The sequence below is a fragment of the Kangiella sp. TOML190 genome, from assembly GCF_023706045.1.
Lineage (GTDB): Bacteria > Pseudomonadota > Gammaproteobacteria > Enterobacterales > Kangiellaceae > Kangiella.
On the sequence record NZ_BQYL01000001.1, the window covers coordinates 1,264,317 to 1,321,987 of the forward strand.

General features: G+C 41.3%; 56 protein-coding genes and 1 pseudogene (1 of these 57 only partly in view). 13 read left to right on the forward strand and 44 right to left on the reverse strand.

Going from position 1 to position 57,671, the window contains the following annotated elements:
* Window positions 1-428, forward strand: partial view of a general secretion pathway protein GspB gene (locus NFS34_RS06205; RefSeq protein WP_251359071.1) — the 3' portion only. It extends 298 nt beyond the left edge of the window; the window shows 428 of its 726 coding nt (coding positions 299-726); the start codon falls outside the window, past its left edge; its stop codon occupies window positions 426-428.
* A gap of 22 nt (window positions 429-450) precedes the next feature.
* On the opposite strand, the gene NFS34_RS06210 is transcribed toward NFS34_RS06205, so the two are convergent.
* The 9 genes from NFS34_RS06210 to NFS34_RS06250 form a co-directional block, all read right to left on the reverse strand.
* Complete coding sequence (locus NFS34_RS06210) at window positions 451-1,818, reverse strand: hypothetical protein (RefSeq protein ID WP_251359072.1); 1,368 nt, start codon at window positions 1,816-1,818, stop codon at window positions 451-453.
* Between the two features lie 33 nt (window positions 1,819-1,851).
* A complete protein-coding gene (locus NFS34_RS06215; protein WP_251359073.1) occupies window positions 1,852-2,247 on the reverse strand; it encodes a hypothetical protein in 396 nt (131 codons plus the stop codon).
* A gap of 81 nt (window positions 2,248-2,328) precedes the next feature.
* Entirely contained in the window at window positions 2,329-2,670 is a 342-nt protein-coding gene (locus NFS34_RS06220; RefSeq protein WP_251359074.1) for a hypothetical protein, read from the reverse strand.
* A gap of 34 nt (window positions 2,671-2,704) precedes the next feature.
* Window positions 2,705-3,043, reverse strand: coding sequence for a hypothetical protein (locus NFS34_RS06225; protein ID WP_251359075.1), 339 nt, complete (start codon window positions 3,041-3,043; stop codon window positions 2,705-2,707).
* A gap of 432 nt (window positions 3,044-3,475) precedes the next feature.
* A complete protein-coding gene (rsmF, locus tag NFS34_RS06230; RefSeq protein ID WP_251359076.1) occupies window positions 3,476-4,921 on the reverse strand; it encodes a 16S rRNA (cytosine(1407)-C(5))-methyltransferase RsmF in 1,446 nt (481 codons plus the stop codon).
* Window positions 4,922-5,015: 94 nt separating this feature from the next.
* Entirely contained in the window at window positions 5,016-8,186 is a 3,171-nt protein-coding gene (putA, locus tag NFS34_RS06235) for a bifunctional proline dehydrogenase/L-glutamate gamma-semialdehyde dehydrogenase PutA (protein WP_251359077.1), read from the reverse strand.
* 31 nt (window positions 8,187-8,217) lie between these two features.
* Complete coding sequence (locus NFS34_RS06240; protein WP_251359078.1) at window positions 8,218-8,796, reverse strand: TIGR04211 family SH3 domain-containing protein; 579 nt, start codon at window positions 8,794-8,796, stop codon at window positions 8,218-8,220.
* A gap of 235 nt (window positions 8,797-9,031) precedes the next feature.
* Window positions 9,032-10,309 (reverse strand): inorganic phosphate transporter, encoded by a 1,278-nt coding sequence (locus NFS34_RS06245; RefSeq protein WP_251359079.1) that lies wholly within the window; start codon window positions 10,307-10,309, stop codon window positions 9,032-9,034.
* Between the two features lie 10 nt (window positions 10,310-10,319).
* Window positions 10,320-10,994: a TIGR00153 family protein gene (locus NFS34_RS06250; protein ID WP_251359080.1), complete on the reverse strand. Its 675-nt coding sequence runs from the start codon at window positions 10,992-10,994 to the stop codon at window positions 10,320-10,322.
* A gap of 172 nt (window positions 10,995-11,166) precedes the next feature.
* Between NFS34_RS06250 and NFS34_RS06255 the strand changes: the two genes are divergently transcribed.
* Both NFS34_RS06255 and NFS34_RS06260 read left to right on the forward strand, forming a co-directional pair.
* Window positions 11,167-12,663: a CYTH and CHAD domain-containing protein gene (locus NFS34_RS06255; protein WP_251359081.1), complete on the forward strand. Its 1,497-nt coding sequence runs from the start codon at window positions 11,167-11,169 to the stop codon at window positions 12,661-12,663.
* Between the two features lie 121 nt (window positions 12,664-12,784).
* Window positions 12,785-14,632 (forward strand): bifunctional diguanylate cyclase/phosphodiesterase, encoded by a 1,848-nt coding sequence (locus NFS34_RS06260; RefSeq protein WP_251359082.1) that lies wholly within the window; start codon window positions 12,785-12,787, stop codon window positions 14,630-14,632.
* A gap of 35 nt (window positions 14,633-14,667) precedes the next feature.
* Here NFS34_RS06260 and NFS34_RS06265 read toward each other — a convergent pair whose 3' ends face one another.
* Complete coding sequence (locus tag NFS34_RS06265) at window positions 14,668-16,650, reverse strand: M48 family metallopeptidase (RefSeq protein ID WP_251359083.1); 1,983 nt, start codon at window positions 16,648-16,650, stop codon at window positions 14,668-14,670.
* A gap of 22 nt (window positions 16,651-16,672) precedes the next feature.
* The gene (locus tag NFS34_RS06270) at window positions 16,673-17,266 is read right to left on the reverse strand and encodes a LemA family protein (protein WP_251359084.1); all 594 of its coding nucleotides are present in this window, start codon (window positions 17,264-17,266) and stop codon (window positions 16,673-16,675) included.
* A gap of 204 nt (window positions 17,267-17,470) precedes the next feature.
* Between NFS34_RS06270 and glnE the strand changes: the two genes are divergently transcribed.
* Genes glnE through NFS34_RS06285 form a run of 3 tightly spaced genes read left to right on the forward strand, consistent with a single transcriptional unit; the run spans window position 17,471 to window position 21,938 of the window.
* A complete protein-coding gene (gene glnE / locus NFS34_RS06275) occupies window positions 17,471-20,314 on the forward strand; it encodes a bifunctional [glutamate--ammonia ligase]-adenylyl-L-tyrosine phosphorylase/[glutamate--ammonia-ligase] adenylyltransferase (RefSeq protein WP_285834472.1) in 2,844 nt (947 codons plus the stop codon).
* Window positions 20,315-20,343: 29 nt separating this feature from the next.
* Entirely contained in the window at window positions 20,344-20,550 is a 207-nt protein-coding gene (locus tag NFS34_RS06280; RefSeq protein WP_251359086.1) for a zinc-finger domain-containing protein, read from the forward strand.
* 2 nt (window positions 20,551-20,552) lie between these two features.
* Complete coding sequence (locus NFS34_RS06285; RefSeq protein WP_251359087.1) at window positions 20,553-21,938, forward strand: aspartate kinase; 1,386 nt, start codon at window positions 20,553-20,555, stop codon at window positions 21,936-21,938.
* 26 nt (window positions 21,939-21,964) lie between these two features.
* Here the strand turns inward: NFS34_RS06285 and NFS34_RS06290 are convergent, their stop codons facing one another.
* The 3 genes from NFS34_RS06290 to nfuA all read right to left on the reverse strand — a co-directional run bounded on the left by NFS34_RS06290 (window position 21,965) and on the right by nfuA (window position 23,494).
* On the reverse strand, window positions 21,965-22,351 hold the full coding sequence (locus NFS34_RS06290) for a DUF6713 family protein (RefSeq protein ID WP_251359088.1): 387 nt from the start codon (window positions 22,349-22,351) through the stop codon (window positions 21,965-21,967).
* 111 nt (window positions 22,352-22,462) lie between these two features.
* Complete coding sequence (locus tag NFS34_RS06295; RefSeq protein ID WP_251359089.1) at window positions 22,463-22,810, reverse strand: DUF4156 domain-containing protein; 348 nt, start codon at window positions 22,808-22,810, stop codon at window positions 22,463-22,465.
* Between the two features lie 105 nt (window positions 22,811-22,915).
* A complete protein-coding gene (gene nfuA / locus NFS34_RS06300) occupies window positions 22,916-23,494 on the reverse strand; it encodes a Fe-S biogenesis protein NfuA (protein ID WP_251359090.1) in 579 nt (192 codons plus the stop codon).
* Between the two features lie 145 nt (window positions 23,495-23,639).
* Here nfuA and NFS34_RS06305 point away from each other — a divergent pair, with 145 nt between their 5' ends.
* Both NFS34_RS06305 and NFS34_RS06310 read left to right on the forward strand, forming a co-directional pair.
* Window positions 23,640-26,162, forward strand: a complete 2,523-nt coding sequence (locus NFS34_RS06305; protein ID WP_251359091.1) for a M14 family metallopeptidase — start codon at window positions 23,640-23,642, stop codon at window positions 26,160-26,162.
* A 28-nt stretch (window positions 26,163-26,190) separates the two neighbouring features.
* Window positions 26,191-28,593 (forward strand): zinc-dependent metalloprotease, encoded by a 2,403-nt coding sequence (locus tag NFS34_RS06310; RefSeq protein WP_251359092.1) that lies wholly within the window; start codon window positions 26,191-26,193, stop codon window positions 28,591-28,593.
* A 163-nt stretch (window positions 28,594-28,756) separates the two neighbouring features.
* On the opposite strand, the gene NFS34_RS06315 is transcribed toward NFS34_RS06310, so the two are convergent.
* A complete protein-coding gene (locus tag NFS34_RS06315) occupies window positions 28,757-29,389 on the reverse strand; it encodes a hypothetical protein (protein ID WP_251359093.1) in 633 nt (210 codons plus the stop codon).
* Between the two features lie 145 nt (window positions 29,390-29,534).
* Here NFS34_RS06315 and NFS34_RS06320 point away from each other — a divergent pair, with 145 nt between their 5' ends.
* Window positions 29,535-30,005, forward strand: coding sequence for a GNAT family N-acetyltransferase (locus NFS34_RS06320; protein ID WP_251359094.1), 471 nt, complete (start codon window positions 29,535-29,537; stop codon window positions 30,003-30,005).
* A gap of 220 nt (window positions 30,006-30,225) precedes the next feature.
* Here the strand turns inward: NFS34_RS06320 and NFS34_RS06325 are convergent, their stop codons facing one another.
* The 12 genes and pseudogenes from NFS34_RS06325 to NFS34_RS06375 all read right to left on the reverse strand — a co-directional run bounded on the left by NFS34_RS06325 (window position 30,226) and on the right by NFS34_RS06375 (window position 39,024).
* Entirely contained in the window at window positions 30,226-30,882 is a 657-nt protein-coding gene (locus NFS34_RS06325) for a hypothetical protein (protein WP_251359095.1), read from the reverse strand.
* A gap of 20 nt (window positions 30,883-30,902) precedes the next feature.
* Window positions 30,903-31,406 (reverse strand): T6SS effector amidase Tae4 family protein, encoded by a 504-nt coding sequence (locus NFS34_RS06330; RefSeq protein WP_376707970.1) that lies wholly within the window; start codon window positions 31,404-31,406, stop codon window positions 30,903-30,905.
* A pseudogene (locus tag NFS34_RS11645) lies at window positions 31,398-31,538 on the reverse strand (RHS repeat-associated core domain-containing protein); the annotation flags it as partial. The pseudogene NFS34_RS11645 and the gene NFS34_RS06330, both read right to left, overlap by 9 nt.
* Before the next feature lie 50 nt (window positions 31,539-31,588).
* The gene (locus NFS34_RS06335) at window positions 31,589-32,491 is read right to left on the reverse strand and encodes a nucleotidyl transferase AbiEii/AbiGii toxin family protein (RefSeq protein WP_251359097.1); all 903 of its coding nucleotides are present in this window, start codon (window positions 32,489-32,491) and stop codon (window positions 31,589-31,591) included.
* Window positions 32,488-33,258, reverse strand: coding sequence for a type IV toxin-antitoxin system AbiEi family antitoxin (locus NFS34_RS06340; protein ID WP_251359098.1), 771 nt, complete (start codon window positions 33,256-33,258; stop codon window positions 32,488-32,490). Before NFS34_RS06340 ends, NFS34_RS06335 begins: the two co-directional genes overlap by 4 nt.
* A 91-nt stretch (window positions 33,259-33,349) precedes the next feature.
* Window positions 33,350-34,309: a tyrosine-type recombinase/integrase gene (locus NFS34_RS06345; protein ID WP_251359099.1), complete on the reverse strand. Its 960-nt coding sequence runs from the start codon at window positions 34,307-34,309 to the stop codon at window positions 33,350-33,352.
* 4 nt (window positions 34,310-34,313) lie between these two features.
* Window positions 34,314-35,147, reverse strand: coding sequence for a toprim domain-containing protein (locus NFS34_RS06350; protein ID WP_251359100.1), 834 nt, complete (start codon window positions 35,145-35,147; stop codon window positions 34,314-34,316).
* A 9-nt stretch (window positions 35,148-35,156) separates the two neighbouring features.
* Window positions 35,157-35,912: a hypothetical protein gene (locus NFS34_RS06355; RefSeq protein WP_251359101.1), complete on the reverse strand. Its 756-nt coding sequence runs from the start codon at window positions 35,910-35,912 to the stop codon at window positions 35,157-35,159.
* A gap of 11 nt (window positions 35,913-35,923) precedes the next feature.
* Complete coding sequence (istB, locus tag NFS34_RS06360) at window positions 35,924-36,658, reverse strand: IS21-like element helper ATPase IstB (protein WP_251359102.1); 735 nt, start codon at window positions 36,656-36,658, stop codon at window positions 35,924-35,926.
* Window positions 36,658-38,202, reverse strand: a complete 1,545-nt coding sequence (gene istA / locus NFS34_RS06365; RefSeq protein ID WP_251359103.1) for an IS21 family transposase — start codon at window positions 38,200-38,202, stop codon at window positions 36,658-36,660. Before istA ends, istB begins: the two co-directional genes overlap by 1 nt.
* Window positions 38,189-38,578, reverse strand: coding sequence for a hypothetical protein (locus NFS34_RS06370; protein ID WP_251359104.1), 390 nt, complete (start codon window positions 38,576-38,578; stop codon window positions 38,189-38,191). The genes istA and NFS34_RS06370 overlap by 14 nt, the downstream gene beginning before the upstream one ends.
* Window positions 38,579-38,793: 215 nt before the next feature.
* Window positions 38,794-39,024 carry a hypothetical protein gene (locus tag NFS34_RS06375; protein ID WP_251359105.1) on the reverse strand — a complete coding sequence of 77 codons (231 nt, stop codon included), beginning with the start codon at window positions 39,022-39,024 and terminating at the stop codon, window positions 38,794-38,796.
* Between the two features lie 123 nt (window positions 39,025-39,147).
* Between NFS34_RS06375 and NFS34_RS06380 the strand changes: the two genes are divergently transcribed.
* The 3 genes from NFS34_RS06380 to NFS34_RS06390 all read left to right on the forward strand — a co-directional run bounded on the left by NFS34_RS06380 (window position 39,148) and on the right by NFS34_RS06390 (window position 41,522).
* Window positions 39,148-40,128, forward strand: a complete 981-nt coding sequence (locus NFS34_RS06380) for a hypothetical protein (protein WP_251359106.1) — start codon at window positions 39,148-39,150, stop codon at window positions 40,126-40,128.
* A 291-nt stretch (window positions 40,129-40,419) separates the two neighbouring features.
* Window positions 40,420-40,662 (forward strand): hypothetical protein, encoded by a 243-nt coding sequence (locus tag NFS34_RS06385; protein ID WP_251359107.1) that lies wholly within the window; start codon window positions 40,420-40,422, stop codon window positions 40,660-40,662.
* Window positions 40,663-40,685: 23 nt separating this feature from the next.
* Window positions 40,686-41,522 carry a hypothetical protein gene (locus tag NFS34_RS06390; protein ID WP_251359108.1) on the forward strand — a complete coding sequence of 279 codons (837 nt, stop codon included), beginning with the start codon at window positions 40,686-40,688 and terminating at the stop codon, window positions 41,520-41,522.
* On the opposite strand, the gene NFS34_RS06395 is transcribed toward NFS34_RS06390, so the two are convergent.
* From NFS34_RS06395 to NFS34_RS06470, 17 genes are all read right to left on the reverse strand, one after another.
* Complete coding sequence (locus NFS34_RS06395; protein ID WP_251359109.1) at window positions 41,460-42,134, reverse strand: hypothetical protein; 675 nt, start codon at window positions 42,132-42,134, stop codon at window positions 41,460-41,462. The genes NFS34_RS06390 and NFS34_RS06395 overlap by 63 nt on opposite strands.
* Window positions 42,131-42,724, reverse strand: coding sequence for a 7-cyano-7-deazaguanine synthase (locus tag NFS34_RS06400; RefSeq protein ID WP_251359110.1), 594 nt, complete (start codon window positions 42,722-42,724; stop codon window positions 42,131-42,133). The genes NFS34_RS06395 and NFS34_RS06400 overlap by 4 nt, the downstream gene beginning before the upstream one ends.
* A 2-nt stretch (window positions 42,725-42,726) precedes the next feature.
* Window positions 42,727-43,944: a PfkB family carbohydrate kinase gene (locus NFS34_RS06405; protein ID WP_251359111.1), complete on the reverse strand. Its 1,218-nt coding sequence runs from the start codon at window positions 43,942-43,944 to the stop codon at window positions 42,727-42,729.
* A 1-nt stretch (window position 43,945) separates the two neighbouring features.
* A complete protein-coding gene (locus NFS34_RS06410; RefSeq protein WP_251359112.1) occupies window positions 43,946-44,281 on the reverse strand; it encodes a hypothetical protein in 336 nt (111 codons plus the stop codon).
* Between the two features lie 120 nt (window positions 44,282-44,401).
* Window positions 44,402-44,743 carry a hypothetical protein gene (locus NFS34_RS06415; protein WP_251359113.1) on the reverse strand — a complete coding sequence of 114 codons (342 nt, stop codon included), beginning with the start codon at window positions 44,741-44,743 and terminating at the stop codon, window positions 44,402-44,404.
* A complete protein-coding gene (locus NFS34_RS11575; protein ID WP_285834452.1) occupies window positions 44,744-45,844 on the reverse strand; it encodes an RHS repeat domain-containing protein in 1,101 nt (366 codons plus the stop codon). It abuts the gene before it with no gap.
* Between the two features lie 84 nt (window positions 45,845-45,928).
* Window positions 45,929-46,051, reverse strand: a complete 123-nt coding sequence (locus NFS34_RS11580) for a hypothetical protein (protein WP_285834453.1) — start codon at window positions 46,049-46,051, stop codon at window positions 45,929-45,931.
* A gap of 290 nt (window positions 46,052-46,341) precedes the next feature.
* Window positions 46,342-46,647: a DUF4288 domain-containing protein gene (locus tag NFS34_RS06425; RefSeq protein ID WP_251359114.1), complete on the reverse strand. Its 306-nt coding sequence runs from the start codon at window positions 46,645-46,647 to the stop codon at window positions 46,342-46,344.
* A gap of 2 nt (window positions 46,648-46,649) precedes the next feature.
* The gene (locus tag NFS34_RS06430; RefSeq protein ID WP_251359115.1) at window positions 46,650-47,084 is read right to left on the reverse strand and encodes a hypothetical protein; all 435 of its coding nucleotides are present in this window, start codon (window positions 47,082-47,084) and stop codon (window positions 46,650-46,652) included.
* A 159-nt stretch (window positions 47,085-47,243) separates the two neighbouring features.
* A complete protein-coding gene (locus tag NFS34_RS06435; protein WP_251359116.1) occupies window positions 47,244-50,603 on the reverse strand; it encodes a P-loop NTPase fold protein in 3,360 nt (1,119 codons plus the stop codon).
* A 13-nt stretch (window positions 50,604-50,616) separates the two neighbouring features.
* Entirely contained in the window at window positions 50,617-51,042 is a 426-nt protein-coding gene (locus NFS34_RS06440) for a hypothetical protein (RefSeq protein ID WP_251359117.1), read from the reverse strand.
* 122 nt (window positions 51,043-51,164) lie between these two features.
* On the reverse strand, window positions 51,165-52,103 hold the full coding sequence (locus NFS34_RS06445) for a tyrosine-type recombinase/integrase (protein WP_251359118.1): 939 nt from the start codon (window positions 52,101-52,103) through the stop codon (window positions 51,165-51,167).
* Window positions 52,104-52,109: 6 nt separating this feature from the next.
* Complete coding sequence (locus NFS34_RS06450; RefSeq protein WP_251359119.1) at window positions 52,110-52,919, reverse strand: hypothetical protein; 810 nt, start codon at window positions 52,917-52,919, stop codon at window positions 52,110-52,112.
* Window positions 52,912-53,655 (reverse strand): hypothetical protein, encoded by a 744-nt coding sequence (locus NFS34_RS06455; protein WP_251359120.1) that lies wholly within the window; start codon window positions 53,653-53,655, stop codon window positions 52,912-52,914. Before NFS34_RS06455 ends, NFS34_RS06450 begins: the two co-directional genes overlap by 8 nt.
* Window positions 53,656-53,666: 11 nt before the next feature.
* The gene (locus NFS34_RS06460; RefSeq protein WP_251359121.1) at window positions 53,667-54,407 is read right to left on the reverse strand and encodes an ATP-binding protein; all 741 of its coding nucleotides are present in this window, start codon (window positions 54,405-54,407) and stop codon (window positions 53,667-53,669) included.
* Window positions 54,404-55,945, reverse strand: a complete 1,542-nt coding sequence (locus NFS34_RS06465; protein WP_251359122.1) for a DDE-type integrase/transposase/recombinase — start codon at window positions 55,943-55,945, stop codon at window positions 54,404-54,406. Before NFS34_RS06465 ends, NFS34_RS06460 begins: the two co-directional genes overlap by 4 nt.
* 211 nt (window positions 55,946-56,156) lie before the next feature.
* Complete coding sequence (locus NFS34_RS06470) at window positions 56,157-56,456, reverse strand: hypothetical protein (RefSeq protein ID WP_251359123.1); 300 nt, start codon at window positions 56,454-56,456, stop codon at window positions 56,157-56,159.
* 39 nt (window positions 56,457-56,495) lie between these two features.
* Between NFS34_RS06470 and NFS34_RS06475 the strand changes: the two genes are divergently transcribed.
* A complete protein-coding gene (locus tag NFS34_RS06475; protein WP_251359124.1) occupies window positions 56,496-57,467 on the forward strand; it encodes a hypothetical protein in 972 nt (323 codons plus the stop codon).
* Window positions 57,468-57,671 lie beyond the last annotated feature (204 nt).

The window sequence follows — 57,671 nt, forward strand, 5'->3', positions numbered from 1 at the left end:
AAGATCTTGCTAGTCCGCTGGAGCCGACTGCTGAGATTGCCATTAAAGAAGAGCCATTGGTGTTACAAAAAACGATTCTTAAAAAAGTGGAAGTGCAATCACAGACACCGCTCAAGACCAGCGCTAAAACGGTAATATCAGAAAGTGAAGATAAAGCCCCTGCGGCTTCAACAGCGGGTGTTAGCAAACCTGTAGCTGAGTCCGAGTTACAGCATGACTTTAGCCAATTGCCTTCAATTAAATACAGCGCGCACGTTTATGCGGATAAGGCTAAGGATCGTTTTGTGATGTTAAATGGTAAAGGTTTGAGCATTGGAGACGCTTTACCTAATGGCATTAGGGTGGAAGATATTCTTGAAAATGAGCTATTGGTGAAATATAAAGGGGAGCTTTATAAGCTCCCCTCGTTAACTGATATTAACCGCTAATTTTGCTAGCTAATAGATTAGGTTAATAAGCCCAGCGCGCATTTTTTCGCACCGGAGCATGCAGCCACAGAGCTAAATACATGTTCGAACCGTAGATGTCATCGCTAGAATCTAGCACTCCGTTTTGTACAAATTTTCCGTATAAATCATCTAGAACCGCTCGATCATTCATATTGTGATAGTAAGCGACGTTCTTTTGGAATAATTTGCCAAGCCCTTCCACCAATTGTCTTTTGCTTGGGAATTGCACTTGGAACTGCTTGCCAGTTTGCTGGTTAGTGAGCGTCACAGGGTTGTTATCGATCGGTCTTCTAACATGTTGTCGTGTCTTATCTTCGACATATTCCGCATATTCGAAATTAGCTTTAACCGCCATCATTAGATCGCGATCCCTTTTGTCATAAAGGGTTTTATCGTTGCGAACCACTGGAGCTTCAGTTGGATCTTCTTGAAATTGTAAGTCGGTAAAATTAATCACATCACCGCCACCAACAAAGTCTTTAAACTTAGTAAATTGTTGGTTATTAGAGCTAGGTAGGCACTTCCAGTAAGGCACATATTCATACTTGCCTAGAGTTTCAATGAGTCCCCACTCGACTAATAGTCTTAGTGCCTTATGACGTGCATCAACGATAGAGTGCGAGATAGCATAGCCTAGAGAATTACCATCAACGCTAATACCAAAGCTTTGATCATAACCTTGTTGGTACAGATCAATGGTATTGGTGGCGCTACTATGGTTAACAATATCGCCGACAAAACCATGCGCCGTATAAAAATCCATGGTCATACGCGCGGTATTTTTATCACTGGAATTATTATACTCAAGCTCGGTTTCACCAGAGCCGCCGCCCACTTCAAAGGAAGCGTCGCGGGTGCGTCTTTTATTTTTGATGAAACGATCGTACTCGGTTAAGGCACCATAAATTTGAATGGTGTCGGCGCGATAGTGGCTCGCTGCATAATTGTTAAAAAATGGGGTCTTCTTGCCTGGAGTTGCGCCATATTGGTAAGAAATAACCACTTCTTCTTCTTTTGGGATATGGACTAAGCGCACTGGACCGCCTATTTTCGCTGCGACACTTAGAGCCATTTCAGTGAAGTCGTTAGGGATTTCACTGTTAGGGTATTGCACCGTAGAGATAGCCGTTTTATCGCGTACCGAAACAACAGCAATGCGTAAGGGGTCAATTTTTCCGTTACCAGAAGCAAAGCGGTATTCGCTAAGCATATCACCAAAGCAACCAATATGATCGGTCAGAGCCGTTTTAGTGGCTTTGGGAAATTCGAGTTTTTCGGAAAACCGGCTAGAGCTTTTTTGATAAGAACAACCGTTAATGAGCGCCGCAGTGGCAACACACAAAAGTCCTTTTTTTACAATTGATTCCATAATATTTTCACTATATCCAGATTTACCAATAACTTATCGTCTGATTGCTATTGGGTTGCCTGAGGCATCATTAATAATCGTTAATTCGTCAGCATCAACACCAGGCAAAACAAATACACTGCCGCTGGCGTTGGTAACTATATAATCGTCGAGTTCACCTAACACATCGCGCCCTTCACGCATGGCCTTTTTAACTTGGCCGATAATGTCAGCTCGAATGTACTTCCAGTTGACCAGATCCGCACCATAGCGTCCGTAAAATTTTACCGATGGTTGGTTGTAACTTTTAGGTTTGTATCTTTCTGGACCCGCTTGTGCTGCAGGTGCAATAAATAAAAATGCATGAAAAGCAGCCAGCAGACCTAACGACCTCAAAGTCGTCTTAACAGTTCTTCGTCCATAAAGAGGAAAGTGATTTTGATTAGCCATGTTAAACCTCCTGTCTGTTTTCATGCTCTGGTAGTGACCAGTGAATATCAGCTACCGGGAATCGGTAGCTGATACTATTTCCTAGTAGCTGTGCGCGTTTAGCACAATAGAACCAGCGTTAGCTGCTCCGATGGCTAAAGCGTTACGGCTTTTGTTTTTCAAAATGGTTTTCTTGCGGCATGGGCAACCATTTACCACAACAGAACCGGCATTAGCTCTATAACCAGCCATTTGTAGGTAAGACATGCTACCTCCAAACCAGTCGTAAGAACCTTCGGCAGCGACTAATTCACCACCAACAGCAGTAGCATCCTTTGAATCGTTGTGTACGATTAGCTTACCGCCACCGCGATGACCTGCATCGGCTGCAAAGCTAGCAACTGCTAACGTTGAGATAACTGCTAAACTTGTAATTAACTTCATAATTTTCTCCTTGTTTACCTAACAAATCCGTTTATTAATAACCAGTGTTTAAAACAATAGAACCCGCGTTAGCTGCACCAAGTGCCATAGCGTTGCGGCTTTTATTTTTTAAGATGGTTTTTTTACGGCATGGACAGCCATTTACCACAACAGAACCGGCATTTGCTCTATAGCCAGCCATATACAGGTAAGAACCACCAGAGCCGAATACGTTGTCGTAGGCACTTTCTGCGACTAATTCGCCACCAACAGCAGTAGCATTTCTTGAATCGTTATCAACGATTAATTTGCCACTACTACGGTAACCTGCATCAGCTGCGAAAGATGCTGTCGCTAGAACTGCGACGGCAGTTAGACCAGTTAAAATTTTCATAGTATCCTCCTAACGGGATGATCAATTTCCATTTATGCCCGACTAGTAGGATTCAATAAAGAATTCTGACTAAGCCAGACGTTTCATCTAGAAAAGCCTAAATCTAAATAACAAAGGGTTTTAGAGATAAGCGTCCTTTTTCACCACCAGGTGCAGCTCAAACTTTTTTATTCCATTTAAGATTGAAGCTACGGCATTAAAATTAGCAAAAAAAATACAAAAATCAAACAGTCAGGAAAACTTACATAAGAGCTTGGCAAGGGATAATGCCAATAAAAACAATGGGTTATTTATGCTTTCCCTATATGGAATGTGACTTAATTAACAATATGGTTGTGAAGTTAAATAGTGAAAGTGCGCTAACTTATTGAAATTACTGTTGGAATTGACAAATTCTGTCATTCTGACAGATAATTTTACACTATTTTACAGTCAGTCTAGGCGAGCAAAGCTGGCATCTCGTACTAAATCGCGTGGTAATTTATTTTTTATTCGATTATTGACCTTTTTACCGAGCCCAATTGGTGCACTTTGGTAAGTTAGCAAGATTTCTGAAGATAAGTTATCAGTAGCAGTTTCGGGAAAAATATCCCTCCCTTGGTAAAAAGAGCGGGTTTCTGATGCGGTTAGTCCAAGTCGGTTGGCACGAAAATCTTGGCCAAATGCTATAGCTGCTTGGTGTTCTAACTGAAAGCCTTTTTTATGAGCTTCAGCCAGCTTAACCCCCATCCGATCCATTTTGATCTTGCCAATTAGATTGTCAATACCATTGGGGAAGTACCAGATTTCATTTTTTCGTTGCCATAAATTATCAGCCAGTTGAGAAATATCCCAAGCAAAGTGTTCGGCATAAGCCGTAAAATTCTGCAGATTTTGGTTATCAATCTTGCTAAACGGGAAACGCAACTGTGCTTGAGTTGGTAATTGCGTCTCAGGATCAGAGTTGGTTGTACCGGATTTTTTAAAGCAAGCGACAAAAAAACCTTCGCTATCAAATATTTGTGGAAATATATGCAGATAACCTTCTTCCGTGAGCGCTTTGTGGGCGCCATCAAACAAGCTAGCTAGCGAAAATACGCTGACTTGCTCAGGATAGCTATCCAGTAAGTGTTGGCACACCTGTTGGTTTTCCTCTTTGGATAAGGTGCAGGTGGAATAAACTAAAGTGCCGCCAGGTTTTAGCGCCATAAAAGCTGAGCTAATCAGTGCTTTTTGTAATTGTGACATGGCAATAACGGAGTTGAGATCCCAATCTTTTAAAGCCTCGGGATCTTTTCGGACAGTGCCTTCGCCACCACAGGGCGCGTCCAGCAAAATAGCATCAAAGGTTTCGGGAGTCTTGTTGCCAAACACTTGTCCATCGGCATGGGTCAAACAAACGTTACTAACACCACAGCGCTGTATATTCGAAAACAAACCTTTTAGTCGCGAGGATGATAATTCGTTAGCAACAATTAGACCTTGATTATTCATCATTGCCGCCAGTTGGGTGGTTTTTGAACCGGGTGCGGCGGCCATGTCCAAAACTATTTTAGGATTAGGGCAGGCGGCAAATAAAGCGCTAACGGGCAGCATCGAACTGGCTTCTTGAATATAAAACTGACCTTGTTGGTGAGCTATGTAATTGCCAAGTCCAGCAGGTAACGATTTTACTGTTTGGTCAAACCAATAAGCATTGGCTGCCCACGGGATCGGCTCGAATTGAAAGCCAGCTTCTAGCCAAGGCTCTAATGTTGTTTGGTCATTAGAAATCAGGCTGTTTAAGCGAATACTGCGGCGTAAAGGTTGTTGGCAATAATCAATAAAGGCTGCTAGCTCATCAGTAGCTAAACCTTGCTCAGAGATGTGCTGAATAAAATGTTCAGAAATAGTGGCCATAGTTTTTTTAAGGTAAAACGCCGCGTAAGAAAAGCTATTCTATAAACAAGGCGCTAGTGAAACCACTAACGCCTTGTTTTAGTTTAGCTTAAGCCTATTGGTCATCACCTAAGGATAGCAAGGTGGCGTTACCACCAATAGCCGCGGTGTTATTGGTGCGAGTATGTTCGGTCGCGAAGCGGTGCAAATAGTGTGGACCACCAGCTTTTGGCCCTGTGCCGGAAAGCCCTTGACCACCAAAGGGTTGCACTCCAACAGTAGCTCCAATCATGTTACGGTTGATATAAACGTTGCCGACTCGAACGCGCTTATCAATGTAAGTTGCGGTTTTCTCATTGCGCGAATGAATGCCCAGAGTCAGGCCGTAGCCATAGTTATTGATCTGCGCAATAACCTTATCCAATTCTTTGGCTTTGTATGTGACTAGGTGCAAAACTGGCCCAAACCATTCTTGCGTTAGATCATTAATGGAGCCGATTTTAAAGGCCGTCGGCGCAATAAAGTGTCCATCCGCTAGGTCGCTAGGCATTGGCGTTTCGGCAATCAATTTGCCCGCGGCTTTAAGTTCCTGTACATGAGACAGTAACTCTTCCTTAGCTGCTTGGTCAATAACTGGCCCCAGATCGGTTTTTAGCTTGGTGGGGTCGCCAATTTTGAGTTCCTGCATAGCGCCTGATAGCACCTCGATAATGCGGGGTGCAATATCTTCTTGCACATATAGCAGGCGCAAAGCTGAACAGCGTTGACCGGCGCTGGTAAAGGCTGAATGAATCACATCTTCGATCACCTGCTCAGGCAGTGCCGAACTATCCACGATCATGGCGTTTTGACCACCGGTTTCGGCGATTAACGGCGCTATCACGCTATCACGCGCCGCTAGGGTGCGATTGATGGTATGAGCAGTATCGGTGGAACCGGTAAAGGCAACTCCAGCAATACGAGGATCGGATAATACGGTTTTACCAAAAGTCGAGCCGCGACAAGGCACAAATTGTAATACCCCTTTAGGAATTCCTGCTTGATGCATCAGTTGAATCGCCCGATAAGCCACTAGCGTGGTTTGATCGGCAGGTTTTGCTAATACTGTGTTGCCCGCCACCAGCGCTGCTACCACTTGGCCGGTGAAAATCGCTAGCGGGAAATTCCAAGGGCTGATACAGGCGAAAACGCCACGGCCTTGTAAATACAAATCGTTGGATTCACCCGTAGGGCCTGGCAGTGAAGTTTCTTGCGCGAAATCTTGCCGCGCACGATTAGCATAATAGCGACAAAAATCTACCGCTTCACGAACTTCATCGATGCTATCTTGCATGGTTTTTCCACCATCGCGGCTACATAAGGCAATCAACTCATGTTTATGCTGCTCGAATAAATCGGCAATGGTATCAAGAACTTCGGCCCGTTTTTCCGCCGGTGTCATGTCCCAAGCGATAAAGCTTTTCTGTGCGACGGCTAGTGCCTCAAGCGCTTGTTTTTCATCGGCTTTATGCTTAGTGCCAATTTGATGGCTCTGATCATAAGGACAGTAAATATTTTCTTGTGTGCTGCTAAGTTCTTTGCCATTGATAATCGGCTTGGCATGCCATTGTTCATTCAAATGGCTCGCTACTTTTTGCATAAAAGGTTCAATTTCGCTATTGATATGCAAGTTGGTTCCAGCCGAATTTAGGCGGGGACGAACACCTTCCTGAGCGTAAATTTCTGGCGGCAGAGGAATGCGATTATTATGCAACGTTGGATAGGCTTTAAGCACAATTGAAGGATGCTCGACTAAATCAATCACAGGCGTGTTTTTATCCACCAGCTGGTGAACGAACGAAGTGTTGGCGCCATTTTCCAGTAGGCGTCGAACGAGGTAAGGTAATAAGTCTTTATGGTTACCCACGGGAGCATAAATACGGCAGCGTAAGCCTGGATATTGCTTTAAAATTAGATCGTAGAGGACTTCGCCCATGCCGTGTAAACGTTGGAATTCAAAGTCGCGGCGCTCACCCGCCATTTGCATAATGCTAAAAACCGTTTGCGCATTATGAGTGGCAAATTGCGGATAAAAACTTGATTCGGTATTTAAGATAAATTTAGCGCAGGCTAAATAAGAAACGTCGGTGGCGGCTTTGCGAGTAAAAACTGGATAGCTTGCAAGGCCAGCTTGTTGTGACCATTTGATTTCAGAATCCCAGTAGGCGCCTTTAACCAGACGCAACGGAATCCGGCGCTGATGCTTTTTCGAAAGCGCATCAAGCCAGCCTAATACCGGCAAGGCGCGTTTAGAGTAGGCCTGAACTACCATGCCAAAGCCATCCCAACCACGGCAAATATCCGAATCGAAGACCGCTTCGAAAATGTCTAAAGATAGTTCCAAACGATCCGCTTCTTCAGCATCGATTGTAATGGCGACGTCTAGTTCGCGGGCTTGTTTTGCTAAGGTTTTGACCACGCTCACCATTTCCGTCAATACGCGATCTTTTTGTGCCACTTCGTAGCGCGGGTGCAAGGCCGACAACTTGATCGAAATGCTTGGCGCTAACTGACCATCTTGGGTTTTAGCTGAGCCAATTTCGTTAATGGCTTTGGAGTAGGCTTCAAAATATTTACGTGCATCATCGGCCGTAAAAGCCGCTTCACCCAACATATCGAAGGAATGGGTATAACCTTTTTCAACGCTTTTTTGGCCGCGTTGCATGGCTTCTTCGATGTTACGACCTAACACGAATTGTCGCCCCATGATTTTCATTGCTTGGTTCATGGCGTTACGAATCACCGGCTCGCCAAATTTTGAAACCAATCCACCCAGCATGGTATCGGGCTTACCATCGCCATCTTGATCCACATCAACGATTTTACCGGTTAACATCAAGCCCCAAGTCGAAGCGTTTACCAACATCGACTCGCTCTCGCCGGCGTGTTTTTTCCAGTCGGCTTCGCTGAGTTTGTCGCGGATCAAGGAGTTAGCTACTTTCGAGTCCGGGATCCGTAGTAAGGCCTCGGCCAAACACATTAAGATCACACCTTCTTTGGTGCTCAAGCTGTATTGTTGTAAAAAGGCTTCAACCCCTTCTTTGGATTTGCCACTGCCACGAATTTCTTCCACCAGTTGCGATGCCTGTTTGGTAATGGTATTGATGGTGCCTTGATCGGGGGTGGCAAGTTCAAGTAGCTCTTCAAGATAAGCCGACTCATCCACTTGGTAGTTGTTAGTGATGACCTGTTGCCACTGCTCAAGATCTAGCGGAGCTTGAGCAAGAATTTGACTAGCTTTAAACATTGTTCGGGACTCTTAACAAAAAAGTAAAAAATTAACGCCAGCCAGAGCGCTGACGGCGGCCATAGGCGGTGCGCGTAATAAGCCAGGCAATAAACATGCTGACTAAAACGGTTAGCGCGCCGGCATAAAAGACATCTTTTCGGAAGCGAGATTTTTGGAGATCAGCTTGTTGGCTTAGTTGATCCACTTGATTTTCCAGCTCCGAAACTTTCAATTGTAGTTCTTCGTTTTGCTCGACGATAGTCTTTTTATCGCTGAGTTGTTGCTCAAAGTTTTGTAGCTGTTGTTTGAGTTGATTGGTTTCGTTTTGCAACCCTTGATATTGGGAAAGCACCGTTTCTTTACTACTGACGTATTCGCTTTTGATCCAGCCTGTAGTTTTGCCGTCTTTGGTTCGGACTTGACTGGATTTATTGGTTGCGTCGTTTTGTAATACGGTAATGGAGGTGCCGGCGCGTAAACTACCAATCACTCGATAACGATTGGTCGGGCCGCTGCGTAAGGTAACGCCGATTTCATCGGAAACGTACGATTCTGCAGCTCCAACTGCCGGAGTAAAACCGAAGTTAAGACCTATCGCTAGACAGATCATGGATATCAATCTTGACATAAAAATTCCTTGGCTTGGCCAGCTTTAGGGTACGTTAGCCTTGCTATCGTCCTTTTAGAGCTAATCAGGTGTGCTGGCGCTGCTAATGAAAATAAAGGCTCGATTATAGAGCAGGGGACTGGTGTGTGGAAGAGGTGGTCAAGCTTGACTGACCACCTTTTTGAACCAGTTGACGATTCAATACTCGTCATTTTCCACAAGAGACTAATTCTCTTGCGGAAATCTTAACAAAGCACTAGCTAAAAAGTGCTTTGAAAATGTAGAAGAATACTATCGACAAGAAGGCACCGGCTGGTAGCGTGACCACCCAAGAGACGAAAATGTTTCTAACCACGCCCAAGTTAAGCGCGGCGATACCGCGTGCCATACCAACCCCTAAGACCGCACCAACTAGGGTCTGAGTGGTGGAAATCGGCAGGCCAGCTCCGGATGCGATGATCACGGTCGAAGCGGCAGCAAGCTCGGCGGCAAAGCCACGACTTGGCGTTAGGTGAGTGATTTTAGTGCCAATGGTTTTCATTACGCGACTGCCTAAAACAATCAGGCCGATCACAATACCAATCGCACCAATCAATAGAACATAGTTTGGAACCCCAGACTTGCTCATGATTTCGCCTTCGTTTTGGATAATGCTCACCACTGCCGCCAAGGGACCAATAGCGTTGGCTACGTCATTCGAGCCGTGGGCAAAGGCCATGCCACAAGCGGTAACGATCATCAAGACGGCAAAAACCTTTTCCACCGAAGCAAAGTGATAATCCTTGTCTTCCTTCTTATCGACTTTAATACGGCTGATCACCGCGGCGCCAATAACGGCAATAATAATCCCGACTAAAGCTGCGTAGCCGTAGGTTTCCAGCATGGATAAGGTAATCCCTTCGTCTTTAAACAAATGCTTAAGACCTTTCATGATGGTAACCAGCGAAATTACAAAGCCGGCTAGGAACATATAAAAGGGCACATAACGCTTGGCATTTTTAAAAGGTTCGGACGTGTTGAGGATCAGCTTTTGTACGCTCATGACCAAAATAAAGGAGATCACACCTGCAAGCATAGGAGTCACTACCCAGCTACCGACAATCGAGCCAACTTTGCCCCAACTAACCGCTTCGTAACTAACCCCTACGGCGGCGAAACCGACGATGGCGCCAACGATAGAGTGGGTGGTCGATACTGGCCAGCCCATCCGCGAAGCAATTAATAGCCAGATACCAGCGGCCAACAGCGCTGCCATCATGCCATAAACCATCAGCTCAGGAGTTCCTGCGAAAAAGTCCGGATCGATAATGCCTTTGCGTACCGTTTTGGTGACTTCGCCACCGGCTAGGTAGGCGCCAGCAAACTCGAAAATGGCAGCCACGATAATCGCTTGCTTTAAGGTTAGCGCCTTAGCACCAACCGAGGTGCCCATCGCATTGGCTACGTCATTCGCACCAATACCAAACGCCATTAAAAAACCGAATGCAACCGCGATCCAGATAATGGTATCAGCGTTTTGAATTAAAAATTCCATACTGGCCCCCTTAGCGCGCTATCGTCATTTCAAGACGAGAGCCGACTTGCTGTGCGCAGTCTGCTAGATCGCCAACTTGTTTAACTACTTGATACATAAAGATAACTTTTACCGGCGGTAAATCATCTTCTTGCTCGAAAATTAGGTTTAGAACTTTTCTTTGCAAATCATCAGTATCGTTTTCGATTTCATCGAGTTTATCAATCATGTCCGAAACTAAGCTTGCTTCTCGTCCTCTAAAGCCCGTTGCTAGCAGCTCATCCAGCTCGCTAATGGCTTTGAATGCTTGTTTAGAAGCGTCCAGACAGCGATTAACCAGCTCCATTAGCGGTTGATGTACATTGGTAGGAAATTCCATTTTACGAGCAAATGCTAGCCCTGCGATGTCGCGAGCAATGTTAGCAATTTTGTCTTGCTTACTTAATAACGCCAATAAATCCGTACGGGCTACTGGTAAAAACAAGCCTTTGGGCAGGTGGGTTCTGAGTTCATGCTTTAAATCGTCGGCTTCGTTTTCCAGCTTACGAATTGCTTCCTTGCTAATTTCTGCCGATTGCCAGTCTTGTTTCAGTAGTGCGGTGAAAAAGTCTTTTAAAAGAAATGCGCACTCGTTTGCTTTCGCCATGTGATCCTGCATCGGTCGGATTGGCGAGGAGGCAAACATATCGAGTATCGAATTAGCCATAGTGTCCCCAAATTAGTCATATTGAAAAAGCGGCTTAGCAAGGCAAGCCTTAAAACTGACTTATTTTAGCCGCAGTCGAGGTTTAAGGCTACTGATAATTAAAGTGGTAACATCTTGATTTGCAAGGTAAACTGCCAAGAGATGTGGTCGATGTGAGTGACATTAATCAAAAATGCCAATCGAATTAGAAATGAAACTCGCTGCCCAGCCAGAGAAAATTAATCAAATAAAACAATGGCTTAGCCAGGAGTTGGGGCAAACCATTGAATGGCAAACAAGCGAGCTCGTCAACACTTATTATGATACGGAAAGCCATAAGCTACGCGAGCTAAAAATTGGCTTGCGGGTGCGTCGTGATGGTGAAAACTACGTTCAATCGGTCAAATCCGAAGGTCGAGTAGTCGGCGGCCTTTATCAAAGAAACGAATCTGAAACTCAAATCCCTAACGCTAACCTCGACTTGGCAGTAGTGGAAGATCCTTATCTGCAAATATTGCTTGAAGAGGCGCAGGAAGAAGACGGTGCTTTGCGCGCTCTATTCCGTACCGACTTTGAGCGTCAAGCAGCCATGATTCAATACCAAGATTCTGAAATCGAGGTGGCGTTAGATACGGGTGAAATTTCCCATCGAGGTCATAAAAGCCCGATATGCGAACTGGAGTTGGAACTAAAATCTGGTGAAGCTGGAGCCATTTTTTCATTGGGACAACAGCTGGTGGACAATTTTTCACTGGTGTTATCCGCCGAAAGCAAAGCTGAGCGTGGTTACCGTCTAAGTTCTGAGCATCAGGTTTATTTGCGCCGGTTGGACGTGGTGCCACTTACCGCTAAGTCGCCTGCCGAAGGCTCTTTTGAAACCATTGCCCATTACGGTTTAGCCCATTGGCAACATTACATAAAGCTGATCAAGCGTGAGCTTAGAATTGAGTATTTTTTGCAGCTCAACCGAGCTTTACTTTACATGCAGCATTTGTACTCAGTCTTTGCTCCTTTGATCCCGCGCCACTCTTTGTCGGAAGTACGAGCAGACTGGATAGAGGTCACGCAAAACTTTAGTAAAGTACAGCAATACGCACTACAGCTGAATTGGTTAGAAAATGCCAAGCTTTATGGCTTTGGCTATGATGCTTTGGCTGAGCATGAAAATGAGCTTAGACGTAAGTTTGAATTAGAAGGACAAAATTTCATACAGTACCTAAGCAGCCCTAATTACAACTTAAAACTATTGCACTTTAGTCGCTGGCTCTATCTTAAAGAGTGGACTATCGAATTAAAGGACTCCGCGAAACAAAGATTGCAAAAAGAAATTTTCCCTTTTGCGATTAAACAGTTGCAACACCAGATGGTCGATGTCACCCGTCATTTGAAAATTAAAGAAGAATTGCAGGAGAAAGATTATTTAAGTTATCTGCCTAAACTGTATCGAACGCTCGATATTGGACTCTTTTTTGGTAGCCTTTTTGACAGCAAAAAACGGGTTAGTTTTCGTCAGAACTGGGTGGATCTAGTGGCGAATATTGAGCTTTTTAAGCAGCTAGAGTACATTCGAAAGGTTTTAATGGAGCATGAAACCCGAGATCCACGATTAGAAGAAACGGAAAGTGAAATTTTGCAAACCTTATTAGAGTTGAGAACTGAAGCATTTACTCAAAACCCCTATTGGAATTAGAGTATGCCATAAGATAATAGAAAGGAATTAGAGAATATTAAAGGATTAAACAAGTGAGGCAAGCATTAAAGCATTAATCACCAAAGCGTTAGATAAAATTTTAACAGTCTCTCGTTGTAACATGAGCACTGATGAATTTCCTGCGTCTAGGATCTTGCAGGTACAGGTGGTTTTTCTATTTATCTTGGGTGGTTTGTTTTTTTCCGCTAGTTTCGCGGTTATCTATTTTTTCTTAGAGATGTATCCCACTACCTTGGTGCTGCTGAGCAGTATCCTGATTGGGATCTTTTGCTTATGGCTATTGCGCCGTTATCAAAAAAGTGAATCCGTAGCGCATATAGTCTTAACGCTGTTTTTTTCCATTATTATTGCTGCGAATCTGGAGTTAGGAGGCTTTGACAACCCCAATGATGCTTGGTTTATGGTCATTGTTATGGTTAGCGGACTCTTATTAACCCATCGTTCCGTTTGGGTTTATGCAGGTTTGGTATTAATGGTCAGTATCGCCTTTTACGTTTTTAAATATTTGGGTATGGAATTCCCTAAAAGGCTTTCTCAAGACAAACTTGACTTGCTCAATTTGTTCAATCGAATTGGCGCGGTGACCACTACCGTATTTTTAATCATTTTATTTCGTTATGAACGCAATATGCGTGAGCAAGGTCTGAATGAAAAAGAACAAAAGCTGTACCAATTAGCAAATTATGATCAATTAACCCAGTTATTTAACCGCACTTATTTCGCACAAGCCTTTGAGCAAAGAATTGAAGATAACACAAACCAAAGGCAAGCTTTACTCTTTGTGGATTTAGATGCTTTTAAAGTGGTTAACGATACTTTCGGGCATAACATTGGCGATGAGTTGCTAAAGGAAGTGGGCAAGCGTTTTAAGACTCAACTTAACGGCGATGATCTTATTTGCCGGCATGGTGGTGATGAGTTCTTAGTCATGCCTAGTAGCAGTTATTCGGAAGAGCAGGTGGAGAACTTTGCTAATAATTTGATCAGAGCCTTGAATAAACCTTTCCATATCAACGAGCAAAAGATTCACATTGGTTGCAGTGTGGGTATTGCTTTCTATCCACGTCACGGTAATGGCTATATGGAGTTATTAAGAGCTTCGGATATTGCCATGTATCGAGCTAAAGAGCGCGGCACGGAGCAATTTCAAGTCTACAGCGATAATTTGGCCAAAGAAATTCATAATAAAAATCAAATGGCGCTTGATTTGCGCCGGGCGATTGATAAAGGGCAATTAAGTCTGGTCTATCAGCCTAAGGTGAACCTAAAAACAAAAGAGATCTCTGGCTACGAAGCTCTAGTACGTTGGACTAATGAACAAAATGAGGTTATGGAGCCAAGCATTTTTGTGGCGATTGCTGAAGAGTTTTCTTTGGTCAATAAATTAGGCGAGTGGTTGATTAATACCGTCTGTAAACAAATCAAGGAATGGCAAAACCAAGGCGAGGCCATAAAGAAAATTGCTATCAACGTTTCGGCAAAGCAACTATTGCGCTCTGATTTTGTCACCGAAATTATTCGTGCAACAAATTATTTTCAGTTAGACGCCAGTTTAATTGAGCTAGAGCTAACCGAAAGCGTTTTTATTGAATCATCCCATGAAACCTTGCGCAAGCTGAACAAGCTGAGCGACTTGGGATACAGTTTAGTGATTGATGACTATGGCACCGGCTATGCTTCTTTGGGTTATTTAAAGCGTTTTCCGGTATCGGCATTAAAAATTGATAAGTCTTTTATCGACGAAATCTTGCTGAGCGAGCAAGATCAAACCATTGTGGGCTCTACCATAGAATTAGCTCATCAGTTAGGGCTGGAAGTTATCGCCGAAGGGGTAGAAAATGATGAGCAACTTCAGGTTTTGAAAAATCTAGGTTGCGATTTAATCCAAGGCTATTATTTTTCAAGGCCGCTTAGCGCCGAACAAGTCTTTAAGCAACAGCTTAAGTAATTATTAGACCTCAAGTTTTAAACCACTACAATCTGCTAATGCTGATGAATTTTTTCGGCTAATTCTTGACTGTAATTTTGTACAAAAGGTGGCAGCGGGCAATCCAAGCATTCGGCTACAGCTCTTAATAGCTCAACTTCTTCAACATTAATTACTCCATCGTCTTTTATCGCTTCCTCAAAGGCATTGAGTAGTGGCTTTTTTAACATAGGCGTTAACTGATTCAGTTTTAATAAAGCCAGATGAAAAGACTCAGCCTCAAACTGATTAGGCAGTAAAGGAAAATCCTTGCTCGTAAAACCGCTCATTAGGTTTTTAAACAGTTGTGATTTTTTATCTTCTTGATTGCCGCTGGCATCAACCATGGCTGATAAAATCAATTGGATTTCTTTTTCTACCTTGTTAAAACGATTGATTTTACGGCTCTGTTTGGCGGTAGCTGATTGCAGGCTTTTTCTAACCAAAGAGTAAAGTACGTATTCAAATTGAGTAACGGATTTGTCCAAGTGAATAATCTGTTTTAGCAAGTTTAAAAAATTCGTTCTCTCAGTTTTGGAAAGACGACGCAGGCTAGGAATAGCAATATCAATAATCGCTAGCCGTAAATAGCGTTTATCTTTAGTGATGTAAGTTGCAAGCTCGATGACTGCTTGACGGCTATCTTCACCATAGGCATCGGATATCAAGTCGAGTGCTTGCGTTTCTTGCTGATCATCATCGCAAATTAACAGCGCAAATACTAAATACATGGCATGGCTTGAAGCATGATGATTATGCGCTGCGGTACGCAGTACTTCTGGCATGGCCATCAATAGAGCATTGGCGGCGTGCAGATGCAAGGTAGTGGGGTTTCCTACCGTATCAATCAAGGCTCCCATGCCTGCTAACACATTAGTACCGCCAAATTTTTCAAAACCTTGCTTGGATTCTTGTGCCTGACGACGTTCTTCTGCAGCGATTTCTCGCTGTTGGATACGTTCGGCTTTACGCTCTTGCTGGTGCTGAAAGTCTTGCCATTCTGGCATAATGGCGTCTAAACGCTCATGCAAAGGTGGATGGGTAGCGAGTCCTGAGAAGTTAAGTTTTATTGGCTGAGCGATACACATATGGCTGGTTTCCTCAGCATAGCGATTTTCCAATAAAGATGATTGAGCGCCAATTTTGATAAAGGCGCCGGCTAAACCTTGATTATCTCGAGCATATTGCACTGCAGAAGCATCGGCCAAAAATTCACGCTGACGTGAGATAGCAGCTTTAATCAAGCGCCCAAAAAATAAACCGATAGAGCCAATAATATACATGGAAATACCGACAACGATGACCACTGCGATTAAGCCACCGCCTTCTTTATTATTACTGCTGCGAACATTGCCATAGCGCAAGCTGCGCATCACAAAATATCCTGCTTGTCCTAAAATTAGAATGCCAGCAAGGATACTAATAAGACGCACATTAATTTTCATGTCGGCATTAAAAATATGGCTAAACTCGTGCGCCACGACGCCTTGCAATTCTTGGCGGGTGAGTTGCTCTAAAGCCCCGCGAGTAACCACCATGATGGTATCAGAAGATTCCTGACCTGCGACAAACGCATTAATGGCTTCTTCTTCATCCATAATAAACAGTGTCGGCACCGGCATTCCAGAAGCGATGGCCATTTCTTCGACCACGTTAATAAAGCGTCGCTCGAGGCGATCATTAGTATCGGGTAAGACTTCACGCGCACCAACCATCCGAGCCAGTGATTTACCGCCACCACGCAATTGAAACCAACGAAAAAGACTGCCTAATCCAATTAAGCCAAGAGTGGCCAAAGTGATGTAAGCAAAGGCGGGCTGCTTGGGCCATTGAGCTAACGATGGAGGCTGCGCCACCGAGCTGGTGCTGGAGACGCCGGAGAGCACCAAAAAAGCGACTAGGTTAAGCGCTGTAACGATCAAAATAACGGCAACTGTAAAGTAAAAAACCAATAGTTTGGTTTTTCGCCGAGCTGCCTCTTGGTGCTCGAAAAAATCCATAAAGTTTAGAAACTAAAGCAAATTAATTATCAAAAGAAACGTCAACTGGCTTGCGCGCTTCTTCCTCATCAACTTCATACATTTCCGCTTTTTGATGACCACCGAAGAAGTTGACCACCAGATTGTTGGGGAACTGATCTTGATAAACGTTATATTGCATTACCGCATCATTATAAGCTTGGCGCGAGAAAGATATTTTATTCTCAGTGGTCGCTAGCTCTTCCATTAACTGTTCCATGGTTTGGTTGGCCTTTAGATCCGGATAAGCTTCAGCTAAAGCAAATAAACGTCCCAGGGCTCCTGTTAATTGGCCTTCCGCCGCCATGAGGTTTTTAACCGCATCCGGGTCGGTCGGATCGGCTGCCGCCGCTTGTCCTGCACTAACCGCACTGTTGCGAGCGTTAATAACCGCTTCCAAGGTATCTTTTTCGTGCGCCATATAGCCTTTGGCAGTTTCCACTAAGTTTGGAATTAGGTCATAGCGACGTTGCAGTTGTACGTCGATCTGTGCCCAGGCATTAGCGACTCGCTCTTTTAATGCGATTAATTTGTTGTAGATCGCAATAAAGAAAAAAGCGATGGCGGCTAGAATGCCTAAAAATATCAAGAACCCCATGATGATCTCCTTCTTTTGTCTTCACTTTATCCTAGAACTAAATCTCAAAAGATACAAATTATTATTTGTAAACATCTGTAATTATCATAAAAGAATCAATGATTTAGTAGAACTATTAAAGATTTTGTAGAGTTTAGATTTAGTCGCAGCTATGCCATAATCCAAGCAAATCACTTTTAGTTCAAAGTCATTATCAAAACATCAATTCCAAGCTTATTAGAGCGGAAAGCACAGGCAAGGTTTGAAGATTGGCAACAGCAGTCTGAGCAGCCAGTGGCGGATGGCTTGGCGAGTTTAGGCAGACAGTTATTGTTGGCCAGCGATTATGCTTATGAATGGCTGCTAAAGAAACCTGCTTGGTTGCCCGAGATTTATCAACTCCGTCAGCAAGATATCGAATCACTAGCAGCAATACTTAAGCAGCAGCTTGATGAGATAGATACTGACGCGCCAGAGTTTGAGTTAAAACAACAGTTGCGTCATTTGCGCCACTTCTGGTCAATCATTTGTATCGCTTTAGATCTAGAAGAAATCGCCAACATTCGGCAAATTACCCGTTTGCAATCGCAATTAGCCATTGGCTTGATCCAACAAGCTTACCGCTGGTGCTTTAAGCAATATCAACAGCAGTATGGAACGCCGATGGATGTTCAGGGTAACAAACAGCAGTTGGCGATTTTAGCAATGGGCAAATTGGGCGGTATGGAGCTTAACTTTTCTTCCGATGTGGATCTGATTTTTTGTTACCCGAGCGAGGGCGAAACCGATACAAGCCAGTTGGCTCGAACGCCGATAGAAAACAGCAAATTTTTTACCCGTCTAGGACAAAAACTGGTGGCGTTACTGCATGAAACTAACGCTGACGGATTTGTTCATCGAGTAGACATGCGGCTAAGACCCTATGGCGAAAGCGGTGCGCTGGCTTTATCATTTGATGCAATGGCGGATTATTATTTGGAGCAAGGGCGCGAGTGGGAGCGATTTGCCATGATCAAAGCGCAAGTCTTGTGCGATGACCTTGCGGCGAAAAAACAACTGGAATCGATTATAAAGCCCTTTAGTTTTAGACGTTATATCGATTTTAGTGTGCTTGAAGCGATTCGTCAGCTAAAGCTTAAAATTAGCGCCGAGATGCGTAATCGCAATTTGCATAACAATATCAAGCTAGGCTTTGGCGGCATTCGAGAATTAGAATTTATCGTGCAGAGTTTGCAGTTGATCAGCGGCGGACGATTTCCAGAATTGCAAGCCAAAAACTGGTGGCAGTCGTTAGAGCAATTAATTCAGCGACAACTGATCCCAGCTAACAAGGCACAAGCCTTGCAACAAGCATACCAATTTTTAAGAAGGTTAGAAAATAGATTGCAGTTTCGAGCCAATGCGCAAACTCAAGATTTACCTGATGATGAAATAGAACAACAAATCATTGCTTGGCTGATGGATTTCAACACTTGGTCTGAGTTTGCACAAGCGTTTGAAGCACATAAGCAAAGGGTGGAAACCTTCTTTAACGACTTGTTTCATGATCCCAATTCCAGCTCGCAAGAAAATAGTAAGGTTCAGCTAATCACTAAAAGATTGTTCGCTTTAGAGCTTACAGAGAACGAGCAAAAACAGCTTTCTGAGTTACAGATTGAGTCAGTTTTGATCGAGCGATTGCAGCAGTTTCGGCGTCAATTTGTGGATGAAAAACTGGCGGCAAGAGGGCGTAAACGGCTTAATCAACTACTACCGAATTTATTGTTGAACCTAACTCGCTACCCTAAGCCGCAAGCTTTGTTAGAAGCTTGTTTATCCATTTTGCAGTCTATTGGTCGGCGTACCGCCTATTTTGAATTGTTAGCTGAAAACCCACCCTTATTAGAACATCTGGTGGAATTAGCCAGCCGTTCCAAGTGGTTGGTGGAGCAGTTAAAACAATATCCGTCTTTGTTGGACGAGCTCTTATTTCCTTCCAATTTTGGAAAAATATTATCCAAAGCCGACTTTCAAGATTTACTCAAACAGGCACTATTGCGAATTGAACCTGAAGAAGTCGAAGAGCAGTTATTAGCCATTGGTCGCTTTAAAGTAGCTAGTCAATTCAAAGTGGCGGCAGGCTTTTTAAGTCAACGCTTTAGTATCGAACAAGTTACTCGTCAGCTAACCGATATTGCCGAAATTATTTTACAAGCTTTGCTACAACTGGCCTGGCGCGATTTGGCGCTAAAGTTTGGAACTCCGGAAGGGGCAAGCCCTGAAATGGCGAGTAATTTTGCGGTAATTGGTTATGGCAAGCTTGGTGGGCATGAGCTGGGTTTTGATTCGGATCTAGATCTAGTGTTTTTATATCAGGGTGAACCGCAAGCCTACACCAATGGTAAAAAGTCGATAGAAGTTTCACAATTTTATACCCGTTTGACGCAGCGTTTGGTGCACTATCTGAATGCGCGAACGGCGCAGGGTATCATGTATGAAGTGGATACTCGGCTACGACCTTCGGGGCGCTCAGGCTTATTGGTTAGTGAGCTGAGAGCCTTTTGTGAGTATCAAAAAAATGAGGCTTGGACTTGGGAAAAACAAGCTTTGGTACGAGCGCGAGCAGTGGCAGGCGACTCCAGTTTAATCCAGGCGTATCAGAGTTTAAGAAGTTCTTTATTGGTTTCTAATGCGGATCTAACTGAAGAAGTGGCTGCCATGCGACAAAAAATGAAACACAATCTTGATCGCAGTAACGATCAGGTTTGGGATATTAAGCAAGGTGTTGGCGGCTTAGTAGACTTAGAGTTTTTAGTGCAATTTTGGGTGCTAAAAGCAGCGCAACAGGGTACAAGCTTGCCTGATATATACAGTAATGATTATTGGCTCGACTGGTTACTCGAGAAGAATATAATTAGTCAGCAACAACAGGCTCAATTCAAAAGCCTTTACGCTTCTTATCAAGATCTCATTAATCATCAGCGACTGCAAATGCAGCCAGCAACCATTGCCTATGAGGCAGTTCCGCAAGAGCGGCAAATCATTATCGATACTTGGGATTCGACTTTTGGGTCGAGCACGCTACAATAGCTAAAAAGGAGCAGCTTTAGTTAGCAATTATGGCAACTGATTCATCAACAAAAACCACTAGAACCATCGGCCAAGCGGACTTACCGCTAAGTTGCCCGATGCCCGATGAGGCTTTGTGGAACCAACATCCCCGAGTCTATATTCCGCTGGATAAACAAGGCCGTGGAGCCTGCCCCTATTGCGGCAACCAATTTCAACTTAAAAGCGCTGTTGATAGCATAGATGGGGAATCATAAATATGTCTGCGGGAACTAAATGGCGGGTCCTAAAATTTGGTGGCTCCAGTGTTTCCAGTTTAAAAGATTGGCAGAATATTACGACCATTGTTGCTGAACATTTAGCCCAAGGCTTTAAAGTGGTGGTGATCCATTCGGCTTTTAAAAATGTCACTAATCAGTTAGAGCAATTAGCGCAAGCAGCTCTTAAAGCAGAGCATCAGCCTATCTTCGATGAACTAGTAGAACAACATTACAAACTGGCGGATGAACTGGATTTAGCGCGAGCTATTGTTGAGCCTTGGTTTGAAAGCCTAGGGAGTACTTTGTCTAGTATTGCGGCTAAAGAAAATCTGTCGCCTTGCGATCGAGCAGAGTTAGTCGCACATGGCGAACTCTTATCCTCGAGTTTAGGCGAAGCCTATCTAGCGAAAAATTTAACTCAAAAAACCTTATGGCTTGATGCTCGAAAGGTGTTAACTGCGGTAGATGATACGCCCAAAAATGTTAATGAATATTTTTTAAATGCGGTCTGTCACCCGCGCCCTGATAAGGGCTTAAGTCAAGAATGGGCAGAGCAGGCCGAGGTGGTTTTAAGTCAAGGCTTTATTGCCAGTAATAGTAACGGCCAAACGGTGCTACTCGGGCGCGAAGGCTCGGACACTTCGGCAGCTTATTTCGCCGTTTTGACTTCGGCGGAATCACTACAAGTTTGGACCGATGTGGATGGGATCTACTCTTGCGATCCAAATAAGGTTAACTCTGCGATAAAAATCGATCACTTGAGTTATAACCAAGCTTTTGATTTAGCTCAAGCTGGGGCTAAAGTATTGCACCCGCGCTGCTTGAGTGCGATAGCGCCACAAAGAATACCGGTAGAAATTCGCTCGACCAAGCAACCGGAAGTTGAAGGAACTCGCGTGGATGAAAACCACCAAGATTCTAAATGGATTAAAGCGATAGCGCTCAAGCAACAAGTACCAGTGATTACTTTATTATTGGGGCGTCGTGGACAGCAGCCGGATATTCTGCAAAAAGTTTTCGCCATTATTAATGAGTTTGGTTTAACCAGCGAACTGCTGGCTTCGACTAAAGAATCTTTGGTATTGGAAATCGACAACACCAATAGCATCTATACCGAGCAGGTACTTAACGAATTGTCCGCCAAGTTGGCGGAAGTGTGTATGAGCGTCTTCTTGTCGCACAGCGCCATTATCACCCTCGTCGGTTGCCAAGCGAGTCAAGCCCTTTGGCATCTACTGCAAATCGAACAGCAACACTTGCCAGAGCAATGGCTACTGCTCAGCCATACTTCCAGCGACCATCACTTATCCTTTTTAGTGAATGACGAAGAAGCCGAGCAGATAGTTAATTTATTGCATGATAGTTTGATTAAAGGTTCAGGCTAAGCTAAAGGAGGGTGTTAAACGCCTTGTTAGCTGCCATTACTCCTTCGTTGCTTCCAAGACAACACGATAAAAGCTAAGCCACATAAAGAAGCACTGTAAATATAAAAATTAGAAAGGAAACCCGAAAATTGATAGAGTTCATGATCTGAAAGCCTGAAATGCAGCATGCCATGCACAACTAAAAAGCTTGCAATAACAAATCTGAAAGTCTCTCTTACCCTGCCATTTTTATGATGTCCAAAATAAAAGAATGCGAAAAACAAAGGAAAATGAAGTGCCACAAATATAGAACTAGCTTCCGGATCTGGTAGCGTGCGCAAATAAAATAATAAGCGCCATTCCATATTTAAAACGGCATCAAGTTCATGAGTAAAAAGGGCCGCGATCGCCAGATAGTAGAGTGATGTTTTCATGGAGCCTAGCATAAGAATACCTGTATTCGGCTGTAAACCGCTGCTTTATTTTATAAGGTCACTCTATATTTTTGTTGGATTAATAGCAAAGTTTTCAACTTCTTCGGTGCTTTAGGGGCACTTATAAGCCTTGCCATAAAAGCTATAAAAATCGAGGCTATGGGTGCGCTTGGGATTGGTGCGGGTGATCCATAAGCTGTTGGCGCCTAAAGCTAGCGCTTGATTACGAATATCGTTTTTTGCGCCTGAAATTAATTCCTCGTCTTTGGTAAATGGTCCAGTAACAATATTACCTTGAGTACCATAAACTTCGCCTAATAATTGACAACCTTGCGGTTCCGTATCTAATAGGCGGATCTGAGCCGCTTCGACTTTAATCGGTTGGCCGACACAAGCGGTTAGAAAAGCAGCCAAAAGTGTGACTAAAAGAGCAAATGAGAAGATAGTTAATAAGCGCATATTTTAGGTTGTGTTATCCCAGCAAAAGCTGGGATCTCATACAGATGTAGCGATTCTAATAGAAGATCCTGACTTGCGTCAGGATGTCACTAAGTGATAGCGGTTTTAATAATAAGGATTTTCACCCGCGGCGTGTTCGGTTACGTCTTTAACGCCAGTGACTTCTGGAATTTTCTCAATCAGGGTTTTCTCGATACCTTCTTTTAAGGTGACATCAACCATACCGCAACCTTGGCAACCGCCACCAAATTGCAATACTGCAATGCCGTCTTTGGTAAATTCGGTCAGGCTGACTTGGCCACCATGATTAGCCAGTTCGGGATTGATTTCTGATTCCAAAATGTACTTGATGCGATCTTCTGCAGGCGCATCGTTGTCCACCTTACGCGCTTTGGCATTGGGTGCTTTAAGCGTTAGTTGGCCGCCGGTTTGTTCTTTTTGGTAGTCAATTTCTGCTTCCTCAAGATACGGAGCGCTATCAGCATCCACGAAAGCTGAAAATCCTTGAAATGCTAATTCGGTATCATTGTCTTCGACCGCATCCGGCGGGCAATAGGAAACGCCACATTCGGCATGCGAAGTACCTGGGTTAACCACAAAAACACGAATACCCGTTTCCGGTTCTTCTTGGCCTGCTAACAGGCGGCGAAAATGCTCTTGAGCAGCTTCTGAAATGTTAATCATAAGATAACTAATGTTAGGAACGTTACTGAATTATACTCTATCTTTGGGCTTGCGGTGAAGATTGCAAGCGTTAGAATGAGGTAAATCACAAAAATTGAACTAATACCAAATGCCCCTAAAAAATATAAGGTTATTGCTTGCTGCGATGATAAGTCTGCTGGTTGGCACAAGTTTAACCGTTACGGCTGATGACAAAGATCAACTGGATTATTATTTTAATCAAACTATCGACTATGATCCTGCCGTTCACAAACCCAGTGATAGCTTGGGATATGCCATTGGCGATTGGCACTTAAGACCCGATCAGTCTTTAGCTTATTTTAAAGCTTTAGCCGCTTCCAGTGATAAAGTAATATTGCAGGCTACCGGCTATAGCCATCAACAACGGCCGCTAATTGCTGCGTTTATTTCATCAGCAGCCAATCTTGCCAAACTCAATCAGATCCAAGTCTCCAGAGAGCAGTTGCAAACTGAAGATACGCCAAATGTGGTTTATTTGGGGTATTCGGTACACGGCAACGAAGCCAGCGGTGCTAATGCAGCGCCCTTGGTAGCCTATCGCTTAGCAGCTTCTCAGGAATCTTGGGTGCAAGAATTATTAGCCAATAACATCGTGATCATCGATCCGATGCTTAATCCTGATGGAATGGATCGTTTTGCCAATTGGGTTAATCGCTATAAGGGGATGAATTTAGTCGCCGATCCAGCTTCGGCCGAACATAATGAAGCTTGGCCAAGCGGCAGAACTAACCATTATTGGTTTGATCTCAATCGGGATTGGTTGTTATTACAGCACCCAGAAAGCCGGGCAAGAGTAAAACTGTTTTATCAGTGGCGACCAAATATAGTGGGTGATTTCCATGAAATGGGCACCAATGCCACCTACTTTTTCCAGCCTGGTGTGCCCAGCCGACAAAATCCGCTAACGCCTAACAGGAACTTCGAGCTAACGAATGAGATTGCCAAATATCATGCCAAGGCATTGGATACTTTGAATGTGCCTTATTACAGCAAGGAAAGCTTTGACGATTTTTACTATGGTAAAGGTTCAACCTTTCCGGACATTAATGGCGGAGTTGGAATTTTATTTGAGCAGGCCAGTGCGCGAGGCCATTTGCAAGAATCGATTAATGGTGATTTAAGTTTTCCGTTTGCTATTCGCAATCAAGTAGCCACCTCTTTTTCCACCCTTGAAGCTGCAAATAGCCTACAAACCGAGTTAAAAAATTATCAGAAAAATTTTTTTCACGAGCAGAAAAATAAAGCGGCTATCGATAGTCAGAAAAGTATTATTTTTTCCAGTAACGATCCAGCGCGACTGGACGAGTTTATTGAGATCCTGCGTCAACACCAAATTGAGGTGAGTCAAGTAACGCAAGAAGCAGTGTTTAATCGACATAAGTTTCCACCAAATCGTAGCTATCTAGTTAAGCTTGGACAAACTCAGTATGGTTTGATTAGAGCCATGTTTGAAACTAGAACCGAGTTTCAGGACAACACCTTTTATGACGTTTCGGCTTGGACTTTGCCGCTAGCGTTTAACTTAGATTATAGATTCCTTAACCAAACCGAAACCGCTTCCGTGACGTCGGCAGCTATTGAGGCAAACCAAGGCCAGTGGCTGGTGGCAGAGCAAGATATTACGCTAGCATTTTCGACGGATAATTTTTATGCCCTAAAATTTGCCAATCAATTGCTAAAAAAGGGCATTGGCGTCAAGACTGCACTCAAACCTTTCAACAATCAGGTTCAAGGAAAAACGCTTGAGTTTCCTGCAGGGACCCTGTTGGTAGTAAATCAGCCGGATAAAAAATCTCAACTCCAAGAGCTATGGCTGCAATATGGTCAGCCTCACGGTATTGACATCAAGGGTTTAAGTACCGGCTTTAGTCAGGCCGGAATTGATTTAGGCAGTCCAAATGTTAGAAATTTAAAGTCGCCCAAACCGTTGCTTTTGATCGGCAAAGGGGTGTCTTCTTATGAAGCTGGTGAGGTGTGGCATTTGTTGGATAAACGCTTTGGGATTGGCGTCTCAATGCAAGCCGCCAGTAAACTAAAAAACATAGATTTAAGTGGCTATAGTCACCTAATTATGGTGGCAGGGCGTTATCCGAAGCTGGAGCAAGAAGAATTAAAACCCTTAAAAGCGTGGATCACGAATGGTGGCCATCTAATTGCCAGTCGCAGCGCTATTGAGTGGCTTAGTAAGCATGAAATTATTTCGCAAAAGTTACTGCAAGAAGGCAAAAAAGATACTGACGATGCGGTTAATAAAGTACCCAGTAAACGTCCTTTTAGCGATAGAAGTAAAGCTTTTGCCGAGCGCTTGATCGGCGGTGCTATTTTTAAAACGGAGCTGGATCTAACCCATCCATTAACTTTTGGAATTAATCGCCAAGCATTGCCTGTGACTAAAGCAGGGGTGCAAGTTCTTGCGCCCATCGATGAAGATTTTAAAACGGTGGCTCATTATGCCAAAGCTGCGTTAATGGCCGGTTATGCATCAGAAGACAATCTTGAAAAAATTGCGCAAACCCCAGCGGTTGTGGCTTATAGCCAAGAGCGCGGATCAATAATCTTGTTTAACGATAATCCATTGTTCCGAGGTTATTGGCTCGGTAGTGCGCGTTTGTTTATTAACGGTTTGTTTTATAACGATGCTTTTTAAGCGTCAAAAAAAGAAATAGGAATATAAAATGAAAGCGAAATTTTCATTAGGGTTTTTGCCATTAATGGCAGTGATATTATGCTTATTGGCAGAAACGGCTACGGCCAAAAGTTGGGCTGATATTGAAGCCAAGAGCCGTAAAGTGAATGGTTTCATGCCCTATTATTTGAGCAAAAGCCAAGGCAAAGTCTGGTTGGAAGTCAGCAATTTTAATCAACCGTTTATTTATTACAGTGGCTTGCCTTATGGCATTGGCTCGAATGATATTGGGCTTGATCGAGGACAGCTTGGACAGAGTCGTTTGGTGCAGTTTGAGCGCTATGGCAATAAGGTTTTGCTCAAACAACTTAACACCGACTATCGGGCCGATACCGATAATAAGGCGGAAAAGAATTCGATTGCCCAAGCATTTGCCAGTTCGGTATTGGCTGGGTTTGAAGTACAAGCAAGCCGTTCCAATAAGGTATTAATTGAATTAACGCAGTATTTATTAAAAGATTTGCATGGCGTTTCTGCGCGTCTTAAAGCGCGTAAGCAAGGGACTTATTCAGTGGATACTTCGCGTTCGGCGTTAGTTACTGAAAAAGTTAAAAACTTCCCCAGAAACATCATTTTTGAAAGTTTATTGACCTTTAAGGGTAGTGGCGCTGGCGAGTTTGTACGCCAAGTAACCCCCTCGCCGAATGAGATTACCGTACAGCAACATTTGTCGTTCGTTGCTTTGCCCGATGATGCTTATCAGCCACGCGCTTTTCATCCCCACTCAGGTTTTTTTGAACTTTCGTATAAAGACTACGCCACTCCGATCACCGCGCCCATTGATAAGAAATTAATTTATCGTCACCGCATAGAGCGCAACCAAGAGGGTAAGATAAAGCCGATTGTGTATTATCTCGATCCGGGTGTGCCTGAGCCTGTGCGAGGCGCTTTGTTGGATGGCGCTCGTTGGTGGCAACAAGCCTTTGACGCGATTGGCCTAGAAGGCGCTTATCAAGTGGAGATGTTGCCTGAAGATGCCGATCCTTTGGATGTACGTTACAACGTGATCCAGTGGGTGCATCGTGCAACGCGCGGCTGGTCTTACGGTTTTTCGGTTTCAGATCCGCGCACCGGTGAAATCCTCAAAGGTCATGTCACCTTGGGTTCGCTTCGGGTACGCCAGGATTTACTAATAGCTAACGCCCTGACCGCGATCTATGGCGGTGAGAATGCGGACGCAAAATCCAAAGCTGCTAAGGAAATGGCGTTAGCGCGAATTCGCCAGTTATCGGCGCACGAAGTAGGGCACACGCTCGGGATCGCGCATAATTTTGCAGCTAGTCCCGATAACCGCGCGTCTGTGATGGACTACCCGCATCCATTGGCGGAGTTCATTGATGGCCAGATCAGCCTTGAAAATGCCTATGCCAAAGGAATTGGCAAGTGGGATATCGAGACGGTGCGCTACGGTTATTCTGAGTTTGCTGATAAAGCTGCGGAACAAGCAGGTCTGGCTAAGATCGTCAAAGATATGCAAGCGCAAGGCTTAGGTTTTATTTCCGATCCCGACGCCCGTCCCCAAGGCGGTGCTCACCCTGTAGCCCATCTTTGGGATAATGGTCAAGATCCGGCGCAAGAACTAACCCGAGTATTGGCCATCCGCGTTAAAGCACTAGAAAACTTTGGTCATCATAATCTAGCCAAAGGAATGCCTTATTCCGAGCTGGCGGAAACGTTGGTTCCTTTGTACTTATTCCATCGTTATCAAACCGAGGCAGCGGTGAAATTAGTTGGTGGCGTGGAGTACGAATACAGCGTTAAAGGCGATAGTTTTAAACCAGTGGCGTTTGTTGAAAAGAGCACGCAAGAAGCGGCGTTACAAGCCTTGCTGAGCAGTTTGTCATTAGAGGTATTGCAAGTTCCAGAGTCGATTTTAAGCCTGATCCCGCCCAAGGCGTATGGTTATTATCGCAACCGAGAAAGCTTTCCGAGTAAAACGGGTTTAACGCTCGATCCGGTATCTATGGCCGATACTGCCGCGCAGCATAGCTTAACTTTGCTGTTGAATCCGCAACGTCTGGCGCGTCTGTTACAACAAAAAGCGATGGATCCAGAGCAATTGGGCTTAAGTGAAACGATTAACCAGTTGTTGGATGCGACTTTAATGGCAAATCAGCAACAAGGCTTGAATGGTTTAATTCAACAGCGGCTGGATTATTTAACGCTAAGTCAAATGATCAAAACTGCTGAATCTGCCCAAGCTTCTCCAGAGGTCAAAGCACACCTTTATAACGAGCTAGGGAAAATTAATGGTTGGCTACAAACCCAAGCTAATCGCAATCCAGTGCGTTTTATGTGGCTAAAAGCTTTAATGGAAAAATACTTTAATGGCGACTTAACCATCGAAACCTTACCTAAAGTAACTATGCCGCCAGGTTCGCCGATTGGTTAAATACTAATTTGCTATAAAAAAACACTGCTTTGGCAGTGTTTTTTTAAGGGTGCCCATCCATGAGCGGGAGGATAAAATGCTAACAGAAGTTTGGGGTTCGGTTGATTGAGGTCGTTTGGGGCATAAGATCAAACCGGACTTCTGTTAGCTTAAAATCGTTCGGTTACCAGCCAAGCACTGAGCCTAAGACGATACCGACGGCTAGCGGCTCCCAATAGCGGTGGTGACAGTGGCGACTGTGGACATGACCGCGAGGGAAAGGGTGGTAAGCATTGCCATAGTAGAACCAATCCTGACCTAGGTAATAAACCGACGTTGGGTAATAGTCATAACGTGGGTAGTAGTGACGGTAGCCGTAGTAATGTCTATGACGCGGTTTATAGTGGTTACGATAGTGTCTATCATGACGGTAGCGATCACTATGGCGATGACCGTGACGACGATCGTAATGGCGATCATGACGTCTATCGTGACGGTTATAATGGCGATTATTGTGTCGATTATGGCTACGGCCGCTGACACGATGCTTGCCACCATTGGCACGATGATTGTTACGATAAGCGTCGTGGGTACGTGCGGAACTTCTATTGCTCGAGCGACTCGAATGACGATTAGCATCGTGCTTAATGCCGCGCTGACTTGAGCGATAGTTAGAACCAGAACGATGGCTCTGCGCTTTGCCACTGGATTTGTAAGCATTTGATTTGCTAGGGCCATGATGCTCTTTAGCAACCGACACTTGCGACAAACCTAAGCTTAGCGTTAGCGCAACAATTGGGGTGATGATTTTCTTCATGGCTTTCTCCTATGAAACTAAACAGTCTCCACAAATCTATGTAAAATAGCTTCTGTGGATGATGGTTCCTACTTTAGTCTAGGTAAACTGAATTTTTCCTGAATATGCGACAAAATCTAAAAACTTATGGTGAAAGGTATATCAATTGCAGATTAAATTATGTGAAATCAATGATTTAGAAAGCTTAACTCCCTTGTTTGATGATTATCGGCAGCACTTTAAACAAAGCTCCGATCCAGCGGCAGTCAAGGCCTATTTACAGCAGCGAATTGAAGCTAACGAAGCGATTATTTATTTGGCTCATAGTGGGGATGAGATCCATGGCTTTGTAATGTTGTATCCATCCTTTTCCAGTATTGGTTTGGCGCCCATTTGGATTTTAAACGATATGTACCTCAAATCGGGCAGCAACAAAAGGCTAATGGCGCTTCAGTTATTGGATCAGATTGTAGAAGACTGCAAAGCTGCTGGCGCAATTCGGATCGAAGTCACTACCCGCAAAGAAAATCATAAGCTGCATAAACTCTACAAAGACTATGGGTTTGAAAAGGACTACAAATACGACTACTACTTTCTGCAAGTAACGCAAGCCGCAGCGGCCGATATGCTAAAGTGATAAAAGCGTGTCTTGCTAAGGATGTATATATCACGCTAACTTTACCACCAGAACGCTACTCCGTTACCACTCTGCTGGCGCTGGACTATTCCCCAGCCTGTATTGCAATAATGTCCCAATCAAAACCAAAAAGCTATCCAAGCCTTCGCTGATTAAGGTCCCAAATATCAGGCAATAAAAAAGCCTCCGAAGAGGCTTTGTTTTACTCGCAAAGCGTTGATTATTCTAAATTCACTGTAAAGGTTAGTGACGGGTGTAATCCTACTTCAGCTTGAGATATAAGCTCATCCCAGTTCTTACCTAAATAGCTACGCTGAAAAGCAATTGGGAGTGTTCCGACTTTATTTTTTAAGCATTGATACTCTAGTCTACTAGCTATTTCACAAGTTCTTTCAACCAAGATTCCATCTAATAAACTACTTCTCATTATTTTCGTTAACTGCTTGTCTTTATTGATTACTTTTCCATCTTTGTTTTTTAAGCTCTCCTTTATCTTACCAACTACAAAGTTAAAAGTAGATGGGTCAGCACTCAAGTCATAAACAACTTTATTTATACGCTCATATTCGTTTTCTTCCAAAAACTGCAATATTGCATAAAATGCCTCTTCATAAATATTAAGACTTGGTTCGCCACTTTTATTAATAGTTTCTGCACCTGAGCCATTGTTAAATTGAAGAATCCACTTGTTTGCCAATTTTAAGTTTTTATATGTAATGCTCCTTATCTCATTTCCAGAGGACCCTACTACATGGATTTTATAACTATCCTTGTCTGTTTTATTTATTGTTACCTTGTAATCCTTATCCTGGTTAGCACATGCAGATGTACTGACCAGAAGGGTTAATAAAATAAATATTATTTTCAAATTTTTCATTGTTTGCCTCAAGTTTTAATCTAGCAAGAACAACCGCCACTGGTCGGTAAAAACCAAACATCGCCAGTCCAAACATAATTATCCATATGTGAAGCAGAAATGACAGCTGTATGTCCACTTGAAGATACAATGGCTGCTCCGCCCGATCTACTTACAATAAATGATGCTCGTAAAGCCTCAGCTCCACCATTTCCATTTAACGACATAGCTGGCGCCCCATAAGTATCTCGAAGATACCTATTCATATTTGAGGCACTAATAATATATCTGCCATCAGACCCACCTTGATTTCGGTTTGTCTGATGTGCTGGACTTGATGGTATTTCAGCTCCGCTATTATTTAAGGCATGGCTTACTCTTGCTGCACAGGAGTCTTCCGCTCCATTTTCAGAACCTCTTCCATAAGCATCATTAAGTGAGCCGCCTATTAAGTCCCATACATCACCACTTGATTGATAATCATTATAGTCAGGATAGTTACTCATAAACGTTTGCGAGTTCGGTAAACAAGCACATAGTCCCATAGGGTCGAATAATCTAACAGGATTCGCACCAACATATGCATAAGTATTAACTCCAGCAGCCAATCCAATCGGATCAGATTGAATGTATCGCCCCGTGCTTGGGTCGTAATCCCTAAAGTAGTTATAAACTAATTGCATTTACGACCCATACTATCCGACATAGTTAACAACCACCACTACCATTATTCCAAGCCCAATATCTTAGTGAGTTCTTCTAACTGATACTGGTACTGGCTCAAATCTTTATTTTTAAATTTTTGCAGGTTTAATAACTTCCATTTTATAGATGGAAAATCTTTAAAATCATAATGGCTCCAATCTGGTTCTAGTTGATTGAAGATTAAAATAAACTGCTTGTCCAGTTCTGTAAGAGTAGCATTAACCAATTCAATTAACTCTTCTCTTGTGTTCTCATAATCTTGATAACTAAAATCAATTTCACTCATGCCTACAAACTGTTGCTCAAAAGCTGAGGTTTGATCTTGTCGATTAGGGTTAAGGAGCTCATGAGTTGGGCGATTACTACACAATAAACTAAATATAAAACCTTGCTTGATCTGATCATTAATAGCTTCATTGTCTAGCATGAGCCGAACGTCAAATAAATCTCTCGGATGCTGTCTATCTAATGCCGCACAAATCTTTCCGCCATAAAGCTGCCCAGTTGGAACTACAGGCATAATGCAAAATGAGTCAAACTTATCTTGAGCTTCCTCACATAACTGAAGCTGTTGTGGCTCTCCCAATAAACCTCGCCCAACCATATTAACTTCAACTTTAATGGATACCCCAGCTTTTTCGATATGCAATTTACCTTTACGAGAATCATGCTGGACATCAATCGTAGGATTAAGCAAATTAATTCTTGCCTGTATGCGTGATAAACCTTCATTCATTCCAACTAAAAACTCATCGCGCTCGACTAGATCAACAAAGGTTAAATCGATATCAACGGATAACCTTGGCAAGTCTCTCACAAATAAATTAATTGCAGTACCACCGTGCATGACAAACGATTCTTCCTTTGCCACCTCAGGTAGTACTTCCAATAACAGTTGTACTTGATTTTTATAAACTGGGATCATGATAATCCTTCTAACTCTTTAGGTACCACTAGCTGGTAATCTGATATGTAAGTACCGTCAGAAACAATACTACGTTTTCCTTTTCCCAAATCTACTTTGTCTAAATTGATTAACGGTAACCAACTGTGTCTAGCTTTATCGGCCATATATAGAAATAAGCGCTTCACTTTAACCGAAGTACAATTTTCTAAAAGCTCTTGAACGGTTTTAGGCCTTAAATTATTCAAGCCTTCCATTAACTCATAAACCTCTAACAATGGCTGACTCTTTGGAGCCAAATACAAGCATTCCATTATCGCCCTAGCAGGATTGGAAACTTTTACTTCAAAATTCCTACTTTCATAATTAACAAGGCCTAAATCAGGTGGCAAAAAATCCGTATATTTACAACTCCATTTTATTGGCCAATCATACTTTTTATACCAGGCTGGTAATTTTTCGTTTCGCGTACTGAACAATTGCACTCGTTTAGGTGCTAGCTCCAAATAATGAGACTTCCCAAGCAAAGCTAGAGCCGTTTTTGCCGCAGGATGTACCGATAAACCCAACTGAGACTGAAGCGCATAGATGCCCCCTAGATAACCCACACTATCGCCATGGCGTATGTGAGCCCCTCTACCTATGGAGCTTAACCAATTATTTTTCACATACTTCCGCAGCAAATCATAGCTGTAGCCGTGCTCGGACAACCAAGCAGAGGTTAAAACCACTCCCGCAGGTTGCAAGTTAAGCAATTGGTTTATTTTTGTTTCATTTACAGTACTCATAGTACGGATATTACATCATTTTTAAACCAAATCAAGTTTGAAGTTTAATTTTGAACGTGTTAGCGTACTATAAGTACGCTAATCCATACATTTATAAACCTTGTCTGGGAGCGCTATTGGCTGCTGGATGATACTGGTTATAAGCCTTACTTAAGTCTTTAGCGGTTAAGTGGGTATAGATTTGAGTGCTTTTCATATCTTGGTGTCCCAAAAGCTCTTGAACAAAGCGAGTGTCAGCACCGCCGCGTACCATATGTGTGGCGGTAGCGTGTCTGAAGATATGACAAGCTCCTTGCTTACCAATCCCTGAGCGAGCAACATAGTAACTCGCCAGCTCAGTAAGCGCCGACAGCTTTAATGGTTTACCGTTATGGCCTAATAGCAACGCATCACCTGAATCAATATTGGCAAGTTTTGGCCGTAGTTCCTTTAAATATTTTTTAAGCCAAAATTTTACTCTTTCAGCTAATGGAGCAACTCGATCCAAGGAACCTTTACCTTTACGGATAATGACTAAATTATTTTTAAAGTCGAGGTGATTCACTTGCACCCTGGCAACCTCACAACGCCTCATGCCTGTCCCATACAAGAACTCTAAATAAGCACGATCTCTGAGCATCATGGCTCCAGCCGTTTCAGTTTGCTTAAAAATCAGCTCAATCTCTTCAAAATCGGGTATATCTTTGGGAAACTTCTGCGGAACTTTAGGCAGAGTAAATTTCTTATAGAAGGTTGAGTCCATCAACTCATAATGATCTAAGAATTTCAAAAAGCCCGTAACGGCCATCAATCGCAGTCGCTGAGTCGAAAGCTGCAAAGGCTTACCATCAGGCTTACGGTAGCGATATAAATGCTTACGAAAGTTTTCAAGAACCTCAATCGATAAATCACCAATAACGCTTATGTTTTGAGAGCTACACCAGTTGATAAAAAGATTCAGTGCTCTCTCCTTCGTATAAGCCGTTTGATCTGATAAACCTTTCGCGAGCACATCTTCAATATGATGAGGCACAAGCTCTGCTAATGTTTTAATTCTTTGTAGGTTAGTCATCGCGTTACTCCAGAATGTAAGGTTGAGAAAGAGACTGCATTAATCCCTTGTATGGGTTAGAAAGCGTTAATGCGTAATCAGAAGTCGCAAGGCCTTGTGGGGATATCAATATTTTAGTTTCAATACCAAGATTGGTATTCAATCGAATAATTTTGCGAGAATAAACAAGCGCTTCTCGGCTACCGCCAAAAGCCAGTAATACTTTATTGATATGGTATGAATCAAAGATAAGCGCATGTTGGTTGAGATAGTTTCTGGCTCCCATCAAAGCAATAACGTTTGAGAAGCCATGGCATAACCACACCAACGCATCCAACGGATTCTTACATAAAATAATCTCGCTATGGTGATTTAAAGCGCCAAGATTAAAAAAGGTCGTTGCATCGGTTAGCCAATGAACATGATAAGGCGTACCCGAACGCAGCTTAGGACAAATACGCCGACCATAGGCACCGACAATTTGTTCGTCCAGACTATAAAATGGCACAGTAATAGCGCCCCGAAGTACTTCATGTCCCGATGATTTAATCAAACCCACTCGTTGCATAGAGCCACGAAAGGCTTGTTCATCCCACTTCGATAAGGCTCTCAATTTTTTACCTAAACTTCTATCGCAATAACCAATCCCCAATTGATCCAATAACTCTAAGTTTTTAATCCCCCTAGCAAAAAGAAACTGTTGGGCTTTATCGCTACTCAAAAAACGTTCTTGGTAATAGTTAAATGTTTCTTGAGTAGCGCGCTCATCCTTTGATATTCCAACAAACTGGCTCTCTATAAACACTGGCAAGCTTCTTGAAATATCAACGGTATTGGATGAACGGGTTAGTTGCTTCATAAAAAGCTCTTAAGCATTGAAGTAAAAAGCACAATCGATATTTAGAAGCCTCATAGCTTCTGTGATTTGATCTGCCCAATACTGCCCGTAACGATCACCATTAGAGATAATGCGAATGGATTGAGTCGGCATATGCTTGAAGAGCTGACGAAACTGCTCCACCGTATCACCGTTGCCCATAGCAGCAATGACATTTTCATGACCACGCTCAATCAACTGGCAAGCAATCACAGGGTTCTGACATACAATTAAGTCAGAAAAGGCGTTAAACGCATCCAAGTTAAATACGCCTACTGCATCTTGGTTCCACAACCGCAATAAGTCAGACTCAACGCCTTCCTTTGGCTCTAGCCAATAACCATAAACCCCAACAGGGATATAATAGATCCCATTGTATAGGGGAAATATCATGCATCCCTCAAGTACTTCTTGCTTAGTACTATCTAATAGCCCTAAACGACCGAGTGAGGCGCTAATAGGAGTCAGATCTTCTCCTCGATATCTAGAGTAGCGTCTTAAAAAACTGTTATCGGCATAACCCAAATGAAACTGCTCAATCAGATCATAATTTGAAAGCTCAAAAGCCTTAAGCTTTTCGGTAGCGTCCAAGTCTTGGGCTAACATCAAATGTTGCTCCTCGACATACTCATTACCGATTGTTTGATCTAGCCGAGAAACCCCTTGCTGCTGCCTTAGAATGTCACCAGACTCGCTGCAAATGGGCGTGTAGTAGCTGTTACCGCTTTCACTGTTTAAAACCATCATAATAATCTCCTTTAGTGTTTAGTATCTCGGCGCATTGACTCACCTTGAATCTCAATAATATGTGCTTTATGAATTAGTCGATCGAGAATGGCGTCTGCAATTGCTGGATCGCCAATGTATTGATGCCATTTTTCAACTGGCATTTGACTAGTAATTAAGATTGAGCCCGTCCCTGTTTTATCTTCAATAATTTCCAGCAAGTCTCTACGGCTTGGGGCTGTTAATTTGGCAAGGCCAAAATCATCAATTATAAGAATGGGGAAGCGGGCTATTTTTTTGCGATACTGTAAAGACTCGCCTTCATTTCTGGCTTGCTCAAGCTCATCAATGAGTGTCGATAAGCGCTTAAATGCGACTCGATAACCTTGTTTGATAGCTTCAATGCCAAGCCAAGAAACAATATGAGTTTTACCTACGCCAGTAAGACCTATAACCACCACGTTCTGATGAAACTTAACCCATTCGCATAGAGCTAAAGGCAGCAAAACATTACGATCTAAATTACGTCTACTATCAAAAATAATGTTTTCCGTAACCGCTGTGGTGTATTTGATTTTGGATGCTTTTAAGTCGCGCTCAAATTTAGTGCGCTTGCGATGCACCAGCTCAGCTTCAAGCAATTGAAATATCACCTCATTAGTAGGTATGCGATGATAGTCAGGAGAGCGAACTAACAACTTATAGTGCTCTTTGGCGGCAGGCATCTTTGCTTCTGCGAACTGTGCTTCAATGTCATTAGAGTTCATTAATGTAACCCTCCGTTTGTATAGGCCTCAGCTCCTCGAATATTGTCATGCTGAGGAATAAAGTCATCGTCTCGCTCATCGAGCCATGGCTTAGTTTTCATAAGGCGCTCAATATTAGTGGCAAACAATGGTCGAGACTTTTTCAAAGAGAATTGGCAAGCTAGTTCAAAATCGTTTTTGTCAGAGCTGCTCTCATAAAGCTTTCTTAAATAGCTGCAAGCATCACGGGGGATTTTTGAGTAGTCCTGATAGCCGTCAAAATGTTGATTGACGACTTGAGTGGTGTATTTGCCAACACCCAATGCCCACTCAAGATAGTCTTGCTTGAGATACCCATAGATCTGATGATTTACAGGTTGATGCTTCTTATTCATCGTAAAGTCACCTTTGACTGAACTACGTTTGTGCGATGCTACGCACAAGCCTTTGTGGTAAAACTCAACCTTTTTATGATTGTATTTGGTTTCCACATACTCGTTCCGAAGCGTGTAAGGAACTGAGTAGTCGTGACCTTCAACTCGCAGTAAGAATTGTCTAGGGACTTTGCGCTCTGGGATCCACTCGAAGTATTCGAACAACTGCTCAGGAGTTGGTCTTAGCATGGGTCTATCAAACTCCTCAAACAGCTCACGGCGAGACATACCGCCTTTAAATGGCATGTTATTCACTACTTCCAAAAGAACTCTTATCGCATCGTTGATTTCCTCGATGTTATAGAAAGTTCTTGATCGAAGTTTGTAGATAATTTTATAAGTAACCTTTTTGACGGCGGCCTCAGCGCAAGCATTGTCTTGTGGGTGCCCAGCACGAGCAGGAATAATGACGCTATTACAATGAGCAGCCCATTCTGCGTAAATTCGATTTACCTTAGCTGGGTATTTACCTTTTGCTCTATCAATAGCAGGTCGAAGGTTATCGCAAGTCACGACCTCACTAACGCCACCATAATATTTGATCATTTCATTATGAACGGCTATCCAAACGCTGCGTTTTTGACTGGGACAAGCCTCCATATAGATCAAGCATGATATGCCTATTGCCGACACAAACACCTGAGCATAATGCTTCTTGTTTGTTTTTCTATCAAAGTAAGGGATCGTTAAGCCCGCAAAATCCACATTGGTTATTTCGCCTGGATAACGGCGGATCTTCATTGAGATGTCATTCTTAACTTTGTAGAGTCGATAGTAGTAAGTGAAGCTACTAAAGGAATAGGCCGTCGCTGGGTCTTCATCATAGTAGGCTTCCCAAATATTTCTTTGGTTAGCTCCTTTGTTTCTAAGTTCGACTTCGACTTTTTTATAGTCTGCCATCCGCTTACTAAGGTCACGCTCACGCTTTTTTATGAAAAGAGCTTTTCTATCGTCATGGTTCAGCAGTTTTAACTGTAACCAAGAGTATTTTTGGGCAATGATAATCTTACGGTACCGACCAACAGTGTTATGAGAGTAACCCGATAGTTCACCAATTTTTCGGTTCGACAAATTAGTATCGCAAATCAATCGAAGCATTAATTCATGGTCGTGTAATTTACTCCGAACCATTTTTTAACTCTCTTTGATATTCACTTACAAAATGACTAAATGAGATGGCCGTCTTAGGGTATTTGTCATGATAAGTTTCCCATAGCCTTCTTAAGCTGGTATTACTATTTTTTAGGTCTTCTTTGATCTGCTCAAAGTTAGGGAGGCGCTTAAAAATACTCTTTGCCCGTCTCTTACTAAAAAGCGCTTGTATCTCGTTACGACTCATTGATTTTAAATAAGACCAGGAGTACTTTTTGTCAGTGATAATTTTTCTGTATAGACCAACTGTTCGATTAGAACAGCCCGACATCGCGCCAATTTTTCTATTAGACCAATTGGTTGAGCAGATTAATTCTGCAATTATTTTAGAAACGCATGATTTTTTTCGATTCATTTTTGCTATCTCTCCGTTATACGAGTTATCAGCAGCTATAACTAGCCGCTACAAACTCAAGTTTTTTAGGGTGAGAGATAGCCTTCAACCAACTTGACAGGGTATCTAGTGATATGGAAAGATAGAAATGTCTGGGGCGAACCTAAGACAAATCTGATTAGCCGCATTGAACCACATATTCAAAGCGGCTTTTCCTTATCTGGGACTCACCTAGTTCATTCTGCTGTTAACCTCTGTTTAAATAACCACTGGGCTACATCTTTTGCTAAAGCAAACTTGCCACGACGGTTTTCGATATTAAAAATTTTTATGGGCACCTTCTTTCGACTAATAGCCTGTCTAAATGCCCCCATCGTCTTAAAACCTAATAATGCTGATAAGTCTTCATTACCAATGACATATCCATGAAGTTTAATTATGTCTTTTTCGATATCTTTTGCTGTCATTAGCAATACTCCACACAACATTAAAATTCGGAAAACGTGACTTGATAGTATAAAAAACAATCAACGTTTGTAGTACGGTGTCGTATGAGGTAACAAAAAGACACTCGTTTGAATTAAAATATTATGGAAAATCAAGAGCTTATACACGGCGATGTTACTCCAAAGGATGGAGAGTGCAGATTTACAGAGCTTGAGAGGGTTGAAAAATTTAAAATTAAACTTTGGGTGGAATACCTAAAAGAAGCATTAAACTATAAATCTATTTATGCTCTACAAAAACACTTTTCTGGTGACGATAAATTCATACATAAAACAGAAGGCACAACTCACCCAACAGATTGGAATAAGTACTTTAACGGTACTAGAATTCCTTCACTAAAAACCTTGGATAAGGCGTACAAAGAAGTTCCATCATCTGAATATATCTACAACATGCCTTTTTGGAGATTAGTAACGGAGAGAGTTAGTAAAGAGTACATCAATGACGCTCTATCAGCGACGAGCCCTGATATTAAGAAAATTTTATTCAACCCTACTGGAATTAGTGGACTAGACTGGAAAAGAAAAGATTTAAGAAAAAATGATCGTATACGTTTATTTTTGAGGCGTAAGGGTACCATTGATGCTTTGAATGTGATCATGTTGCTTATGGCGGAAGATGAATTCAACTTCTCAATTATAAGCTTCGTTGATAACCGTTCGTGTTTAATGAACACCATGGTTAACGTTTGTAGTTTCCCACCCTTTGATGAACCTAACACTGCTAGATTTCTCTACGAGTGTATTATTAAAAGATTTTTTATTCCTCTTAATTTACCAGAGGAACTTAGTTTTTATGATAAGTACCAATATCCATCACCCTACCATATGGTTCGATGGGTAAATGAAAATAAAGATCTGCTGGAATATTTAGAAGCCATAGAAGTGATTGATGACACCATATCAAGAGAAAGGAAGCTGGATATTCTTAATAAATATTATGAATTACCTCGCCATAAAAAGTCAGAGTTGCACGCTGCTTTTCGGTTCTATTTTTGTTTAAGAGATGTATACGAAAAAAATATAGAAACATATTCCGTTGCACACCTTCCTTTATTTCAATAATTATTAATGAGTGGGCATTTTAGCTTAACTTTGGTGGTCAATATTTCCTAGCCGAACTGGTCATATATACTAGTATTTACACTTGTATACACCACATCAAATTGACCACCTCGCTAGAAAGAACTGCCCAGCGCACTGAATTTTTACTGCCCATTCTTCTATAACTAACTGTCCAGCCTATTAGCAGTTCAAATACCGTTTATATCGATGGCTTTACACCTTTCCTTAGTATTGACATTTGGTTAATTTATACAGATACTGTATAAATGTGTTTTCATATAATAATTAAATATGACAAAAAAGATCGGCAGACCTTTAGGAAAAAATTTGGCAAAAACAAATGATGCAAAACGCTTCTTTAAGGCCGCACACGGCGCAGGATTATCATTGAAAGATATCCATGAGAAATTAATGAGAGCACTAGGAGAAGGGAAATGTCCTAGCTATAGAACACTGCAAGAATGGCGTAGAGGGACATATACGCCTCACTTTGTTCCCTTCTCAGATTGGGAAAAAAAGATTACAGAAAGCTAACACTATCAATATGAGTGAATATTATGATCAGCAATAGTCAAAAAGCTTTTATAGAGGTAGGAGACAGATTATTTGAATTCGAACTACCTAGTGAGAATGAGGAAATCATGCCCAATGTAAAGTGGGGAAATATTGCTGGATTTCCGACTGTGGCTTATTGGTATTATAGAATCATGGAGGCAAGATTAAACAAGGCAGCCATAAAATATAGACTAGGAAATTCCCTAATTGAAGAGATCGGCGCATGTTTATTAGGTGGCCATGGAATACCTGCAGCGAATGGGTTAGCAGCATTTGAGCATATGAAAGAAAAAGGAGCTTTTAACGGTGAGGCTCATTCCGAAGAGCAACTCTATTACTGGTTATCACAACCTATTGATCTAAAGAGTAAAACTTTCAAGTACAGATTTGCAAAACAAAAATCTAAATATTTGCATTGTGCATTAAAAAAAATCACCAATGAATCTGCACCATGTGAGACGGGTTTATCTCTCAGAAACTGGTTAACTGATATAAAAGGTATCGGATTGAAAACCGCGTCTTGGGTAGCTAGAAACTGGCTTGATGCAGATGATGTTGCAATACTCGACATCCATATATATCGAGCAGGGGTATTGGGTGGGTTCTTTGATGCAGAAACAACTATCGAAAAACACTATTTATCATTGGAAGAAAAGTTTATTGCGCTAGCGCACTCTATGGATGTTAGAACTTCTGAATTAGACGCCTTGATGTGGTATGAAATGCAGGCATCTACTTCCGCCCTAAACCTTATGAAAAACAAACTAAATAATCAATTAAATGCCCAGTCTTCCACCGACAATAGCAGCTCCAACTCCGAGCAGCTCGCATTCGCTTGAAATTGATTGAGCTGCATCATTCCCATGAATCCCTAGCATACAAAATGATAGGCCTATGGCTTCGGCAGTTAATGAGTGAATGGCGCTTATAGCGCCAGACTCTCTAAAAGCAAGCCCAGTAATATTTTTGTATTTACTAGATAACTTATTAGTATCACAGAGATACCAAACCAAGTAACCACTTTTAATTTCAGCTAGCATCTTGAAGCAATTTTTTTTAAAACACGCCAATTCAGGCGTATCAATTTTTAACAAATCAAAAGAGTTATTTCTAGAATTATACAAATACCAACCATCGTCATTAATACTGCTTATCAAACAGTAAATGCTGTGAAGAGCCCCAGGAGAAGGATAGTTTCTTTTTTCAACGGGTTGCGAGTATTCATTAGTCCACTGTGATTTCGTTCTATTTACCAAATAAAATAGTTTACCCACTTCTTCTATTCCAACCTTGGTAAAGTTTCTTTCAGAGTGCCTTTCTTCCAGAACCCTTCTAAATGATTTATCAATATCGCATTGCTTGTATTTTAACTCGATTGTACTTATCACATCCCACTTAAAAGGAGCTCTTACCTTAATAGCTTCTCTTATTACAGGCTCTTTTAATTTCATTCTTTAAAGAAACCTATTTCTTGCATAGTTGCATAATACTTATTACATCCTCTGCAATTCGTACACGGTATTACTGACTTATGACAAGAGTGAGCCCATGCTAATAAATTAAATGGAATTTTGGATTTTTTAATTAGCTCAGTAGCAGATAAATTTATGGCTGGTGCTTTTATTTTTATATAACCTTCTTGATAAGATATAAGTTGATTAATTTTTTCAATAAACTCGATTGTTCCATCCGCGTGATATACATCAGACTGAACTGTCCCAATTAATATCTGCTTACAACCCATTGAAACAGCTTTCATACAGCAAAGGGTAATAAGGAGTTGATTACGATATGGCCACCAATCACTCTCGGGAGCTTGATTAATAGAGGGTTTGCCCGATAAATCGCCACTTCCTAAACTCTTACAATCAATATCAATTTCAACCAGTTGAATTCCTAAATCTTTGCAGATAGCTTTCGATGCATTTCTCTCTGCTGCTGCAGAGTTCTGTCCATAGTCAATATTGAATGCTATATCAGGCTTACATAAATATGCCAATGCCGTAGAGTCCAAGCCTCCAGATAATAAAATACCTTCCATTGTTATACCCAGGAAAGCCTGTATATGGAGGAGCTGAAATCACCAAATATTTTACAGCCAGAGCCGTCATACATTTTCAATTCTTCTGCTTTTGGGTTTTCAGCTAAAATTATTACAGGTTTATTTAAGCTAATAGCATAACCAATCTCAAAGAGCGTTCCTGGATCAGTACCGTTAAAAATTGCATACATAACATCACAATCTTTTATAGCATCTATATCTTTTTGCACAACTTCATCAGCCGTACCAATACCGATTTCATGAAATGGCGAAAATGTCTCCATACCAAACGACTCAATATAATACTTGGCTTCATTGATCATCCATAATTCAGATAGCGTAAAAAAAGGTCCTGCTAAATACACCTTCTTCTTGCTTGCTTTAACTGGGGTCAATGACTGTTGGAAAACCTCAAGACCTTGCACGTTATTCATAACCCCAGTGCTGACATAGTGCGCCGCTGCAACACTAGCTTTTTCAGCTGCTTTCAAAGCTGAGCACCCTAATATATGCCAATAATAAGTATAGGCAGCTACAAATGAGTCCCCTGAGCCCACTGGAGATACAGAGTCTGTTTCGTATGGTAAAGCCCAACCTGACTCATTTGTTGAGTAAACATAAGCACCTCGTTGCCCGCATTTTACAATGACTACCTCAGCACTTTCGGTTGAATGCAGCCACTTTGCCATATCTTCAACAGAAGTATGAGACACGCCTTTCTTTTCACCGAAAATTTTAATCTCATTTTGATTGGTAATATAAACCAACTTTTCCGCTATACCACCTGTCTCCGAAAATAGTAGAGGATCATAGGTATTTTGAGGGTCGTATATAACGGTGCTTGCCGAAACTATTGGTGTTGCATCTATCATTCCAAAAACAACAGCAACAGCAGAAGCAGGTAAGTTTGGTGTGAAACCAGAGAGGTTTTCATTTATTGGCGAAGGAAGAATTTTTGGCTCTGCCAAAGGGTGAAAATAATCAAACGACACTGTCTCGTCACAATTATCCAAGCTTAGGGAAACATTCGCATTACCAAAAAAAAGAGCTCTTAATTCATTTTCATCTTTTTGAGCTAATCTTGAATGCAACGTTATTGGAAGTGATGAATCGATTTGTGTTAAACAGAGTGCTGCTCGACCTGCAGAGCCCTGCAAAGATGTATAGCTTGGCCAGGTGCAATACTCTTTGTAGGCACCTCCAATGACATGAATTCCCATTTTAACGTCCTTGTGATTGAACAAATATAGAAATTAATGCACCACTAATTTCTCTAATAACTGCAGTAAAACGATATTCTAGAGCTAAGCATTGCTTAAGCTTATCTGCATTTTGCACCAACCCTCCGACACGCCTACCTTCATGTGATACCTGAACAGCCTCAATACCATTCTCCACTTCTAAAGTGACAGTGAGAATCATACCTGCTTCTAAAGTATTTATAACGTTCCCATCAGGGCTGCTGATATGGGTTTCGAAAGAAAATTGAGAACAATCTACAGTAGCTTTACCAAAACCACCGAAATTTCCTGGGGAGCCTGAACCTGAACCAGACATAGTTATCTCCTTTTGCTATATGGTTAATTTATTTTTCTTAAGTACTTCTTCGAGTACTTTGAAAGAAAGTATATTAAAAAAATAATTTAAATCAATATAAAGCCTCCGAAGAGGCTTTGATTAATGCAGTTTAGAATTAACGTACGTCTCTAAGATTTCTAAGAACTCTCTTAACTCTGACTCCCATTGCTTTAAAGCATTAGGCTTAGAGGGCTTAGGCTTATGTTTTGGAAGGTATAAACCTTTTTCATCCACACCTCGCAATTTACAACCAAAACTTCGATTCAGTTCATACAGGCCACCCTCATCCCAGCCTTCAAAATCCAGGATCAACTCAACATCATTTTTTGTTAATGACCAAGAGCCTGTAATTCTATAGTCGTCTCCATCAAGAACACAAAGGAATTCATATTCTTGCGTTTGAAGTGCATCCTTTAATTCGTCAATATGCCAGGTTGCCATTTAAAACCCCTTCGGCAGTGTAATGCCTAGATTTCGTAAATACTGAGTAGTAGCGTTGTTAAAGTGGGTGAATATCACTTTACCATTTGCACTTGTAGATGTAATTGTAAAACTATCTTTACCTGTTCTTTTAACAAAACATTGCTTGGTTTGTCCATCGTGCTTAAACTTAAATGGCTTACCATTTTTTATATTATTTAGTGCTTGATTATAATATTTTTTTGGAGTCAACCGACTATGCTTAAGAGCATGACTTTTTAAGTTTATAAAGCGCGGAGAGTTCATCATACCTGCTTCCATGCAGGTTCCCCACATTCTCGGGTTCATACAAGCAGATAAAGAGCTCGCTAATCCATAAATATCAATTTCATTAGAAGGCCTATTTGTGTAAAGATAAATATTTTCTCCTCCCCACTGCCCAATCGGATCGGCTTGAATGTAGCGCCCTGTGCTTGGGTCGTAATCCCTAAAGTAGTTGTAATACAAGCCTGTCTCTTGGTCGTAGTATTGTCCAGGGAAGCCGAGGTTGTATCCACCAATTGAGTTGGTGGTTACGACTCTATCAAAATCGTTATTGTTAGCTCTCCATACGGTGGTTTTGCTTGAGTTGGTAATGCGCTCGGCACGACCTAGGTGGTCATTATGTACATGATAGAGGGTGCCATTACGGGTAAACCCAATCACTTGGCCATGCAGATAAATATATTCTTTCCAAATTTTTCCAGTGATAGCGTACTCTGCTATCAATTGACCGGCTTCGTCATAGAAATAGTAATTAATATCATTACCTTTTCTTTTATAAACCCTTTGCCCCAGCGCATTATGCTTAAAGCTGGTGGTGACGCCGCTTTTAAGGTGTGAGCTTAAACGGTTTTCAGCGTTGTAGTTAAAAGTCGCGCCAGCTTTGGTGCGAGTTTGTCCATTGCTGTTATAAGTAATACTGCTACTGTTAATTTTTGTTAGCTTATTACTGGTTGGAGCATAAGTATTAGTCTCCTGCAAAGCACCGTTCTTATAACGCTTGGTGCGATTCCCAACCGCATCATAATTATAAGTCTGATGGCCAGCATTGGTAGAATTAGAGCTCGTTAAACGATTCACCGTATCGTAACCGTAGGTTTGGGTATTGGCTGAAACGTAGCCATTGGTTATTTTGGTAATATTGTCGTTTTTATCAAACGACCGCTAGGGATTGGCGGAAGTGCCGGAAATGCAGGGATGCAATTTCCGGCGTATATCAGGCGCTTCTGGCCGAAACGCTTTATCACCGCGAGCGGTGTCTGTTTTTATTCCTACCTTCTCACCCATCAATAAACTTACTCCTTATGTTATCATCACTATCATTATGCTTAAGTAATAGACTAACTTTTAAAAATAAACCCCAGCTTTACGCAGTAAAGCCCATAAAGCTGTTAGGATTTATGGGTAGCTGAGTTTCAAGCGAGGCTTGTAAAATATATTTTAACAAGCCTAAGCTGGAAGCAGCGTCACTAGGGTTTTATTTCGTCAGGGTTCGCAAGCTCACCCTGACCTACGCTTGCTATAAAAAAGCCTCCGAAGAGGCTTTTATTCAAAATAACATTGCAAGAATCTTTGGACTATTCTTCGAAGGGCTCCAGTAAACCCAAAGCTTCTCTTTCTTTAATAAACCTAGAAAAGATTTCCGTACCGTGCTCTATTGAATCTTGAATTTCATATGCTCTTTCGACTGTATAAAAATTCCACTCAACATCAGAGCCATCTACAGTAGAGCACTTTACTTTTTCGTTTTCACATAATTTAATTGCAAGTCTTTCGGCTTCATCTTCATCTAAAGCGTCTATAAGGAGTATCCTTTCCTCCCATAACGGCTCTTTAGAATCTGATCGTGTTGACTTGAAAAGTACATTAACAGAATAGTACATTGTTATTTTCTAAACCTCTTATCATTTAAAAGTTTCCAAGCTTTCTTATAATCAGCTCCACGACCATTTCTAATTTGCTCTAAGGTCATATCCCTAAATTGTTGTGGGAACTCTCTATTAATACTACCTTTACAATTTTTCCCAATCCAATCTTTTGCTTTTGAACCAAATTTATCTAGAGCCTTCTGACCAGCAGCACGTAACTTAGGATCGGTAACTAAGTCCATAAACATCCTAATAGAACGTACATCTCCTCGACCAATTGCTGCCATAAGTCCTGCTCTCTCGGAAGATAGTCCTGTCGGATCAACACCCATAACTGGGTTTTGATCTACATATCCATATAGATGATTTAATGAACCAAAGTAATCAATTGGGTTAACTAAGCCATCATTATAAACTTTTCTTAACTGGGGTGTTAATGAGAAGTCAGCCATAATTCCTATAGGGTCTGCTTGAATATAGCGCCCCGTATTTGGGTCGTAATCCCTAAAGTAGTTGTAAACTAAACGGCATTACGACCCCGTCTATCTGTAATAAATACCCTCGAAGGTTAAAAATATCCTCTAGGCACTTTATTAAATCAGATTCATGATTTATTTCACTCTTAATCTTTTAGCTAAGCTTTTTAAAATCGCCGACTGTTTTTCATCCTCGGTAATCGCTTGCAAGTCTTTAATCTTAACTTGTAAATTGTCATTTGCTTTAAATGATTTCAACCTTGCTTCATTTACTATCCAGGAAATCCTTTCCCATTTTTCTCCTTTAAGCCAGGCATAAATGCGGGTATCTAAATGCTCTGTACTAACCCTGTTAACATAACTGCTAAAATGATCTTTAAATATATTGAAATATTCATCACGCAATAAATCTTCCAAGTGACTAAAATACTTTAATGTTATATTAGACATAGACGTTTCTGGGGACGCTACCACATTTAGCAGTTGTTCGAAATAGTCAAAGAACCATTCTTCAGTCTCTTTATTTTCTTTTATTGTTATATTAAAGAAATCCTCAAACGATTCAGTATAATTAGAGGAGCCTTTCAAATCATTTTCAATTGCTATATCTAAATAATAAAAATTATTCTCGAAGCACGAATCCCATTGCTCTTTAGTAAAAATTGCAAGAATATCAACAACCACCTCTCGCACTAAGTCAAAATTAGTTACTGAAAGTAAATATAGCACCTTATCATTATCTTTCTCTAAGGGGGAGCTTTTCAGATGCTCAGTAACTTCGGAAATATCATGAGTCGATAAAAACGCATCAAATAGTTTTAAAGTGATTTCATTTTTAGGGAAGCCTTTTTTTAGCCAGTCAATTTGATTGTAAGTTAATACCGCGGGTACGTAATTCTTTAAAACACCTTCATTATGCGCACGCATTATTAACTGGCCTGAAAATGCAAACTTGTAAAGCGATAGCTCCCAAAGGTCTTCAAATAGGCTGTACTCACTAATCACTCCATAGAGTAATTCTACAAATTCTTCATCTAACTCTTGGTTAAATTGACTCTTATAAGCATCATTTACATAGCTATTTGCTAAAAGCTCATCTTTTAGTGTTAAAGCTAGAAGCATAATAATTTCAGGAGTCGGCTGAGGAACATAACTGGTTAAGTAGCTGATAAAGTTAGAATTTCTGACAGCAGTCTCGATAACAGATTTTTGCTCGTCAGTACCAATTATAAATAGTTGAAATAATAAACTATATCCAATTTTATTCTCTGGTGTACTTTGAGGGCTTAGCGCCCAATTATTTAGCGATTCAATTAATTCATCTCTACCTTGTTCAAAATATCTAGGGTATCTAGAGAGGACTTTCATACAAGCTATAGAAAGCTCACTATTTAAGTAATTACTAGTGGTTATAGAAGATGTAGCATCTTTTAGTAGGCTTTTATTTGGTAGTACAAATGAAAACTCTATACCAAGTGATTTCTCCAAGTTATACCAATCAGCCACTTTTTCTACATTTAAATTTGTATAGTATAGTCTTGAAGGCTTTTCTTTATTTTCAGCATTTATTACTGTCTCTATATCTGATAGATACTCAAGATGTGCTCCTCTATCAGTCTTATCAAAATCAGAGAGGCATTTCTTTATACCATCCTTGAAGTTTAACTCTAACCAGTCAATAAGACTTTCTCTATCAAGAGTCACTCTTAGTAACTTCAAGAACTCATCCGCATAATCAAACTTTTTATAGTTGAAATCTTTAGAACCAATTATCGCACTTTGAATTGCACGTCTTTCTTGTGCCAAATTTGGCAAGTGATTTTTAAACGGCTCATCTAATATTGATAAATAATTAAGCTTTCCATCCTCTGAGGTTTGAACGCTTGGTAGCAAGTCTCTCTTTACTGATTTATATGCAATCCAAAATGCGGATGGATGTGAAGACAATAGTTCGCCAATAACTTCTATTTTTCCAGAGTAGTATGCATCACTAATTTTAGGGGCTATCAATAGCTCAACGCCTTTCTCTAAATTGACTGCAAATAATATTGCAGAAATTTTTTGATATAGCAGCTCTTCATCTTCAGAATAGATATATGCTGGTAAGGACTTTCCTATCAACTTTTCCTGCAATTCCTCCCTTGACAAATCATTGCGAAGCGTTGCGTAGATTGATAGGTATATAGACTCAAATTCACTTCCATATCTAAGTTTTAGAACACCCAGTTGATTAATATAATTACGTATTTTCCTTGGTGTTGGAGGAGTTCTTTTTTCTTGAGAAATATAACTTTCATAATGCTCTACGATGTCCTTTACATCTTCTTCGCTCCAGCTTGATAGGCTTTTAAAAGCATGTTCACTCAAATACCTTTTCCAGCCTGACATAATTGGCTTAGGGACTTCAAGCAACACCTGAAAGGACTTGTTAATAAAAGATCGAGCAACAGTGTTTTTGCTCTTTGATAATTCATAGAAAAGATTTCCATTTTCACTATTATTTACTGTTTCCTGGTACTCTTGTCTGGCGCTATCTTTTTTGCTCCATATTTGTTCAAGACCTCGCTCATCAAATGGGATTATGAACCAGGTATTATTAATGTAATCATTACCTTTATTTGGGAGGTTTCTATTTTGAAAAAATGACTGTAACGTTGACCATATTTTTAAGAAGTCTGCGTGTTCCACTCTATCTAGATTATCAACAACAATTATAGCTCTATTGTATCGTTTTCCCCTTCCTATATAGTTAGAAAGAATTTCTTTAAAATATTGCTCGAATTCAATAGAAGTTTTCTCTCCATCTTCAAATATTTCTTGATTATATTTATCCTTTGACGTGACTTTAAAAAAGCTCCAGTCTTTTCTTGGGAAAATTTTCAAAAACTTTTTCTTATTCTTCCTTTTTTCGCCAAAAATAGCCCAACCTATAAGTGCTAATAATGGCGCAGCTATTAATAGCAATGAGATTGTATATAGGATGTGTAAATCTCCAGCACTGTTGTGAAAAGGAGATACCACTTCATTATCTTTTACTAACCTTGTTAGTCCAATACCAATAGGTACAAACAAGCCTGATATAGTCAAAATAGCGCCGAGTTTAGAAGCCCGTTTTTTTGATTTAACCGTTACTTTTTTAAATTTAGAACTAATTTTTTGTTTGTTTTCCTGTAAAGTTTCATCTTTATTGTCAGGGTCTATATGATTAATCAATGATTCTAAGAATATTCTTCTTAAAGGATCTCCTTCATGCGCCCATGCATCAAACAGAAAAAATAAAGTACTATCATCTGGAAACTTCTTCCTTAGCAACTCAATCACTGTTGATTTCCCGGCTCCCCAGTCACCCGAAAGGCCTATCGTACAAGCTTTTTCCGACTGCTCGATAAGCGTGTGCAACGTATCAGCAGTTTTTTGATGCGTTTGATCCTCAAAAAGATCTTTTTCGGAAACTTGTTCATAAAGCATTTCAAAATTGAAAGTATTTTCCGCCATTACTATCGTCCTATTAATTTTTTAAATAGTTATGCTTTGTGCGATTATGTTTGATTTTCATACGTTTTTTATGAGAAGAGCTTTGCTCAATTAGTTTATCCAGCCTAGGTTGAACTTTGGTCTCCCAGTAATAGAAGCCATAAAGCATCATAAAAAGCCCTAAGCCCATCAAAAAACCTATACACTTCATGTAAAAATCTTTATTTTCTTTCTCTACTTTATTTTGAATTTCATAAAGTTGCTTTTCGGCGGCTTGCCGTGGGTTGATTTCGTCAATCGCTTCTAAGACCTTAAGCTCGATGAATCGCTCATAAGCTTTTTCGTTGTAGCTGTTATAGATATTTAGAAAAGAAATCACGCATGTAATGATTATGGCTAGGCCAAAAATTGCATAAAATTTGTAGATATTGTCGGTTGGGATTGAGGTATTCGTAATCAATGTTCCTTCTTAGCTCCTATAACTCCATTACTATTTGTGCCTTTAGTATGTTTATTGCACAATAACTTGTGAACTCTATCACACAATTTTCTGACTTGTAATTGCATATTTGCATTAAACCGCTATTTATTTGCAGGGTGACACTCATGATAAGCCTTGCTCAAATCATTAATGGTTACGTGGGTGTAAATCACCGTGCTGTTTATATCGAGATGGCCTAAGTATTCTTGAACATAGGGTAATTTGGCGTCATTTCTAATAAGCTCGGTAGCACTGGCATGCCTAAAGATATGACACGCTCCTTTTTTGCCAATTCCTGAGCGGCTAACGTATTTTCCTCCCAATGTAGTTATTGATGAAGGGCATAACCGCTTGCCATACTTACTCAAGAACAAAGCATCACCAGAGCTGATATTCGCCAACCTTGGCCTTAATTCTTCTAAGTATCTAGCTATAGCCGCAAGCGCACTATTAGAGATGGGGACGACTCTATCCATGGAGCCTTTACCTTTAATAATAGTTAATGTCTTACGCTTAGCATTGATATTGCTAATATTGAGATTAGCCAGTTCCTGGCGCCTCATACCGCCAGAATAGAAAGTCTTTAGTATGGCTTCATCTCGCAACCTCATATAACCCGTTGTTTGAGTTTGATGAAAGATGATTTCAACTTCTTCGTGTTCTGGAATATCTTTTGGTAAGCTCTTGCCAACTTTAGGTAACCTAAACTTCTTATAAAAATCAGACTCCAACAAATCGTAATAATCGAGAAACTTCATAAAGTCTATTACGGCCATCAGCTCTTGCGCCAATGTCGATAGTTGAAGTGGCTTACCATCAGATTTACGGTATTTATGACGGTGTCTTCGAAACCCTTCCAGAACATTGATGTTCAAATCCTTAATATCATGAATACCTTCTTTTGCGCACCAGGTGACAAATTTACGAACCAATCGTTCTTTCGTCGCGACGGTACTATCTGATAACCCTATAGCGGCTCTATCTTCCAGATAAAAAGGGAGTATATCGAGCAAATTATAAGTGTTATCTGGAAAATCCATATTTAATTAATCCAGTATATATGGCTGCATGTAAGCTTTAGTGAGTCCCTTAATGGGGTTATCGACCGACATGGCATAACCAGAAGCATCCATTGCATCGGGCAGCACTAGCATTCGAGTTTCTAGCCCAGCTTTAATATTCAAAAGATTAGCCTTTCGAGCATAAACAAGCTCTTCACGAGAAGTCCCATAAGCAATCAGCACTTTGCTGACACCATTGTATTTCAGCATATCGACATGCTGCGAGCAATATGACTGACAACCCATCAAACCAATGGCATTGTCAAAGCCATGAGAAAGCCAGATTAAAGCCTCTATGGGGTTCTTGCAGAGTATGATTTCGTTTTGCTTCGATAAAGCTTCGTGATTAAAAAAGACAGCTTCTTGATGTTTGTACCAATGCAAAAAATAGTAAGAGCCCGACCGCAGCTTTGGTGTAATTCGGCGTCCATAAGCGGATATAACTTTCCCATCTTCATTAAAAAAAGGGAATACCAAAGCGCCTCTTAAGAATTCATGCCCAGAGCTTTTCAGTAAACCAACACGTTGTAAAGCACCTCGCTTAGCTTGCTCTTCCATAAAAGTCAGTTGTTGTAATTGATGACCTAAACTTCGGTCACAGAAGCCAATCTGAAGTCGACTGATAAGTTCAATGTCCTTAATGCCTCGCTTAGACAAATATTTCTGCCCAGCTTCATGCTCGGAAAATACTAAGCTGTAATAATCAATGACCTCAGACACCGCACGGTTATCGAGCTCAACATTACTATAGACACAAGGCGGTAACCCCTGCGCCATATCGACAGTTTTAAGCATCGAAGAAATCGTTGCATTCGATGTTTAACCAGCGCATCGCCTCAGAGATTTGCTCCTTCCAGTGTAGGCCGTAGCGATCACCCTCTGAGATTAAACGCACAGACTGGGTAGGCAAATGCTTAAACATTTCATAGAACTGTTTCGCGATATCGCCGTTTCCTCGAACAGCTACGACGTTCTCAATGCCGCGCTCAATTAATTGGCACGCCGTAATAGGGCTTTGGCAAACTACCAAGTCAGAGAAAGCATTGACGGCACTCATGTTAAAAATGCCAGCCGCTTCTTTATTCCAAAATCGCACTAAGTCTGGCTCATAACCTTCTTTTGGGTTTAATATATAGCCGTAAGCTCCTACGGGAATGTAATAGATCCCGTTATAAAGTGGGAAGATGATGAATCCATCAAATATTCCCTTATCAAAGCTGTCGATTAATCTTAGTCGTCTTAGCGAATCTTTTTCTCCCGAGCAGTCTTTTGAAAGTGAGTCAATAAAAGAACTATCTCCAAATCCCAGTTGGAATTGGTTTATCAGCCCGTAATGTGACAAGTTGATTGCGGTCAGCTTGTCCTGTGCATCAAAGTCTTTTGCTAAAGCAAAGTGTTGCTCTTCAATATACTCCTTTGCCACTACCGCATCATTCCTTGATGCTGCAACCTGATTGGAGAAAATATCATCTGTTTCCCACAACATGGGAGTGTAAGAACTGTTTCCCGTTTCGCTGTTATAAATCATCACTATTGCCTCCTTTAGTGTTTGGTTTCCCGGCGCATGGATTCGCCGTGAATGTCTATGATTTCTCTTTTTCCGGCCAGTCGGTCGTAAATCGAGTCTGCCGTTTTATCGGCTCCCAGGTATTCCACCCATTTAATACGATCTACAGGCATTTGAGTCGTCACAATAATTGAGCCTGTGTCTGCTTTGTCCTCAATGATTTCCAGGAACTCTTGTCTCGCAGGCGCCGAAAACTCTGCTAAGCCGAAGTCATCGATTATGAGAATCTTAAAGCGCGCAAGACTTGCTCGATATTTAGGCATTTCGCCTTCGTCCAAGAACTGCTCGATTTCTTCCATCAGCCGATGAAAGCGTTTGAAGATGACTTTTATCTCCTTCTTGACAGCCTCAATTCCAAGCCACGAAGCTATGTAGGTTTTTCCAACACCAGTCAGCCCTGTCACAATGATGTTTCTGTGCATTTTGAACCATTCACAAGAAGCAAGAGAAAGAAGGGTACTTCGATCAAGACTGCGGCGATTGTCGAAAATGATATTTTCACTATTTGCCGTAAGGTACTTGATTTTGGATCTTTTTAAATTGTTCTCAAATCGCTTTTTTGTTCTATACACATCTTCAGCCTCAAGCACCTGATGCAATATTTCAAAGGGCGTCATCTGCCTAAAATCAGGACTTCTTGCTAGCGACTCAAGCTCCTCAAGCGCAGCAGACATTTTTAACTTTGTTAATCTAGGTTTCACATCACCAAGATTCATTGGATATATCCTCCTTGTATATTTTGGATACGAGTATCCTCATACTTTTTTATATGGCCGTATTTATGTTTCTTGACCCAAGGTTGGGTCTTCATGAGACGTTCGATATTAGTGAAAAATAATGGACGAGGTCTATCTAAAGCGTATTTGCAAGCTTCTACAAATAGTTCTTTATCAGTGTTTTTGTGTTCATAAAGTTTTCGCAAATAGCTACAAGCATCCCTGGGAATTTTTGAATAATCTTCGTAACCCTCAAAGTGCTTATTAACCACCCTTATGACGGACTTACTTATCGTTGAAGCCCATTCAAGGTAGTCTTGTTTTGTATAGCCGTATATTTGATAGTTGAGAGGCTGGTGTTCTTTTGTCATCGAAAAATCACCTTTAACAAAACTACGCTTATGAGTTGCGACCTCTATCCCTTTGTGAATGAATTTAACTCTTTTATGGTTGTACTTAGTTTCAACATGCTCATCTTTCAATTTGTAGGGAACGGAATATAAATGACCCTCAACATTTAGCATGAATTTACGAGGTACTTTTCGGGGTGGCAGCCATTCATAGAATTCATATAATTGCTCAGGTGTTGTGCTCAATGCTGGCTTATCCACTTTCTCAAATATTTCCCTTCGACATTCGCCACCTTTAAAAGGCTCATTATTGATTTCTTCTAAAAGCAGTAATGCCGCCGATTCAATATCTTCCAAGCAGTTAAATGACATGCTTCTAAGTTTATAAAGAATTCGGCAAGTAACTCTATTTACTCCAGCTTCAGCCACAGCATTATCTTGTGGAGTAGCTGCTCGGCTAGTGCTTGCATGTGTTCCGTTGTGCTCTGCCCAATCGTCGTAATGCCGATTAATAACTGCCGGATTCTTCCCTTTAGCTTTATCAACGGCTGCTTTTAAATTGTCCGAAATGACAACTTGACTGACACCTCCGTAAAAAACGATCATTTTATTTAGTGCATCAATCAGTTCGCTTTTTTGCTGGCTAACGCAAACTGCTATAAACAATAATTGAGACACCCCACAAGCAGCAACAAAAATGTGAGCTCTTTTTTGCTTGCCTGTTGACTTGTCTTTATACGGAATTCGTAATCCAGCAAAATCAACATTGATAATTTCACCAGGGTATCGCCGAATAGTCATAGTAATGTCATGTTTATCTTCGTACTCATGACAGAGCTCTATGAATCTGGTTTTTCCGTAAGCTGTTGCGGGATCGACTTCATAGTATTCCTCCCAGTGGATTTGGTAAGTAGCTCCCTTTTTAGGAATTTCTTTTATAAGGTGCTCGAAATGTGGTAAACGCTTGGATTCATCGCGCCCCCGAGTATTATTAAAAATAGCATTTATGGCATCATCATTTTTATTCTTTAGTTCATCCCAAGTAAGCTTGTTGCTAATCATTATCCTACGGTATTTGGATACCGTAGGATGTGTTTTCTCAACTTCTAATGCAATTTTTCGGTTTGAAAGATTAGTGGTATCAATCAACCTAATCATTTTTCGAGTATTGAAAAAACTTTTTTTCATAAAAATAATTCCATAACTAGATAACAGCGAATGCGACAATGCATAACTCGATGCTACAAATTTAATTTATAAGGGGTGAGGAGCGACCGTCACTCAATTGACAGTCAACTTTTGAAATGAGAAGATGAAAGTGTCTGGGCTCTGAGCTAAGACAACTTCGAATAGCCGCATTGACCACTAATCAAAGCGGCTTTTCTCTTTTCTGGACTCTCTAAGTCATTTGACTATTTCCTTTTTGTTCTAACAGCCACTCGGCCACATCTTTTGCTAAGGCAAACTTCCCACGTCGATTCTCGATCGTAAAAATCTCAATCGGAATCTTCTTACGGCAAAGCGCTTGTCGAAACGCACTCATAGTTTTGAACCCTAGCAATAGAGACAAATCTTCGTTACCAATCAGGTACCCATGAAGTTCAATCAAGTCTTTTTCGATTTCGCTAGCGGTAAGTGATTTTTTCAAAACAATTTGCCTCTTTAACATCAAACTCCAGTATAAAAAACGTACAGCCATTGTGGTAGAGTGTCTTATCTGGTCACAGTCAGACAGGAAATGGATACCGTAATTACGAAAAATCAAAAGGTTAGAAGGTTACCTGGCTTTTCAGGTAACCAAAAAATCACGTTTGCTGATCCAAAAGAAACCATCAAATATCAGCGGATGCTATGGGCTGAGATGCTAAAAGAGCTCCTTCAAGTCACTAAAAACGGGTTGCAAAGAAAGCTGTCCGATCCTAAAAGCATCAAGTACGTAAACAAAGAAACATCCACTCCATCATTTGTCTTTAAATATTTTGAAGGGAAACACTCTCCCAAACAAATAGTCATGGATAGGGCTAAATTACTTGTCCCTAATTCTGATTATTTATTCAATCTTCCTCTTTGGCTTCTGATAACTAGGAACTTAGAACAACAAGAAATTATTGATTTATTTCTGGAATCAACATTAATCAAAGAACACTCTTTTCACTTATCCGGCAAGAGTAAAAGATTTAAACCTGCTAAGGGCAATTTTAAAGACATCCATGAATGGTTAATAAACGAGAGTTCGATAGAATCATTAAATATAATTCTATTGTTAATTGCTGAAGATGAACTTCATGGAACGGCTGGGCTATACGGCAAGCATTACGGCTGCCTTATCGAAGTTATATGTAATTTGTTTTTCTTTGAACCATTCTCACAACCCAAATTCAGAGAATTTATTATTACCTCTATTAATGATCGCTTTCTTCAAGAAAGAGATATTCCTGATGAGCTAAAACGATTTTCCGGAAGATGGTATGTACCTTACGAACAGTTCAATGCTTGGATCGAGCTTCGCAAGCTCACTATAAATTATTTACAAGATCGTAGGCTCATTTCGAATAATCCAGAACGACAAACTTTAATCAATATCTTCAAAAATATATCAAGCTTAAGCCACCTCCAAACTGAAGACTTAGTTTGTGAGGTGATGGCATATCCTCAAGTTGAAATTCCACTAAATTCTAAATATTCGATTATCCCTCTAATTCTTCCTTGACTTCATTAGCAAGTGGTAAATCTTTAGCGATAGAGGTGGTAACAGTTTTCCGTTGTAACTGGTAAAACAGAACGATATATACAATTGTATATATCACCCTAACTTTACCATCAAAACGCAACTCCTTTACCACCCTCATCGGAATACGCTTACCACCCAAAACGGCATAGATTTACCACTTTAAGCCAATAAAAAAGCCTCCGA

Coding starts and splice junctions, on each gene's coding strand:
- NFS34_RS06210 (WP_251359072.1), bottom strand. CDS start 1,818: ATGGAATCAATTGTAAAAAAAGGACTTTTGTGTGTTGCCACTGCGGCG.
- NFS34_RS06215 (WP_251359073.1), bottom strand. CDS start 2,247: ATGGCTAATCAAAATCACTTTCCTCTTTATGGACGAAGAACTGTTAAG.
- NFS34_RS06220 (WP_251359074.1), bottom strand. CDS start 2,670: ATGAAGTTAATTACAAGTTTAGCAGTTATCTCAACGTTAGCAGTTGCT.
- NFS34_RS06225 (WP_251359075.1), bottom strand. CDS start 3,043: ATGAAAATTTTAACTGGTCTAACTGCCGTCGCAGTTCTAGCGACAGCA.
- rsmF (WP_251359076.1), bottom strand. CDS start 4,921: ATGGCCACTATTTCTGAACATTTTATTCAGCACATCTCTGAGCAAGGT.
- putA (WP_251359077.1), bottom strand. CDS start 8,186: ATGTTTAAAGCTAGTCAAATTCTTGCTCAAGCTCCGCTAGATCTTGAG.
- NFS34_RS06240 (WP_251359078.1), bottom strand. CDS start 8,796: ATGTCAAGATTGATATCCATGATCTGTCTAGCGATAGGTCTTAACTTC.
- NFS34_RS06245 (WP_251359079.1), bottom strand. CDS start 10,309: ATGGAATTTTTAATTCAAAACGCTGATACCATTATCTGGATCGCGGTT.
- NFS34_RS06250 (WP_251359080.1), bottom strand. CDS start 10,994: ATGGCTAATTCGATACTCGATATGTTTGCCTCCTCGCCAATCCGACCG.
- NFS34_RS06255 (WP_251359081.1), top strand. CDS start 11,167: ATGCCAATCGAATTAGAAATGAAACTCGCTGCCCAGCCAGAGAAAATT.
- NFS34_RS06260 (WP_251359082.1), top strand. CDS start 12,785: ATGAGCACTGATGAATTTCCTGCGTCTAGGATCTTGCAGGTACAGGTG.
- NFS34_RS06265 (WP_251359083.1), bottom strand. CDS start 16,650: ATGGATTTTTTCGAGCACCAAGAGGCAGCTCGGCGAAAAACCAAACTA.
- NFS34_RS06270 (WP_251359084.1), bottom strand. CDS start 17,266: ATGGGGTTCTTGATATTTTTAGGCATTCTAGCCGCCATCGCTTTTTTC.
- NFS34_RS06280 (WP_251359086.1), top strand. CDS start 20,344: ATGGCAACTGATTCATCAACAAAAACCACTAGAACCATCGGCCAAGCG.
- NFS34_RS06285 (WP_251359087.1), top strand. CDS start 20,553: ATGTCTGCGGGAACTAAATGGCGGGTCCTAAAATTTGGTGGCTCCAGT.
- NFS34_RS06290 (WP_251359088.1), bottom strand. CDS start 22,351: ATGAAAACATCACTCTACTATCTGGCGATCGCGGCCCTTTTTACTCAT.
- NFS34_RS06295 (WP_251359089.1), bottom strand. CDS start 22,810: ATGCGCTTATTAACTATCTTCTCATTTGCTCTTTTAGTCACACTTTTG.
- nfuA (WP_251359090.1), bottom strand. CDS start 23,494: ATGATTAACATTTCAGAAGCTGCTCAAGAGCATTTTCGCCGCCTGTTA.
- NFS34_RS06305 (WP_251359091.1), top strand. CDS start 23,640: ATGATAAGTCTGCTGGTTGGCACAAGTTTAACCGTTACGGCTGATGAC.
- NFS34_RS06310 (WP_251359092.1), top strand. CDS start 26,191: ATGAAAGCGAAATTTTCATTAGGGTTTTTGCCATTAATGGCAGTGATA.
- NFS34_RS06315 (WP_251359093.1), bottom strand. CDS start 29,389: ATGAAGAAAATCATCACCCCAATTGTTGCGCTAACGCTAAGCTTAGGT.
- NFS34_RS06325 (WP_251359095.1), bottom strand. CDS start 30,882: ATGAAAAATTTGAAAATAATATTTATTTTATTAACCCTTCTGGTCAGT.
- NFS34_RS06330 (WP_376707970.1), bottom strand. CDS start 31,406: ATGGGACTATGTGCTTGTTTACCGAACTCGCAAACGTTTATGAGTAAC.
- NFS34_RS06335 (WP_251359097.1), bottom strand. CDS start 32,491: ATGATCCCAGTTTATAAAAATCAAGTACAACTGTTATTGGAAGTACTA.
- NFS34_RS06340 (WP_251359098.1), bottom strand. CDS start 33,258: ATGAGTACTGTAAATGAAACAAAAATAAACCAATTGCTTAACTTGCAA.
- NFS34_RS06345 (WP_251359099.1), bottom strand. CDS start 34,309: ATGACTAACCTACAAAGAATTAAAACATTAGCAGAGCTTGTGCCTCAT.
- NFS34_RS06350 (WP_251359100.1), bottom strand. CDS start 35,147: ATGAAGCAACTAACCCGTTCATCCAATACCGTTGATATTTCAAGAAGC.
- NFS34_RS06355 (WP_251359101.1), bottom strand. CDS start 35,912: ATGATGGTTTTAAACAGTGAAAGCGGTAACAGCTACTACACGCCCATT.
- istB (WP_251359102.1), bottom strand. CDS start 36,658: ATGAACTCTAATGACATTGAAGCACAGTTCGCAGAAGCAAAGATGCCT.
- istA (WP_251359103.1), bottom strand. CDS start 38,202: ATGGTTCGGAGTAAATTACACGACCATGAATTAATGCTTCGATTGATT.
- NFS34_RS06370 (WP_251359104.1), bottom strand. CDS start 38,578: ATGAATCGAAAAAAATCATGCGTTTCTAAAATAATTGCAGAATTAATC.
- NFS34_RS06375 (WP_251359105.1), bottom strand. CDS start 39,024: ATGACAGCAAAAGATATCGAAAAAGACATAATTAAACTTCATGGATAT.
- NFS34_RS06380 (WP_251359106.1), top strand. CDS start 39,148: ATGGAAAATCAAGAGCTTATACACGGCGATGTTACTCCAAAGGATGGA.
- NFS34_RS06385 (WP_251359107.1), top strand. CDS start 40,420: ATGACAAAAAAGATCGGCAGACCTTTAGGAAAAAATTTGGCAAAAACA.
- NFS34_RS06390 (WP_251359108.1), top strand. CDS start 40,686: ATGATCAGCAATAGTCAAAAAGCTTTTATAGAGGTAGGAGACAGATTA.
- NFS34_RS06395 (WP_251359109.1), bottom strand. CDS start 42,134: ATGAAATTAAAAGAGCCTGTAATAAGAGAAGCTATTAAGGTAAGAGCT.
- NFS34_RS06400 (WP_251359110.1), bottom strand. CDS start 42,724: ATGGAAGGTATTTTATTATCTGGAGGCTTGGACTCTACGGCATTGGCA.
- NFS34_RS06405 (WP_251359111.1), bottom strand. CDS start 43,944: ATGGGAATTCATGTCATTGGAGGTGCCTACAAAGAGTATTGCACCTGG.
- NFS34_RS06410 (WP_251359112.1), bottom strand. CDS start 44,281: ATGTCTGGTTCAGGTTCAGGCTCCCCAGGAAATTTCGGTGGTTTTGGT.
- NFS34_RS06415 (WP_251359113.1), bottom strand. CDS start 44,743: ATGGCAACCTGGCATATTGACGAATTAAAGGATGCACTTCAAACGCAA.
- NFS34_RS11580 (WP_285834453.1), bottom strand. CDS start 46,051: ATGGGTGAGAAGGTAGGAATAAAAACAGACACCGCTCGCGGTGATAAA.
- NFS34_RS06425 (WP_251359114.1), bottom strand. CDS start 46,647: ATGTACTATTCTGTTAATGTACTTTTCAAGTCAACACGATCAGATTCT.
- NFS34_RS06430 (WP_251359115.1), bottom strand. CDS start 47,084: ATGGCTGACTTCTCATTAACACCCCAGTTAAGAAAAGTTTATAATGAT.
- NFS34_RS06435 (WP_251359116.1), bottom strand. CDS start 50,603: ATGGCGGAAAATACTTTCAATTTTGAAATGCTTTATGAACAAGTTTCC.
- NFS34_RS06445 (WP_251359118.1), bottom strand. CDS start 52,103: ATGGATTTTCCAGATAACACTTATAATTTGCTCGATATACTCCCTTTT.
- NFS34_RS06450 (WP_251359119.1), bottom strand. CDS start 52,919: ATGCTTAAAACTGTCGATATGGCGCAGGGGTTACCGCCTTGTGTCTAT.
- NFS34_RS06460 (WP_251359121.1), bottom strand. CDS start 54,407: ATGAATCTTGGTGATGTGAAACCTAGATTAACAAAGTTAAAAATGTCT.
- NFS34_RS06465 (WP_251359122.1), bottom strand. CDS start 55,945: ATGAAAAAAAGTTTTTTCAATACTCGAAAAATGATTAGGTTGATTGAT.
- NFS34_RS06470 (WP_251359123.1), bottom strand. CDS start 56,456: ATGGCTGTACGTTTTTTATACTGGAGTTTGATGTTAAAGAGGCAAATT.
- NFS34_RS06475 (WP_251359124.1), top strand. CDS start 56,496: ATGGATACCGTAATTACGAAAAATCAAAAGGTTAGAAGGTTACCTGGC.